The organism is Micromonospora sp. DT41 (assembly GCF_049841715.1).
In the GTDB taxonomy this organism is placed as follows: domain Bacteria; phylum Actinomycetota; class Actinomycetes; order Mycobacteriales; family Micromonosporaceae; genus Micromonospora; species Micromonospora profundi.
In genome coordinates, this window is the sequence record NZ_JBNCKU010000003.1 from 1 (window position 1) to 56,805 (window position 56,805).

49 protein-coding genes, 2 tRNA genes, 1 rRNA gene, 1 other RNA gene and 1 pseudogene (1 of these 54 only partly in view) are annotated in these 56,805 nt (G+C 70.6%); 31 read left to right on the top strand and 23 right to left on the bottom strand.

Annotated elements, in window-relative coordinates; translation table 11 throughout:
* A 5S ribosomal RNA gene (rrf, locus tag ACLQ23_RS06365) occupies positions 1-71 on the top strand; the annotation flags it as partial.
* Between the two features lie 98 nt (positions 72-169).
* Here the strand turns inward: rrf and ACLQ23_RS06370 are convergent.
* Both ACLQ23_RS06370 and ACLQ23_RS06375 read right to left on the bottom strand, forming a co-directional pair.
* Entirely contained in the window at positions 170-559 is a 390-nt protein-coding gene (locus ACLQ23_RS06370; protein WP_355590341.1) for a VOC family protein, read from the bottom strand.
* A gap of 82 nt (positions 560-641) precedes the next feature.
* A complete protein-coding gene (locus ACLQ23_RS06375) occupies positions 642-2,465 on the bottom strand; it encodes a VanW family protein (RefSeq protein WP_355590338.1) in 1,824 nt (607 codons plus the stop codon).
* 213 nt (positions 2,466-2,678) lie between these two features.
* Between ACLQ23_RS06375 and nudC the strand changes: the two genes are divergently transcribed.
* Entirely contained in the window at positions 2,679-3,602 is a 924-nt protein-coding gene (gene nudC / locus ACLQ23_RS06380) for an NAD(+) diphosphatase (RefSeq protein ID WP_355590335.1), read from the top strand.
* Here the strand turns inward: nudC and ACLQ23_RS06385 are convergent.
* On the bottom strand, positions 3,499-4,776 hold the full coding sequence (locus tag ACLQ23_RS06385) for a polysaccharide biosynthesis protein (RefSeq protein ID WP_355590332.1): 1,278 nt from the start codon (positions 4,774-4,776) through the stop codon (positions 3,499-3,501). The genes nudC and ACLQ23_RS06385 overlap by 104 nt on opposite strands.
* Positions 4,777-4,940: 164 nt before the next feature.
* Here ACLQ23_RS06385 and ACLQ23_RS06390 point away from each other — a divergent pair, with 164 nt between their 5' ends.
* The 5 genes and pseudogenes from ACLQ23_RS06390 to ACLQ23_RS06410 all read left to right on the top strand — a co-directional run.
* The gene (locus tag ACLQ23_RS06390) at positions 4,941-6,680 is read left to right on the top strand and encodes a hypothetical protein (RefSeq protein ID WP_355630494.1); all 1,740 of its coding nucleotides are present in this window, start codon (positions 4,941-4,943) and stop codon (positions 6,678-6,680) included.
* Positions 6,681-6,720: 40 nt separating this feature from the next.
* On the top strand, positions 6,721-6,882 hold the full coding sequence (locus tag ACLQ23_RS06395) for a hypothetical protein (RefSeq protein ID WP_157552422.1): 162 nt from the start codon (positions 6,721-6,723) through the stop codon (positions 6,880-6,882).
* A gap of 30 nt (positions 6,883-6,912) precedes the next feature.
* Entirely contained in the window at positions 6,913-7,728 is an 816-nt protein-coding gene (locus ACLQ23_RS06400) for a glycosyltransferase (protein WP_355630497.1), read from the top strand.
* Positions 7,725-9,173, top strand: coding sequence for a glycosyltransferase family 4 protein (locus ACLQ23_RS06405; RefSeq protein ID WP_355630500.1), 1,449 nt, complete (start codon positions 7,725-7,727; stop codon positions 9,171-9,173). Before ACLQ23_RS06400 ends, ACLQ23_RS06405 begins: the two co-directional genes overlap by 4 nt.
* A gap of 59 nt (positions 9,174-9,232) precedes the next feature.
* Positions 9,233-12,388, top strand: a pseudogene (locus ACLQ23_RS06410) (alpha-(1->3)-arabinofuranosyltransferase); the annotation flags it as partial.
* An 897-nt stretch (positions 12,389-13,285) separates the two neighbouring features.
* On the opposite strand, the gene ACLQ23_RS06415 reads toward ACLQ23_RS06410, so the two are convergent.
* A complete protein-coding gene (locus ACLQ23_RS06415; protein ID WP_425735141.1) occupies positions 13,286-14,770 on the bottom strand; it encodes an acyltransferase family protein in 1,485 nt (494 codons plus the stop codon).
* A 134-nt stretch (positions 14,771-14,904) separates the two neighbouring features.
* On the opposite strand from ACLQ23_RS06415, the gene ACLQ23_RS06420 reads away from it, so the two are divergent.
* Positions 14,905-15,945: a DUF3068 domain-containing protein gene (locus ACLQ23_RS06420; RefSeq protein ID WP_355590319.1), complete on the top strand. Its 1,041-nt coding sequence runs from the start codon at positions 14,905-14,907 to the stop codon at positions 15,943-15,945.
* 100 nt (positions 15,946-16,045) lie between these two features.
* Here ACLQ23_RS06420 and ACLQ23_RS06425 read toward each other — a convergent pair whose 3' ends face one another.
* Entirely contained in the window at positions 16,046-16,780 is a 735-nt protein-coding gene (locus tag ACLQ23_RS06425) for a class I SAM-dependent methyltransferase (protein WP_355630502.1), read from the bottom strand.
* A 449-nt stretch (positions 16,781-17,229) separates the two neighbouring features.
* Here ACLQ23_RS06425 and ACLQ23_RS06430 point away from each other — a divergent pair, with 449 nt between their 5' ends.
* Both ACLQ23_RS06430 and ACLQ23_RS06435 read left to right on the top strand, forming a co-directional pair.
* Positions 17,230-17,790 (top strand): DUF6230 family protein, encoded by a 561-nt coding sequence (locus tag ACLQ23_RS06430; protein ID WP_355590415.1) that lies wholly within the window; start codon positions 17,230-17,232, stop codon positions 17,788-17,790.
* Positions 17,791-17,918: 128 nt separating this feature from the next.
* Entirely contained in the window at positions 17,919-19,400 is a 1,482-nt protein-coding gene (locus ACLQ23_RS06435; protein ID WP_355630505.1) for a DUF6114 domain-containing protein, read from the top strand.
* A gap of 87 nt (positions 19,401-19,487) precedes the next feature.
* Here the strand turns inward: ACLQ23_RS06435 and ACLQ23_RS06440 are convergent, their stop codons facing one another.
* Complete coding sequence (locus ACLQ23_RS06440; RefSeq protein WP_355590310.1) at positions 19,488-21,158, bottom strand: DUF885 domain-containing protein; 1,671 nt, start codon at positions 21,156-21,158, stop codon at positions 19,488-19,490.
* A 119-nt stretch (positions 21,159-21,277) separates the two neighbouring features.
* Here ACLQ23_RS06440 and ACLQ23_RS06445 point away from each other — a divergent pair, with 119 nt between their 5' ends.
* Complete coding sequence (locus ACLQ23_RS06445) at positions 21,278-22,291, top strand: DMT family transporter (RefSeq protein WP_425880441.1); 1,014 nt, start codon at positions 21,278-21,280, stop codon at positions 22,289-22,291.
* A gap of 156 nt (positions 22,292-22,447) precedes the next feature.
* On the opposite strand, the gene ACLQ23_RS06450 is transcribed toward ACLQ23_RS06445, so the two are convergent.
* Together ACLQ23_RS06450 and ACLQ23_RS06455 are read right to left on the bottom strand one after the other, a co-directional pair.
* Positions 22,448-23,518, bottom strand: a complete 1,071-nt coding sequence (locus ACLQ23_RS06450; RefSeq protein WP_355630508.1) for a PHP domain-containing protein — start codon at positions 23,516-23,518, stop codon at positions 22,448-22,450.
* Positions 23,519-23,547: 29 nt separating this feature from the next.
* The gene (locus ACLQ23_RS06455) at positions 23,548-24,297 is read right to left on the bottom strand and encodes a M23 family metallopeptidase (protein WP_355630511.1); all 750 of its coding nucleotides are present in this window, start codon (positions 24,295-24,297) and stop codon (positions 23,548-23,550) included.
* A gap of 63 nt (positions 24,298-24,360) precedes the next feature.
* Here ACLQ23_RS06455 and ACLQ23_RS06460 point away from each other — a divergent pair, with 63 nt between their 5' ends.
* The 4 genes from ACLQ23_RS06460 to ACLQ23_RS06475 all read left to right on the top strand — a co-directional run bounded on the left by ACLQ23_RS06460 (position 24,361) and on the right by ACLQ23_RS06475 (position 26,297).
* On the top strand, positions 24,361-24,753 hold the full coding sequence (locus ACLQ23_RS06460) for a hypothetical protein (RefSeq protein WP_377672692.1): 393 nt from the start codon (positions 24,361-24,363) through the stop codon (positions 24,751-24,753).
* Between the two features lie 126 nt (positions 24,754-24,879).
* A complete protein-coding gene (locus ACLQ23_RS06465; protein ID WP_167946672.1) occupies positions 24,880-25,047 on the top strand; it encodes a hypothetical protein in 168 nt (55 codons plus the stop codon).
* A gap of 118 nt (positions 25,048-25,165) precedes the next feature.
* A complete protein-coding gene (locus ACLQ23_RS06470) occupies positions 25,166-25,693 on the top strand; it encodes a tRNA adenosine deaminase-associated protein (protein ID WP_355590298.1) in 528 nt (175 codons plus the stop codon).
* A gap of 157 nt (positions 25,694-25,850) precedes the next feature.
* Positions 25,851-26,297, top strand: a complete 447-nt coding sequence (locus tag ACLQ23_RS06475; RefSeq protein ID WP_355590409.1) for a nucleoside deaminase — start codon at positions 25,851-25,853, stop codon at positions 26,295-26,297.
* Positions 26,298-26,328: 31 nt separating this feature from the next.
* Here ACLQ23_RS06475 and ACLQ23_RS06480 read toward each other — a convergent pair whose 3' ends face one another.
* The 3 genes from ACLQ23_RS06480 to deoD form a co-directional block, all read right to left on the bottom strand.
* A complete protein-coding gene (locus ACLQ23_RS06480) occupies positions 26,329-26,811 on the bottom strand; it encodes an acyl-CoA thioesterase (RefSeq protein ID WP_355590295.1) in 483 nt (160 codons plus the stop codon).
* Entirely contained in the window at positions 26,808-27,446 is a 639-nt protein-coding gene (locus ACLQ23_RS06485; protein WP_355590292.1) for a TetR/AcrR family transcriptional regulator, read from the bottom strand. The genes ACLQ23_RS06480 and ACLQ23_RS06485 overlap by 4 nt, the downstream gene beginning before the upstream one ends.
* Positions 27,447-27,574: 128 nt before the next feature.
* On the bottom strand, positions 27,575-28,282 hold the full coding sequence (gene deoD, locus ACLQ23_RS06490; protein WP_355590289.1) for a purine-nucleoside phosphorylase: 708 nt from the start codon (positions 28,280-28,282) through the stop codon (positions 27,575-27,577).
* A gap of 75 nt (positions 28,283-28,357) precedes the next feature.
* Between deoD and ACLQ23_RS06495 the strand changes: the two genes are divergently transcribed.
* Positions 28,358-28,447: transfer RNA gene (locus ACLQ23_RS06495), tRNA-Ser, on the top strand.
* A 67-nt stretch (positions 28,448-28,514) separates the two neighbouring features.
* On the opposite strand, the gene ACLQ23_RS06500 is transcribed toward ACLQ23_RS06495, so the two are convergent.
* Both ACLQ23_RS06500 and ACLQ23_RS06505 read right to left on the bottom strand, forming a co-directional pair.
* A complete protein-coding gene (locus ACLQ23_RS06500) occupies positions 28,515-29,006 on the bottom strand; it encodes a hypothetical protein (protein ID WP_355630514.1) in 492 nt (163 codons plus the stop codon).
* Positions 29,007-29,099: 93 nt separating this feature from the next.
* Positions 29,100-29,654 (bottom strand): hypothetical protein, encoded by a 555-nt coding sequence (locus ACLQ23_RS06505; RefSeq protein WP_355590286.1) that lies wholly within the window; start codon positions 29,652-29,654, stop codon positions 29,100-29,102.
* Positions 29,655-29,796: 142 nt separating this feature from the next.
* Between ACLQ23_RS06505 and ACLQ23_RS06510 the strand changes: the two genes are divergently transcribed.
* Positions 29,797-30,417, top strand: a complete 621-nt coding sequence (locus ACLQ23_RS06510; protein WP_355590283.1) for a DUF1349 domain-containing protein — start codon at positions 29,797-29,799, stop codon at positions 30,415-30,417.
* Between the two features lie 252 nt (positions 30,418-30,669).
* On the opposite strand, the gene ACLQ23_RS06515 is transcribed toward ACLQ23_RS06510, so the two are convergent.
* On the bottom strand, positions 30,670-31,506 hold the full coding sequence (locus ACLQ23_RS06515) for a class I SAM-dependent methyltransferase (protein WP_355590280.1): 837 nt from the start codon (positions 31,504-31,506) through the stop codon (positions 30,670-30,672).
* A gap of 76 nt (positions 31,507-31,582) precedes the next feature.
* Positions 31,583-31,667: transfer RNA gene (locus tag ACLQ23_RS06520), tRNA-Ser, on the bottom strand.
* Positions 31,668-31,749: 82 nt separating this feature from the next.
* Between ACLQ23_RS06520 and ffs the strand changes: the two genes are divergently transcribed.
* Together ffs and ACLQ23_RS06530 are read left to right on the top strand one after the other, a co-directional pair.
* An RNA gene (gene ffs, locus ACLQ23_RS06525) (signal recognition particle sRNA small type) lies at positions 31,750-31,839 on the top strand.
* Positions 31,840-32,030: 191 nt separating this feature from the next.
* A complete protein-coding gene (locus ACLQ23_RS06530; RefSeq protein WP_425880442.1) occupies positions 32,031-35,318 on the top strand; it encodes a DNA polymerase III subunit gamma and tau in 3,288 nt (1,095 codons plus the stop codon).
* Between the two features lie 141 nt (positions 35,319-35,459).
* On the opposite strand, the gene ACLQ23_RS06535 is transcribed toward ACLQ23_RS06530, so the two are convergent.
* A complete protein-coding gene (locus ACLQ23_RS06535) occupies positions 35,460-36,110 on the bottom strand; it encodes a DUF998 domain-containing protein (protein ID WP_355590274.1) in 651 nt (216 codons plus the stop codon).
* Between the two features lie 213 nt (positions 36,111-36,323).
* On the opposite strand from ACLQ23_RS06535, the gene ACLQ23_RS06540 reads away from it, so the two are divergent.
* The 7 genes from ACLQ23_RS06540 (at position 36,324) to ACLQ23_RS06570 (ending at position 43,445) form a co-directional block, all read left to right on the top strand.
* Positions 36,324-36,632: a YbaB/EbfC family nucleoid-associated protein gene (locus ACLQ23_RS06540; protein WP_030489880.1), complete on the top strand. Its 309-nt coding sequence runs from the start codon at positions 36,324-36,326 to the stop codon at positions 36,630-36,632.
* Between the two features lie 8 nt (positions 36,633-36,640).
* Positions 36,641-37,234, top strand: coding sequence for a recombination mediator RecR (gene recR / locus ACLQ23_RS06545; RefSeq protein WP_053654896.1), 594 nt, complete (start codon positions 36,641-36,643; stop codon positions 37,232-37,234).
* Positions 37,235-37,558: 324 nt separating this feature from the next.
* Positions 37,559-39,220, top strand: a complete 1,662-nt coding sequence (locus tag ACLQ23_RS06550; protein WP_355590271.1) for an ABC transporter substrate-binding protein — start codon at positions 37,559-37,561, stop codon at positions 39,218-39,220.
* 81 nt (positions 39,221-39,301) lie between these two features.
* Complete coding sequence (locus ACLQ23_RS06555; protein WP_355590268.1) at positions 39,302-40,306, top strand: ABC transporter permease; 1,005 nt, start codon at positions 39,302-39,304, stop codon at positions 40,304-40,306.
* Positions 40,303-41,265 (top strand): ABC transporter permease, encoded by a 963-nt coding sequence (locus ACLQ23_RS06560; RefSeq protein WP_355590265.1) that lies wholly within the window; start codon positions 40,303-40,305, stop codon positions 41,263-41,265. The genes ACLQ23_RS06555 and ACLQ23_RS06560 overlap by 4 nt, the downstream gene beginning before the upstream one ends.
* A 66-nt stretch (positions 41,266-41,331) precedes the next feature.
* Positions 41,332-42,345 (top strand): ABC transporter ATP-binding protein, encoded by a 1,014-nt coding sequence (locus ACLQ23_RS06565; RefSeq protein WP_355590262.1) that lies wholly within the window; start codon positions 41,332-41,334, stop codon positions 42,343-42,345.
* Complete coding sequence (locus ACLQ23_RS06570) at positions 42,342-43,445, top strand: ABC transporter ATP-binding protein (protein ID WP_355590259.1); 1,104 nt, start codon at positions 42,342-42,344, stop codon at positions 43,443-43,445. Before ACLQ23_RS06565 ends, ACLQ23_RS06570 begins: the two co-directional genes overlap by 4 nt.
* An 83-nt stretch (positions 43,446-43,528) precedes the next feature.
* Here the strand turns inward: ACLQ23_RS06570 and ACLQ23_RS06575 are convergent, their stop codons facing one another.
* Positions 43,529-43,906 carry a hypothetical protein gene (locus tag ACLQ23_RS06575; RefSeq protein ID WP_355590256.1) on the bottom strand — a complete coding sequence of 126 codons (378 nt, stop codon included), beginning with the start codon at positions 43,904-43,906 and terminating at the stop codon, positions 43,529-43,531.
* Positions 43,903-44,559 carry an HNH endonuclease family protein gene (locus ACLQ23_RS06580; protein WP_355590404.1) on the bottom strand — a complete coding sequence of 219 codons (657 nt, stop codon included), beginning with the start codon at positions 44,557-44,559 and terminating at the stop codon, positions 43,903-43,905. Before ACLQ23_RS06580 ends, ACLQ23_RS06575 begins: the two co-directional genes overlap by 4 nt.
* A 107-nt stretch (positions 44,560-44,666) precedes the next feature.
* Here ACLQ23_RS06580 and ACLQ23_RS06585 point away from each other — a divergent pair, with 107 nt between their 5' ends.
* A complete protein-coding gene (locus ACLQ23_RS06585) occupies positions 44,667-46,160 on the top strand; it encodes an MFS transporter (RefSeq protein WP_355590253.1) in 1,494 nt (497 codons plus the stop codon).
* A gap of 88 nt (positions 46,161-46,248) precedes the next feature.
* Here the strand turns inward: ACLQ23_RS06585 and leuA are convergent, their stop codons facing one another.
* A complete protein-coding gene (gene leuA / locus ACLQ23_RS06590; RefSeq protein ID WP_355590250.1) occupies positions 46,249-48,000 on the bottom strand; it encodes a 2-isopropylmalate synthase in 1,752 nt (583 codons plus the stop codon).
* 239 nt (positions 48,001-48,239) lie between these two features.
* The gene (locus ACLQ23_RS06595) at positions 48,240-49,511 is read right to left on the bottom strand and encodes an MFS transporter (protein WP_425880443.1); all 1,272 of its coding nucleotides are present in this window, start codon (positions 49,509-49,511) and stop codon (positions 48,240-48,242) included.
* A 68-nt stretch (positions 49,512-49,579) separates the two neighbouring features.
* Here ACLQ23_RS06595 and ACLQ23_RS06600 point away from each other — a divergent pair, with 68 nt between their 5' ends.
* Positions 49,580-50,572, top strand: a complete 993-nt coding sequence (locus ACLQ23_RS06600) for an ArsR family transcriptional regulator (protein ID WP_425880444.1) — start codon at positions 49,580-49,582, stop codon at positions 50,570-50,572.
* An 11-nt stretch (positions 50,573-50,583) separates the two neighbouring features.
* Here the strand turns inward: ACLQ23_RS06600 and ACLQ23_RS06605 are convergent, their stop codons facing one another.
* Positions 50,584-51,114 (bottom strand): nitroreductase family protein, encoded by a 531-nt coding sequence (locus ACLQ23_RS06605; RefSeq protein ID WP_425880445.1) that lies wholly within the window; start codon positions 51,112-51,114, stop codon positions 50,584-50,586.
* Positions 51,115-51,198: 84 nt separating this feature from the next.
* Positions 51,199-51,987 (bottom strand): hypothetical protein, encoded by a 789-nt coding sequence (locus ACLQ23_RS06610; RefSeq protein ID WP_425735050.1) that lies wholly within the window; start codon positions 51,985-51,987, stop codon positions 51,199-51,201.
* Between the two features lie 266 nt (positions 51,988-52,253).
* On the opposite strand from ACLQ23_RS06610, the gene ACLQ23_RS06615 reads away from it, so the two are divergent.
* Together ACLQ23_RS06615 and ACLQ23_RS06620 are read left to right on the top strand one after the other, a co-directional pair.
* Positions 52,254-53,519, top strand: a complete 1,266-nt coding sequence (locus ACLQ23_RS06615) for an aspartate kinase (RefSeq protein ID WP_425735051.1) — start codon at positions 52,254-52,256, stop codon at positions 53,517-53,519.
* Between the two features lie 6 nt (positions 53,520-53,525).
* Positions 53,526-54,587 (top strand): aspartate-semialdehyde dehydrogenase, encoded by a 1,062-nt coding sequence (locus ACLQ23_RS06620; protein ID WP_425735052.1) that lies wholly within the window; start codon positions 53,526-53,528, stop codon positions 54,585-54,587.
* A gap of 157 nt (positions 54,588-54,744) precedes the next feature.
* Here the strand turns inward: ACLQ23_RS06620 and ACLQ23_RS06625 are convergent, their stop codons facing one another.
* The gene (locus ACLQ23_RS06625) at positions 54,745-56,166 is read right to left on the bottom strand and encodes a sensor domain-containing diguanylate cyclase (protein ID WP_355590232.1); all 1,422 of its coding nucleotides are present in this window, start codon (positions 56,164-56,166) and stop codon (positions 54,745-54,747) included.
* Between the two features lie 180 nt (positions 56,167-56,346).
* Between ACLQ23_RS06625 and ACLQ23_RS06630 the strand changes: the two genes are divergently transcribed.
* Positions 56,347-56,805, top strand: partial view of a histone deacetylase gene (locus ACLQ23_RS06630; protein ID WP_355627914.1) — the 5' portion only. The gene runs 252 nt beyond the window's last position; 459 of the gene's 711 nt are visible here — the first part of the coding sequence; the start codon lies at positions 56,347-56,349; its stop codon lies off the right edge, out of view.

Below are 56,805 nucleotides of genomic sequence, written 5' to 3' on the forward strand. Positions count from 1 at the left end.
CGGAAGCTAAGCCCTCCAGCGCCGATGGTACTGCACTCGTGAGGGTGTGGGAGAGTAGGACACCGCCGGACAATCTTTCCATCAGGGCCACCCCGTTGCCGGGGTGGCCCTGATGCGTTTCTCCACAACGAAGGCGCAGCCGGCACTCTGACAGGGTCCGAGTCTGCCGCTAGGCGGGGAACTCCTCGAACATGACCTCGTAGCCGTCCGGGTCAAGGCCGTAGAAGATACGCGCCCACCCGACGTCTTCCGGTTCGAGCGTCACCGGCAGGCCTTCGCGCCTCCACAGTGCGTACGTCGCATCGAGGTCGGCAGACGGTACGACGAGCACGAAGCCGAGCCCAGGCGGCCCGGCTCTGGTCTGACTTTCGCGTTCGGCGTTGTGATAGCCGTGCTCGTCGACGTGCGACAGGATCAGCCAGGTGTGACCGAAGGTCAGGTAGCGCAGGTACGCCTGCTGCGGCTGAGGAAGGTGCCGGAAGCCGAGCTGTCGGTAGAGGTCGAACGATCTGTCCAGGTCGCGGACCCGCAGGCCCACCTTGAGCTGTCTGGCCGCCATGCCGGCCATGCTACGAGCCCTCGAATACGGAAGCGGTGCCCGCTCCACTGTGGGGAGCAGGCACCGCCCGGAAACAGCTGGCTCAGGAGGGCTTCGGCCCGCAGACGTAGCGGGGCTCGGCGTCATAGCGCCAGGTGAACTTCTCCCGCTTGACGACCTTGCCGTCCTTCTTGATGACCCGAAAGGCGTCCTGGGTGAAGCCGTTGATGCCGTTCGTCGGGATGCACGTCGGGCCGGGCTCCAGATGGATCAGCTTCGGCGTGGTGACGTTGCGGCGCGGGCCGTACTCCGTCTTCACACTGTCGTAGATCTTCGTGCTCCAGATCGACACCGTGATCGAGCTCGACGTGTACGAGGTGTCGATGAGCACCCCGTGCTCAGTGTTGTTGCGGAACTTGAAGTCCAGGTTCGGCCAGAAGATTGTCGACTCGATGACCGCCGGGTACCTGTCGAACCAGTACGAGTGCGGCTTGTGCTCGACGTCCTCCAGCCCGGCGTAGTAGGTGGCGTTGAACAGCGTGGTGGTGAACTGCGAGGTGCCGCCGCCCACGCCCGGCACGAGCTTGCCGTCGAGGATGACCGGCGCGTCCCGGTAGCCCTGCTTGTAGCCGCGCTCGCCGGTGTGCCCGTTCAACGAGAACGTCTTGCCAGGCAGCACGACGGTGCCGTCCACCTTCTTGGCGATGGTGACGATGTTCTGGCTGCGCGACGAGGCCAGCCCACCGGTGAACTTGGTGGTGAAAGTGGACACCCGTTCCTTGATGCCCAGGCCGGCGAGTTTCTCCGCGGTCAGCTCCGGAGGCGTCTCCTTCACCTCGCCAGTCACCTCGCGGCCGTCGGACTTCGGCAGCACGGCGAGCAGGTCGCGGCCCAGTGCGGCGCTGTCCAGCTGCTGGCCGGCGCGCCCGTCGGTGACAGTGGGCTTTCCGCCGGAGATGGTCATCGTCGCGTCCTTCGGCGGCACCTCGATCGCGTTCAGGCTGTCGCCGAGGGCCGCGCGCAGCCGCTTCACGTCCACGGACGGGGTGAGCTTGCCGGCGGTGTCGGCGGTGAACCGCAGGCTAGTCGCGATGGCGGCGGGCGGTACCTTCACCGAGCCCTTGTCGGTGCGGATGGTTACCGGTGCGGCGACGGCCGGCTTCGCCAGCTCGGTGACCAGCCGGTCCAACTCCTCGGCGGTGGTCGCCGGGTGGTTCTCCACAAGCGGCACGGTGACCGGAGTGCCGGCCAGCCAACCGGCGCGGACGACGTCGGCGGAGCGCTCCGGGTCGAACGCCAGGCCCGGCTTGGGCTGCACCACCTTCGGTGTGGTGCCCTGGTAGCTGATCGCCGGCTTGGTCATCGGGCGGGCCTGGTCGCCGAGCACCTTGCGGAGCGCCGCGTCCAGCCGATCGGCGTCGACGGTGACCACCGGGTCGACGGTGCGGGAGCCGACCAACCGGCTGACCGCGTGCGCGTCGGCTTCTGCCGCCGCCGCGACTGTCGCCGCCACGTCGATGGTCAACCCCACGTCGGCTGGGTTGATCTCGGCGGTGCGTTCCCCGACGGTGACCTTCAACGGCGCGGCGAGGGCAGCCGCCCGCCGGTCCAGCTCGGCCCGCAACTCCCGGTCGGCGGCGGTGAGGCTCCGGCCGCCCAGTTCGGTGCCGAGCACGCTCGTGCCCCGGGGTACGTCCCCGGCGTACGCCCAGGCGCCGGCGCCCGCCACCGCCGCGAGCACGCCGCCGGTGACGCCGGCCGCGAGCAGCATCCGCATCCTCCGGGGTCGACCCCCACCGTTCGCGGGCTCACCGACGGGGGCGGGCGGTGTGACCGTCTCCGGCCCGTCGTCGGGCCAGGTGACCGCGGTGACCTGCACTGTGGGCCGGTCGTCGGCGGGTGGACGTTTTTCGCCGTACAGCGTCACTACAACCTCGATCGCCAGGTGCCACGGGAGGTCCGCTCCTCCCGGAGACACCTACGGTAGCCAATGGTCAGCGGTCGTTGCGGGCTGCGCCCACCCGCGTCGCCGCCGCGTGTCGCCCGGCGTGTCACGGAACCCGGGCCGGTGGACAGCCGGGCGGGGGCGGGAGCCGGGGTCGGTGGCGGCGTCCCTGCGCCGCCGTGGCACGGTGACGAGGTGGACGCTGCGGAGCGGGAGCGGGTGCTGGCGTACGGGGGTGGCTGGTTGGACCGGGCGGGCCCGCTGCGCGCCGATCCGGCCCGACTGGAAGCGCTGCTGAGCGAGCCGACCACGGTGGTGCTGCCGCTGTGGCGGGACCGCTGCCTCGTCGACGGGGACGGCCCGGTCCGGCTCACCGCGGACCGTACGTCCCTCGTCCGGGCCGCCGCCGACGAGACCGTCTTCCTGGGGCTCGACGGAGACGCCGCCGTGTTCGCCGTGGACCTCTCCGCGCTCGACGAGCGGTCGGCCGTCGAGATGGTCGGTGCGGCACGGGCCGTCGACGTCCGGTCCCTGGTGGGGCGGCTCGACCCGGCCGAGGCGGCCGTCCAGGCGTACGCCCGAGGGCTGCTGCACTGGCACCGACAGTCGCGGTACTGCGGCACGTGCGGTGCGCTGGCTGTCGCCGGCGGCGGTGGACACGTTCGAACCTGCGCCGGCGCAGGCTGCGGTCGGCTGCTGTTTCCCCGTATCGAGCCGGCGATCATCGTGCTGGTGGAGGCGCCCGGCCCGCCGGACCGTTGCCTGTTGGCCTGGCACGCGGGCGCGCCGGAGGGGTCGTACTCGACGTTGGCCGGTTTCGTCGAGGTCGGCGAGAGCCTGGAGGACGCGGTCCGCCGGGAGATGGCCGAGGAGGCGGGCGTGACAGTCACCGACGTGACCTACCAGGGCTCGCAGGGCTGGCCGTTCCCCGCAGGCCTGATGGTGGGCTTCCGGGCCACTGCCACGTCCGAGGAGGTACGCGTCGACGGCGTGGAGCTGCTGGAGGCGCGCTGGTTCACACGGGCGGAACTGCGGGAGCGGGTCGCGGCAGGTCGTCAGCTCGGTCGGGTGGACTCGATCGATCACCAGATGCTCGGCCAGTGGCTGACGGCAGGCTGAGGATCATCACGAGCGCGGTCGCCGCAGCGGTGGCGAGCGCACACCACATGATTCCCTCGAGCGTGCGTGGCGCGACGGCCATGGTCAGGAAGGCCAGGACACCCGCGGCCACCCAGAGCGGCGCGGAGGGCCAGCGTGCTCCCGCCGCGATCTTCGCGTTGACGGCCGCGAACACCAGCGCGTAGAGCGCACCGGTGGCGGCGAAGAACGGGGCGTACTCACCCAGGGACGCGTAGTCCTCGCCGCCAACGAGCCGGAACGCGAAGCCGCCGGCCAGGGCCGAGGCGGCGACGAGCACGGCACCGCAGCCGGCGACGATCGCGAGCACGACAGTGCGGACCCGGTTGTCTCCCACGGCCAGGCGGGGCAGTGCCAGCACCACGATCACCTGGGGTGCCCACAGCGCACCCTTGGTGAGCACGGTTCCGACGGCGTACGCCCCGGAGTCGGCAGGTGACAGCAGTTGGCGGGCGAAGATCAGGTCGGCGTACGACACGGCGAGCATGGCAAGCGCGGCCGTGCCTGCACTCGTCACCTGCCGGATGCGCAGGGCGCCCACGGCGCTGTCCCCGTCCGAGGTGGCCTGCCGGACCGGTCGGGCGACCCACGCCAACACGGGCAGCACCAGGTACGAGGTCACCATGCCGGCCACAAGGGTGTCGACGACATCGGCGCCGAGGACGAGCGCGACGATCATGCCGCCGTACCTGCCGACCGCGACCAGCCCCATCGCCCACGCGAGGCGGAGGAACCGCTGGTCACCTTGCAACTCTCCGAGCCATCGGGCGGCCAGGACGACCGCGACGGTGGTGGCGGCGACGAGCACCGCGACCGTCCACGACAGCCGCAGCGCGGTAACCATCAGCGGCGTGGCCACGACGACGGCACCACCGGCGACGGCCGTGGTGACGAGGGAGACCCGGCTGGTCGATGCGCCCGGGTGCCGGGCCCGGTGCACGGCGATCGCCATCTGCAGGCCCACACCTGCGACGCCGGCTATCGCGACGAGGGCCAGCACGGTGGCCAGCACACTCAACTCCTCGACCGCCAGGCGCCGGGCGCCGAGCATCGGGAGCAGGTAGGCCAGTCCGTTCGTCACCATCGCGGCGACCGCCACCGCCGCGCCCGCCGCTCCCATGCGGCCCGCGCCAGGACCAGCCGTCGTCTCTGTCATCGCGCCTCATGTCGGTTCGCCGGGGGAACGGGTTCGTCCCGAGCCTCGCGTCGTCGCGGCAGCTCGTCGAGTTGTCTGGCAAGCTACCGTCCGCGCTTCCCCTCTGCCTAGAGTGCTGTCCGGAGTCCCGGGAGCGATGTCGGGCCCGAGTCCGGTCCAGGTCCATGGGGGTTCGTGTGCGTCGACCGTCACCGGAGTTACGCCCGGTGCTGCTGCGGGCTGCCGTCGTACTCCGTCGGTGGTGGCCGGAGATGGCGCTCGGGTTCGGCGTGGTCATCGCGATTCTCGGACCGGTGCTCCGCCGCGGTTTCGTCCTCCGGTACGACCTGGTGTTCGTGCCCGACCCGCCCTTCGGCGCGATGGTCTGGGGCAGCGGGTCCGAGCTGCCCCGCGCGGTGCCCAGCGAACTGCTCGCGGTCGGCCTGTCCCAGCTGCTCCCCGCCGACGTGGCCCAGAAGGTGCTGCTCGCCGGCTGCCTCGCCCTGGCTGCGGTGGGTGCCGCCCGGTTGGCTCCCGTCGCCCACCCGGTGGCGCGGATCGCGGCCGGGCTCGCGTACGTCTGGAATCCCTGGGTGTACGGCCGACTGCACCTCGGGCAGTGGGCGGTCATCGCGGGGTACGCAGCGTTGCCCTGGGCGTTCGCCTGGGTGCTGGGGGTGCTGCGGCCACCGCCCGGCGGCACCGTCCCGGGTCGGCGTTCCGCCGTGGCCGGTGGGGTCACGGTGGTGCTGGGTGGTCCGGCGATGGTGTTGGCAGCGGTACTGGCCTGCGCCCCGGCGTTGGCCCTGGCGCGGCGGTGGCGGGCATTGGTGGCTGGGGCCGCGACGCTGATCGGCCTCACCGCACCGTGGTGGATGGCGTTGGTGAACCGTCGTGGTGCCGTCGATCTCGACGAGCGGGGCGTCGCCGCCTTCGCCGTCCGCCCGGACACGCCGCTGGGGGCGCTCGGCAGCGTCGGCACGCTCGGCGGCATCTGGAGTCGGCATGCCGTACCGATCGGCCGGGACCAGTGGCTGGTCGCCCTGCTCGCGCTGGCCCTCGCAGGCGCGGCCCTCTGGGGGTACGTGCTGACCCGTCGTCGTTGGCCGTCAGCGGCCTGGTGGGGCCTGTTCGTCGGCGCGGTCCTGGGCACCGTGATCGCCCTGGCACCGGCCTGGCCGATCGGTTTGCAGTGGATGGTCGCGCTGGTCGAGCACGTTCCCCTGGCCGGCGCGATCCGGGACGGCACCCGGTTGCTCGCCCCGCTGGCGTTGGTGCAGGCGGTGGGGCTCGGGATGCTGGCGGAGTCGCTGGCAACGGCGGGTGCCCGGGCGTGGGCACCGCTGGTGGTGGTCGCTCCGTTGGTGCTCATGCCCGGCCTGGCGTGGGGTCTCGGTGGTCAGCTCGACACGGTCCGGTACCCGAAAGAGTGGTCGGCGGTGCGCGCCGACGTGAACGGCGATCCAGATGGAGGCAGCCTCGTCTCGTTGCCCTGGTCCTCGTTCCGGGCTTACCGGTGGGCGGGCAACGTGCCCGTCCTCGATCCGGCGTCGCGTGCGTTCCAGCGGCCGGTGATCGGGGACCAGGACGTGTTGGTCGGGCGGGACCGGATTCGGGGCGAGAGCCGCGAGGCCGATCGGGTGGCGGCGGTGCTGGCAACGCCCGGTGATCCCGGGCAGGCACTCCGTCGGCTCGGTGTGCGGTACGTACTCATTCAAACTGATCAACCCGACGGTGCCCAGGTCGAAGCCCGCTTCGCGGACGCCGAGGTGGTGCGGCGGGACGGAGCGTTGACCCTGTTACGCCTGCCTGGTGCCGATTTCGCCGAGTCGACCGGCCGTATCGGGATAGTTCCACTCTTGGGCTATTCGGTACTCGGGGCCACCCTGTTGATCACCCTTTTACACCGGCCCGAACGAGCGTGACGCATGTTACTCTTCGGTACCTTTTCCGAAGGGATCATCGATGAAGGCATCCTTCAACCCCCTCCTGACCGCGGTTGTCGCCGCGGCGGTGGGTGCCGTGCTCGGAATCCTGGCCGTCTCGATCGGGACGTCCACCATCGTCAACACCAACAGCAAGCCTGCGAACGTGGAGCAGCCCATCATCGTGTACGGCGAGCGTTGACGGCCCTCCATGGAGGTCTCTCCTCCTGACGTGTCGTCAGATGTGGTCGTACTCGACGTCGTGATTCCCGCGTTCAATGAGGCACTCCGGCTGCCCGACACCCTGGTCCTGCTCCGGGCGGCGCTGGCCGACCTCGGTGTTCCCTGCCGGGTCACGGTTGTGGACAATGCCAGCACCGACGGCACAGGTGACGTGGTGCTGGGCGCACCGGCCGGCCCGGTCCCCGTCCGGTTGCTCTGGTGCGGTGAACCGGGCAAGGGCTTCGCGGTGCGGACCGGTGTGCTGGCGAGTGACGCGCGCTTCGTCGGGTTCTGTGACGCCGATCTGGCCACCGCGCCGGACGTTCTCGGGCAGGTGCTGAGCCTCCTGGTCGAGGGCGCCGACGCGGTGGTCGGGTCGCGGGCCCACCCCGAGTCGGTCGTCCAGGAGCGGCACAGCGTGCTCCGACGGTGGGGCGCAGTGGCGTTCCGAGGTGCAGTCCGGCAGGTGGTGCGCGGCGTCAGTGAGACGCAGTGCGGGTTCAAGTTCTTCCGCAACGATGTCGCTCGGCGGGCGTTCGCACCACTTCGGTGTGGTGGGTTCGCCTTCGACGTCGAGGTGCTGGGCCGCGCCGAGCGGGCCGGCGCTCGGCTCGTGGAGGTTCCCGTGCACTGGGTGGACGTGCCCGGCTCACGCTTCTCGCCGGTCCGCCACGGATGGCAGAGCTTCGTGGACGTCGCGAAGATCCAGTGGCGGCTCCGTGGCGTCGACGTCGCCCCGGCGATGCCGATGCCGATGCCGGTCGTCACCCTTCCGGTCAGCCCGGACGTCACCGGTGGCGCCGCCGCCGTTGGATTGCGGCCGTGAGTGTCGGACCATCCCGGACCGCCGCGGCTCCCAGCACCGACAACACGGTCGCGGGCCGCCGGGTCGCGGTGCTCAACTGGAAGGACCCCTGGCATCCGGACGCCGGGGGCGCCGAGGTCTACGCCTGGCAGGTCGCCCGCGACCTGGTGACAGCCGGTGCGCAGGTCACCTTCGTCACCGCGCGCCCGGCAGGCCAGCTCGGCGATGAGGTTCGGGACGGCATCCGGATCGTGCGGGTCGGTGGCCGGTGGACCATCTATCCGAGGGTGCTTGCCTGGTTGGCGCGACGCCGGCGTCAGTTCGACGCGGTCGTCGACTGTCAGAACGGCATCCCGTTCTTCAGCCCGGGAGTCCTGCCGGCGGACGTGCCGGTGGTGTGCGTGATCCACCATGTGCACGACCGTCAGTTCCGGCTGTACTTCGGCCCGATCGTGGGTCGGTTCGGGGCGTGGTTGGAGGGGCCTGTCGCCCGACTGGTCTATCGCCGTGCGGTGACCCTCGCGGTGTCACCTTCGACCGCCGTGGCCGTCCGGGACCGGCTTCGCTGGGCCGGCCCGGTGGTAGTGGTGCCCAACGGCGCGGACGCGTCGCCGCCGGCAGCCGGAGGTCGGGCCCGTGACACCCGTCCCCGTGTCGTCTGCGTCGGCCGGGTGACCCGGCACAAGCGGGTGGATCTGGTGCTTGACGCCGTCGAACAGCTCCGGGCGAAACGGCCCGATCTGCGTCTGGACATCGTCGGTGGTGGGCCGGACGTGGCGACGGTCCGACGGCAGGTCGACGAGCGCGGGCTGTCCGACACCGTCACGGTCCACGGGCACCTGCCCGCCGCCGAGCGGGACGCGCTGTTGGCAGCCGCGTGGCTGCACGTTTCCGCCTCCTGGGGTGAGGGCTGGGGTCTCGTCGTGGTGGAGGCCGCCGCTGCCGGACTGCCAACGCTCGCCTTCGACGTGGACGGGCTCCGCGACGCCGTCCGGCCGGGCCGTACCGGCTGGCTGGTCAGCGAGGGTGACAACCCCGCACGCGGGCTGGCGGCCGGTCTCGACAGCGCGTTGGCCGCCCTCGAGGTGCCGGCCGAGGCGGACCGGATGGCCGCCGAGTGTCGACAGTGGAGCGGCGCGTTCCGCTGGGCCGACACCGGCCGGCGAGTCCGGGCGGTCCTCGGGGATCTGCTTGAGCCACGTGCGGTGCCGTGGGCGGCGGGGAACACGTCTCTCGTGGTCCGGACCGACGAGCCGGAGAGCCTCCTCGCCCGGGTCGCTCCTCTACTCCCGTACACCCGACACGTCGCGGTCGACGAACGCGGCCTGTGGATCCTGGTGCCGGGCGCGGATCCGGCCGCCGTCCGGCAGCTGCTGCTCGGGGCGGGCGTCGAAGCCGAAGACATCAGCGAGCGGAACGCCAGCGGGGACGAACTGCTCACCGGAGTTCCGGTACGACGGTGTTGACCGCCTGGTCGACCGCTCGCCGCGCCCCAGGAATACCGACCGCCACGGTGTCCCTGGCGGTGTGGCGCCTGCGTGAGCTGCTGGTCTGCCTCGCTCTGATCGGTCTCTGCGTCACCCAGGAACCCGGGCTCATCGTGCCCGACACCAAGATTGACATGGCCCTGGACCCTGGCGGCTTCCTCGCGCGGGCGGCCAACCTGTGGACCGCGGACTGGCAGTTCGGCACCCTCCAGAACCAGGCCGTCGGCTACTTCTTCCCGATGGGGCCGTTCTTCCTGCTCGGTGAGGCGGTCGGACTACCCGCCTGGCTCGTCCAGCGGCTCTGGATGGCAGCCCTGCTCTGCGTGGCCCTCACCGGCGTGGTGCGCCTTGCGCGCGCTCTCGACCTGGGCGGCCCGGCGTCGCGGCTCGTGGCCGGCGCGGTGTTCGCGCTGTCGCCCCGGGCTCTCTCCCTGGTCGGCACCGTATCGCTGGAACTGCTGCCCTACTGCGTCGCCCCGTGGGTGCTGCTGCCACTTGTCAAGGGAGCCGCGGGTGGCTCACTGCGGCGGGCGGCCGCGCTCAGCGGGCTCGCTGTGGTCTGCATGGGTGGGGCAAACGGTGCGGCCGCTGCGTGCGCCGTACTGCCGGCGTTTCTCTATGTCGTGACCCGCGCACCCGGCTGGCGGCGGATCCGCCTGCTGGCCTGGTGGACGGTGGCGATGGTCGCGGCCACCTTCTGGTGGCTGGTACCGCTGCTGCTCCTGCAGCGGTACGGGTTCCCGTTCCTGCCGTACACCGAGAGCGCCGCTGTCACGACGAGCGTGACGTCGCTCCCGTCGGCCGTGCGCGGCGCCACCCACTGGGTGGGTTACCTCGCCGTCGACGGGCTGCCCTGGTGGCGCTCGGGATGGGCGCTGATCACGACGCAGTGGATGGTGGTGCTCACCGGCCTGATCGCATGCATCGGCCTGGCCGGCCTGGCCCGTCGGGATCTGCCGGAGCGGCGGTTCCTGCTCGTCGGGGCTCTGGTCGGGCTGCTGACCCTGACTGCGGGAAACCTGTCCAACGGAGGCGCCGCCTTCGCCCCGGCCGTACGCGAGGTCCTCGACGGCCCGCTCGCCGCGCTGCGCAACCTGCACAAGTTCGACGTCGTCATCCGCCTGCCGCTGGCACTGGCCACCGCGCACATGCTGGACACCGTCGGGCGGATCGCCGTCATCCGCCGGTTCACGCGGCCCACGAACATGGCACCCCGACGGGTCGCGTTGGGGGTCACCGCAGTCGCGCTCGTCGCGGTCACCGGCGGTGCGGGGAGCGCAGGGCTTGCGGCGGGCGGTGGTTTCTGGGCGGTGCCCGACCACTGGCGGCAGGCGACCCAATGGCTTGACCGGAACGCCGCCGAGGGCACCACGCTGCTCGTGCCCGGCTCCAACTTCGCCGAGTACAACTGGGGCCGACCGTTGGACGAACCGGTCCAACCCCTGCTGGACTCGCCGTGGGCGGTGCGGTCGCTGGTGCCGGCCGGATCGGCGGGCAACGCCCGGCTGCTCTCCGCAATCGACGAGCGGCTCGCCTCCGGTGCCGCCTCCCCAGGGCTGGCCGACGTGCTCAATCGGCTCGGCGTGCGGTACCTGCTCGTCCGCAATGATCTTCGACAGCCGGTCGGTGGCGTCGCCTGGCCGGTTCTTGTGCACCGAACGCTGGAGAGTGCCCCCGGGCTGTTCAGGGTGGCCGCGTTCGGCCCTGAAACCGGGGCGCCGCCGGACTTCGGCGGGGCGTGGGACTACGGGCTGCACAAGCCGTATCCGGCTGTGGAGATCTACGAGGTGGACCGGCCGGCCCCTCGGGCCACGCTCGCGGACGCGGCGCAGCCGCTCAACCTGGTAGGGGCACCCGAGACACTGCTGGACCTCAGCGACGCCGGTGTGCTCGGCAACCGACCGGTGATCCTTGACGGTGACGCCCCGCAGGCAACCGACGCGGGCGTGGTGCTCGCCGACAGCCTGCGCAACCGGGAGGTCGATTTCGGCCTCGTACGTGGCAACACCTCACGGACGCTGACACCGCAGGAGCAGCCGCAACTGCCACGCCTGGAACACGACATCATCGACCCCGCATGGAAGCCGTCGGTCACCTCGTCGGGATACACCGGGGTGACAAGCGTCAAGGCGTCCTCCAGCGCGGCCGACGTCGCCGGCCCGGCCGGGTTGCGCGACCCCTCCGCCACGCCGTACGCGGCCATCGACGGCGACAGCGGCACGTCGTGGTTGTCCGACGGCGCACGCAAACCCGTCGGCCAGTGGGTGGAGATCCGGTTCGAGGACAAGATCCAGGCCGGCTCGGTCGAGTTGCAGGTGGTCGGTGACGAGGTCGTCGGCGCACCTGTCACCCGGGTCGAGGTCAGCACCGAGGGCGGTTCGTACGTCCACTCGGTGGTCGACGGCTGGCACGCCCCGTTGCGACTGTCGCTGCCGTCGGGGCGTACCACCTGGCTCCGGGTGACGATCGACGGTGTCGCGGGCGCCGATGTGCCGGGTCGCCGGGCCGGCATCCGGGAGGTGGGCGTCGCCGGGGTGAGCCCGCAGCGGTATCTGCAACTGCCCGAGTCGCCCGATGCCACCAGAGCGCCCGAGGTTGTCGCGCTGGCCCGCAAGGCCGTGGACCGGCCGGCCTGCGCCAGCGCCGGTGACCACTACCTGTGCGCTCCCAGCCTGATCCGTCAGGGCGAGGAGACAGGGCTGGCGCCCAGGCGCTTCGAACAGCCGGTGGCTTCCACCAACAACCTCACCGGACTGGCCCGCGCGACACCTGCGACGGCGCTCGCCGTGTACGACGAGATGACCGGCGGCGCGACCTACACCACGTCGAGTTCGTGGTTCGCGGACCCGGTCGCCTCGTCCAGATCGCTTGGCGACGGGGACGACGGCACGGCGTGGTGGGCGGATCCGAGTGACCCGCAGCCGACAGTGAAGGTGCGCTGGGCCAAGGTGCGGAAAGTGAGCTGGGTACGCCTGCGGTTCCCGGAGACCCTCGTTGCGGCACCGCCCAGGACGGTGCGGATCACCGGCGACGACGGCATTCGGGAGGTGGCGGTGGACCTGGATGGTGTGGCCCGCTTCCCGGCCCTGCGTACCCGAGGTCTCGCCGTGGCCGTGACCTCGGCGGTGCCGAGGGTCAGCCGGTCGACGGCGCTGTTCGAGCCGCAACCGCTCCCGGTCGGCCTCAGCGGCGTGGACGTTGAAAACGTGCCCGAGGCCAACCAGCCTCGTGGAGTCGACCGTACTGTGACGTTGCCGTGTGGCGCGGGCCCGACGGTCGTGATCAACGGGGCGTCGGTGCCGACAACGGCCTCCGGCACGCTGCGGGACCTACGGGATCTGCGGCCACTGCGGTACCGCGCGTGTGTCTTCGACAACAAGCCGGCGAGCCGGGCCAAGGCCACCCCGAAGGCGGGCGCGGAGCGGGTCCCGCTGCGGGCTGGCCCGAACGAGGTCTCCGCACCGCCCGACCGGTTCATCGTCGACAGCGTGATCCTGACCGGTGAGCCGGCCGAGTTGCCCGGCCCGGCAGCGGGCGTCGACCCGCCCCGCCGGGCAGTCACGGTCCTCAATTGGGACGACCAGCACCGGTCGGTCGAGGTCGGGGCGGGCGCAGGCAGTTACCTCGTCGTCCCGCAGAACGCCAACCCCGGCTGGCGGGCGACCCTCGACGGAGCGGCGCTCGTGCCGACGCGACTGGACGGGTGGAAGCAGGCATGGCTTGTGCCTGCCGGGGCTGCCGGCCGCGTCGATCTGGTCTTCACGCCCGGGGAGCAGTACGCCCTCGTTCTGCGTATCGCAGGGGGTCTGCTGCTGTTGTTGGTCGTCGCAGCGCTGATCCCCGCGCGACGTCACCGTCCGGCGTACCCCGTCGTGCCGGCGTCGATGCCGAGCGCGCCGCTGCTCGCGGTGGGTGTGCCGGCGCTGCTGGGCGGTCTGGTCGGGCTCGGCTGCGCCGCAGTGGTCCTGGTGCTGCACCGCCGTCGGACGCCCAGCCCTGGATGGATCTGGATACCCGCCACCCTGGGTCTCACGGTCTACGGGACTCAGCGGTGGTGGCTGCCGAAGGTCGGCCCGGAACGGCTTGCCGATCTACTGGTCATGCTCCCGACGGGGCTGCTCCTCGTTGCGATCGCCGCCCTGATACTGCGTTTCCGGCGTGTCCGTGGACGGTACGAAAAGCGCCGCGCGGGTCGGCTGTCCGACAGAAACGTGCGACGTGGCCCGCGGCGCTGGCGCCGGCGCCGGGACCAGGGAGTCGCCTCCGACCTCGGGCCCGGGGCGATCGGTCCGCCGCTGCCGGATCCGCCGCAGTCGCCGAGCGGGCCGCTCGATGAGGTAGTAGCTGGCCGTCGCGGCCGGGATGGTGAGAGCCATCGTGAGCGCGAGGAGAACCCAGAACGAGCTGCTCATCCGGGTGAATCCGAGCAGGCGGAAGCATGCCTCGAGGGCGAGGAGGTGCCAGAGGAAGATGCCGTAGGAGATCCGGCCGAGAAACAGAACCGCCCGGTGGCCGAGAAGCGCACGGGGGACTCCGCCCGAGCCGGGGCCGACGAGCGGGGCGATCACGCACCAGGCGACGGCCAGGAACAGCAGGTGCTCGGTGATCGACTCGAACGGCCTGGCGGGTTCGACCCCGCGCGGGCCGGCGATCGGCGTGCTGCCGATCCACAGCAGCGCACCGGCGATGAGCCACGACGTCCCAGGGGCGAACGTGACGACGCGCAGGCCGCGCGGCGTGGCGGACCACAGGTCCTCGCCGCCGCGCCCGGGCTCGCCGCCAGCGAAGCCCGTGAGGAACGGGGACGAGGTCGTGCTGGAGGGCCACGAGGCGAGCACGGCCAGCACGATTCCGATTCCGAACCAGTCCAGAAAGGCGGGTAGCCAGAGCACCGCGAGTCCCGGCAGTGGCGAGTCGGGACCATGCGCATACGCGTTCCAGGCGAAGCCGGCAAGGACGAGTGTGACGCCAATTGCCAGTTGGCGTCGGGCTCGCCCGAGCGGGGTGCGGCCGCCAATTCGGCGGCCGAGCACCGCTATCACCGGCAGCGCCAGGTAAAAGGTCGCCTCCGTAGCCAGGCTCCAGGTCTGCTCCATGCCGACCGGGAGTCGCAACGGCTGATAAATCTGTGCCAAGAGAAGGGGTATCGCCCAATCCCAGACCGACTTCAGGTAATCGATGTTGAGCCAGATGAGTCCGACGGCAGCCATTACCCAGTACCCGGGCAGAATGCGCAGAGCGCGGTGCCAGAGGTATCGGCGAATGGGCGGTTGCGCCTGCCCTTGAATGGTGGCCAGCGCGAACGGCCGGTAGAGGAGGAAGCCGGACAGTGCGAAGAAGATCGCAACCCCGACATCCAGCCTGGCCAGCAGACCTGCTAGTGGATGGAGGGAGTTTGTGAGGCCGCTGAGAAACGAGACATGGTGGACGACAACGGCGATGACCGCCAAGGCTCGGAGCCCTTCCAAACCGGGCAGCCAGCCATCCGAACGGCCAGTACGCGGCGCGGAATGGCTCGTCTGCTCGCTGATCGAGTCCGGTCTGACGGGTCGGCTCACAGTTCCCTCAACATCCATTTCATCCCGGCAGCCAGGTGGCTGCTTGGCGCCGGAGTCGGTACGCCTCGAAGGTTGCGACGGACCATATCCGAAATCGGCGTCGTCATGTACTGTCAGCCGACTAGTCGAGTCTTTACAAGGGGAGGAGTTACATGCGACCCACGTCGGGTGCCATCTTGGTGGCGGCAGGCGCGTTCCTGATCGTCGGGGCCGTGGCGACGCCGCTGATCCTCGCGCCCGCTCTCGTCAAGGTGCCCCTTGACCAGAGTTCGGTAACGGTTTCAGAGGCCCAGAACGCGACCGTCCTTGACTTCAGCACGCTTTCCGAGCGGAGTGGCGTCAACCTGACCGCCCACCGCGCGGTGCGGGGCGACGTCAACGACGGCAACGCCGACCGGGCGGTCTTCAACGTCGGTGTACGGGTGATCGACGACGCCGACAAGGAGATCACGGTCAGCACGGACCGGGTTGCCCTCGACCGGCGGACCGCGGAGGCGGTCGCCTGCTGCGCCGAGGACATCAACGGTGCGCCCTTCAAGCACGAGGGCCTGACCTACACCTTCCCGTTCGGCACCGAGAAGAAGACCTACCAGTACTTCGACAACACCGCTCGGAAGGCGTACCCCGCCAAGTACCTGGGCACCGAGAAGCTGCAGGGTCTGACCGTCTACAAGTTCGAGATGACGGCAGAGCCGGTCCAGATCAGCGAGATCGATGTTCCGGGCAGCCTGATCGGTTCGCCGGAGCCCACTGTCTCCGCTGGCCGCTACTACGCCAACACCCGCACCCTGTGGGTGGAGCCGGACAGCGGCGTGATCGTCAAGGGTCAGGAGAAGCAGCTCCAGACGCTCCGGGACGCAACCGGCACGGACAAGATCAAGATCATTGACGCCACGTTGATCTTCAACGAGGAGACGCAGAAGCAGCAGGCCAAGGCTGCCAAGGATGCCCGCGATCAGATCAACCTGCTGACCAGGACCGTGCCCATCGCGCTCGGTGTCCTCGGTCTCCTGCTGGTCCTCCTCGGCATGTTCATCATCATCCGCGCGACGCGCCGTGGGCCCTCAGGGGCGCCGGTACGGTCCGGCGATCAGCCGACGACCGAGCTGCCGTCGCAGCGGTCAGCGGAGCCCGCCGACGATCCCACGACGCCCGCTGGCGGGCGCCACGCTGTGGAGCGCAGCGAGCCGTAACAACCACACCTCAACACCATCACCCCACCGAGCTGGCCGGGCCGGCCGATCCCGAGGATCGGCCGGCCCGCTCATGTCTCGGGGCCGCCCGGTGGTGGGCCTAGCGGCGCCGCACCGCGTACCGGGTGCACACCCAGTCCTCGGTGTACGGGAGATCGGGCCGCTGCCCGACGATCTCCCCGCCGTGAGCCTCCACAAGTCGCACCATGTCGGCGTGCGGCACCGCGGTCATGCTCATCGGTGCCGGGTAGTTGAGCAGCCGACGCTGCGCCCAGCTGATCAGGCGGAACGGCACGAGCTGCCAGATGACGCCCTTGGCCGTACGCGCCGGCTCGGTAGGCAGCCCGACGACGGCGATGCCGCCGGGCCGTAGGACCCGGAGGAACTCGGCCAGGTAGCCGTCGATGGCAGTGCGCGGCAGGTGTTGCAGCACCAGGGCGCTGTAGACCAGGTCGAAGTGACCGTCGGGGAACTGGCTCAGATCCGGGGCGTCGTTGAGGACGAAGCGGATGTTTCCTGCGCTCCGGTCCAGTCGCCGGGCAGCCTCAAGCATCGACGGCGCGATGTCGACGGCGACGACCTCGTCGGCGCGTGGGGCGAGCCCTTGAGACAACCGACCCGCGCCGCAGCCGAAGTCCAGCACCCGCTCCCACCGGGTGGGCAGGCCGAGTTGGCTCAGCCAGTCGGCCGTCTCCTCGACGTCGGCGCGGCCGGTGGCCAGGAATTCCTCGACGTCCCACCGCCCGCCGCGCTTGCCGGGTTGAACAAGGACCGCCCACAACGGATCTTCGGCGCCCAGCTTGGTCCAGTCGCGCCGCACGTCGTTCAGGTTCACGCCGAAACCCTAGGCCATGCAGGCGTCGATGGGGATCGACCCGGTCCCCGCACGCTGGGATGTTCGGGTGGGGGCGGTGATCCGAAAGGTCAGCGGAGGGTTCCGTACTTTACATTCGTTACCCGATTGTAATCCATCGATGGCCGGTAACTCTGGGTTGCGTCGGCGGGGTGTTTTGCCGGACCTGATCGCCTATCGATCCTTATGCGCCTAACGCATCGTGCAGGTGACGTCCCTGTTGGTCGACTTCGTGTTACTGCCGGGTAGTCGGGGGGTTGTGAGCTGCGTCGCAAGGGGTGCACCATCAAGCCCGATCGTTACCCGCCGGTAACAGTGACAGGCGCGCCAACGGGCTTCCGGACCGACACCCGGCCCCTGTGCGCATCCACCCCGAGGAGGAACCGGTGCAGGACAATCAGGGTCGTACCCGGTGGCGTCGGTTCGCCGCCATGATGGTGCCCGCCACCGCCGCTGCCGGCGCCATCCTGTTCGGCATGTCGAGCGGCGCGATCGCCTCCGACATCACAGTGTCCGGGCAGACGTTCAAGATCGCGGCGGATCGCCTGGAGGGCGACGGCTTCAAGCAGTACGGCGGGATCGTCCGCGAGAAGGGCAAGGACGGCAAGGTCCACCCCATCGCTCTCTCCGAGATCAGCAGCGCCGAGCTGTACAACCTCTGCCAGTCCGTCCGCGCCGACCTGCCCGGCGTGCCTGTGGTGCTCACCATCAACGCCGGTGAGGGCAAGGAACCCGCCCGCGCCAAGGACCTGCTCATCGCCATGGACTCGCTGGACGGCAACGCGACATTCACAAACATCCAGATCGGCCGGGACGCCACCGACCTCAACCCGACGGCGCAGAAGGGTTCGTTCGGCCAGAACTCCGAGCGCGTCAGCATCCGCAACCTTCAGCAGGTGTCCCGCTACACCACAGCTGCCACCTTCAACCTGGTCGGCCTCCGGCTCAAGGTCAACGTGGGTGAGGACGCCAAGGGCAAGGAGTGCTTCTGAGCTGAGTGCGGCCCGCGGTGGCAGACCACCGCGGGCCCCGCCGCTGCCTGTTCGGCCAGCCCGGCCAGTAGCCCCAACTCCCAGGCCACGCCGGTCCACCCCTGTTCCCGCTCCGCCAGGAGGAGTACGTGACAACCGCCAACCCGTCCCACGCCCGCCCGAGTACGGCGGCCCAGGCGTGGCGGAGCTTCCGCCGCTGGCAGCGGAGCCGGCCGTTCTGGGGCGGCCTCTTCACGATCCTGGCGGGTGTGGAGATGTTCGCGTCCACACGCATGACCATCAACGGTCTGAGTTTCCACAGCGGAGCCAGTGGTCTGCTGTCACTGCTGATCCCGGTCATCCTGGTGACCTGCGGCCTGCTGATCTGGCTCAGTCCCGCACAGCGGCTGTTCTACTCGGTCGTCGCGGCGGTCACGGCTGTCTACTCGCTGATCGGGCTCAACCTCGGCGGCTTCTTCGTCGGCCTGCTGCTCGGCATCGTCGGCAGCGCGCTCGCCTTCGCCTGGGCACCCGCCCGCCCGGCGGCACCTCCGCCCGCCGAGGCCGACGATGAGCAACCGACCGCCGAGCAGCCGGCCCTCGACGAGCAGCCGACCGCCGAGCAGCCGACCGCCGAGTCGGCCACCGACGGGCTGGTCACTCAGCGGTCGACTGCTGACCAGTCGGCCGTCGACCACTCGCCCGTCGACCGCTTCGCCGCCGAGCAGCCGGGCACGGAGGCGGCCGACGCGAGTCCTCCGCCCGCCTGGCCCAACCGGTCCGCGAATCCGCGTACCTTCGGAATCGTCCTGGTGGTGTTCGGCCTCGCCGCGGCCGGGGTGGCGACCCAGCCCCGAGCGGTACAGGCGGCACCGGCCCGGCCCACCGCGAGCGCCTGCCCCACCCCGTCCCGGTCGGTAGCGCCGTCGCCAAGCGCGACGCCGAGCCCTAGCGCCAGTCCGCGACGGGACGGCAACATCATCACCGACATCCTGGACGGGATCGGCGACCTGTTCACCGGTGGACGCCGCAAGGCCACCCCGACGCCGTCGGTGAGCCCGACCCCCACACCGACGGCCCGGCCAAAGCCCACTGCCTGCCCGTCGCCGGGTACGACGACCCCCGGTAAGCCGGGTACGACCACACCGGAGAAGCCGGCCAAGGTGGAGCCGGGCAAGCCGCTGCCGCGCATCGCCGCCGACCCGGGTCTGCCGAGGGTGGCGCAGACCCCGTCGAAGCTCACCGGTTCCAAAGTGACGATGACCGGGCTGCGGTTCGAGGGGATCACCGATCTGGAGACCCAGAGGGGCACCCTCAAGGTGCTGAAGTTCAGCATGAAGGAGGCCGTCACCGACGACTTCCTGCTCACCGCTGACGGTCCGCAGGGCCGTACTCAGCGGTACGCGACCGACCGGCTGACCGTGCGCGGTGACGTGGCCTTCTACTCCACCCGGTTCGTCGGCAAGCTGGCCGGCATCAAGATCACGCTCACGCCGGACCTGCCGTTCCCCGACGGCCTCCCGGTCACGGTGCCCATCCCGGTGTCGTTCACCGACCCGGTCATCGACCTGGCGTACGTCACCAGCAACACGCTCACCGCCCGACCCGCGTTGGCGCTGACCCTCGGCTGAACGGCACGCCTGCGGGCGTACCGGAATGAACGGCGCTGGTTCCGGGCGCCGGCGGACGTACCGCCGACGCCCGGAACCGTCACCGGCTCAGAGCCGGGCCAGCGCCTTGCGCAGCGGGTCGAGGCCCAATGCGCCCAGGTCCAACGCCTGCCTGTGGAACTCCCGCAGGTCGAAGTCGGCGCCCTTGCGGGCCTTCGCGTCCTCGCGGGCCTGCAACCAGATCCGCTCACCCACCTTGTACGACGGTGCCTGCCCCGGCCAACCCAGGTAGCGGTTCAGCTCGAAGCGCAGGTTCTCGTCCGGCACCCGGCAGTGCGCCCGCATGAACTCCCAGCCCAACTCGGGCGTCCACCGCTCACCCGGGTGGAAGCCGAACGGGTTGTCCTTCGGGATCTCCAACTCCAGGTGCATGCCGATGTCGACGATGACGCGGGCGGCGCGCATCGCCTGGCCGTCGAGCATGCCCAGCCTGTCGCCCGGGTCCTGGAGGTAGCCCAGCTCGTCCATCAGCCGCTCCGAGTAGAGCGCCCAACCCTCGCCGTGCCCGGAAACCCAGCAGAGCAGCCGTTGCCAGCGGTTGAGCAGGTCGGCGCGGACGGCGGTCTGCGCCACCTGAAGGTGGTGACCCGGTACGCCCTCGTGATAGACCGTCGTCACCTCCCGCCAGGTGGAGAAGTCGGTGATCCCCTGCGGCACCGCCCACCACATGCGGCCCGGGCGGGAGAAGTCCTCGCTCGGCCCGGTGTAGTAGATGGCACCGTCACTGGTCGGGGCGAGGCAGCACTCGATCCGGCGGACCTCTTCGGGGATGTCGAAGTGGGTGCCGTTCAGCTCGGTGATCGCCTTGTCGGCGAGCGCCTGCATCCAGTCGCGGAACGCCTCCTTGCCCTGGATGGTCCGCGCCGGGTCGGCGTCCAGCTTGGCCACGGCCTCGTCGACGCTGGCACCCGAGCCGGCGATCTGCCCGGCCACGACCCGCATCTCGGCCTCCAGGCGGGCCAGCTCCGCAAACCCCCAGGTGTACGTCTCGTCGAGGTCGATTTTCGCGCCGAGGAAATACTGCGAGGCCAGCTCGTAGCGCTCGCGGCCGGCGGCCTGCTTGTCCCGCCCGTGCGGTGCCAACTCGGCGCGCAGGAACTGACCGAACTCGGCGGTCGCCGCAGTGGCCGACGCCGCGCCCCGACGCAGCTCCGCGCCGAGCGTGCCGTCCGCGCCCAGCCGCTCGACGAGCCCGTGGAAGAAGTTGTCCCCAGTCGGGTCGGTCCAGATGTCGCACTGCTTGGCCACCTCGACCAGCTGCACCTTCGAGCTGACCTGGCCGGCGGCGAGCGCCTCGCGCAAGGTGGTCTTGTAGCCCTCCAACGCCCCGGCGAGGCCGTTGAGCCGGGCGGCGATGTTGGCCTGCTCGTCGGCCGTCGCGGTCGGCATCAGGTCGAACACCATGCGGATCTCGTGCAGCCCGCTCGTGATGACGCTGATCTCGCTGGTCGCCTCGCCTGCGTCGTACCGGGCCAGGTCCAGGCCGAGTCGCTCCTGCATGGCCTCCTTGGCGGTGCGCTCCGCCTCGGTGTCCGGCTCGGCGACGTCAAGCTCGGCGAGCGTCCGGCGGGTCAGGTCGGCGCGCGCCCGGTAGCCCTCGGGTGAGAGGTCGTCGAGCCGGTCGTCATGGCCGGCGATGCCGACATAGGTCGCGCCGGTGGGGCTCAACGGTGCCCACTCGGCTACGTAGCGGTTGGCGAGTTCATCAATTTGTCCCACGCTGCGACACTACGTGACCAACCCGCCCCGATGTCGATGGCATTTGGCGTGTTCGGGCGTCCGATCCGCCTGTCGGAAGTCCCGCGACTTTGTCGTACCTGTCCGGCAGAGTGTCAGGGGTGACGACCGATATCACTCCTGACAAGGCGCCGCTGCGCAGTTGGCTGCCGGGCTTCCTCGCCCTCGCCGCCATCTGGGGTTCCAGCTTCCTGTTCATCAAGGTCGGGGTGGCCGAGCTGCACCCGGTCCAGCTCACCCTCTACCGGGTCCTCGCCGGTGCGCTGACGCTGCTTGTCGTCCTCGCGGTGCTGCGCGACCGGCTGCCCCGCGAGCCTCGGATCTGGGCGCATCTCTTCGTCGTCGCCGCGTTCGGCGTGGCCGTGCCGTTCACCCTCTTCGGCTACGGTGAGCAACGGGTCGAGTCGATGCTGGCCGGCATCTGGAACGCCACCACACCTCTCATCGTGCTGCCGCTGGCGGTGCTCGTCTTCCGCACCGAGCGGCTGACCGTCCGCCGTGGGGTCGGGCTCGGGCTGGGCTTCCTCGGCGTTCTCGTGGTGCTCGGGGTCTGGGAGGGCATCGGCGGCGCGCACTTCGTCGGGCAGTTGATGTGCTTCGGAGCAGCGGCCTGCTACGGCGTCGCCATTCCGTACCAGAAGCGGTTCGTCGCCGGCAGCGCTTACTCCGGGCTGTCGCTCTCCACGGTGCAGGTGCTGCTGGCCGCCGTGCAACTCGCTGTCGTCACCCCGTTCGTGGCGGGCGCCCCGCCGCTGCCCACCGACCTGTCGCCGAAGGTGGTGGGGAGCGTGCTGGCTCTCGGTGCTCTCGGCACCGGTCTCGCCTTTGTGATCAACATCCGTAACATCCGGGTGGCCGGCGCGAGCACCGCGTCCACGGTCACCTACCTGATCCCGATCTTCGCGGTGCTGATCGGCGCTGTCGTACTCGGCGAACGGCTCAACTGGCACCAACCGGTCGGCGCGCTCATCGTGCTGCTGGGTGTCGCGGTCGCGCAGGGTGCCTTCGGCCGCCGGAAGCCCCGCCCGGTGATCGGTGTCGGCGCACCCGCCGCACCCGGCACCGAGCCCGCCGCGACCGGGGCCGCGCCTGCGGCCGAGCCCGCCCGCGGCTGACCGGGCCGCCTGGCGCGGCGTCCGCCGGGCGGTTCAAGGTGATCGACTCGGCTTCCTTGAAATCGCGGTGTCCGTCCAGCTTGGACACCGCGATTTCCAGGAACGCGAGTCGATCAAGCAGTGTCGATCAAGCGGTGTCGGACATCGAGGCGGCGGTCAGCCTCGGCTGTGCGTCCACTCCACAAGTTGTTCCGCCGGCCAGGTGTTGACCACCCGGTCGGCCGGCACGCCGCAGCGGGCCGCCCGCTCGCAGCCGAACCGCTGCCAGTCGAGCTGACCGGGTGCATGCGCGTCCGTGTCGATGGCGAACCGGCAGCCGGCCTCCAGGGCGCGGCGAATCAGCCGCTTCGGCGGGTCCTGCCGCTCCGGTCGGGAGTTGATCTCGACAGCGGTGTCGTGCTCGGCGCAGGCGGCGAAGACCGCGTCCGCGTCGAAGTCGCTCTCGCCGCGGGTGCGGGCCCGATGCCCCCGGTCACCTGGGCCGGTCACGCCGGCCGGTCGGGACGACACCATCCGCCCGGTGCAGTGCCCGAGGATGTCCAGGTGCGGGTTGGCGATCGCGGTCAGCATGCGCCGGGTCATCTTCGCCCGCTCGTCGCTCAGGCCGCTGTGCACCGATCCCACCACCACGTCCAACCGGGCCAGAAGCTCCTCGTCCTGATCCAACGAGCCGTCGGCGAGGATGTCCACCTCGATCCCGGTCAGGATCCGGAAGCCCTCCGGCAGCGCCGCGTTCACCTGCGCGACGTGGTCCAGCTGGCGACGCAACCGGTCGGCGGTCAACCCGCGCGCCACCTTCAGCCGGGGCGAGTGGTCGGTCAACACCATGTACTCGTGGCCCAACTCCACTGCGGCGAGCGCCATCTCCTCGATGGGGGAGCCGCCGTCGGACCAGTCGGAGTGCGTGTGGCAGTCGCCGCGCAGGGCGGCGCGCAGCGCCGTCGCCTCGGCGTCCAGGTCGCTGCCTTCGGTCGCCACGAGCCTGCGCAGATAGACGGGCTCTTCGCCGGCCAGAGACTCCGCGACACACCGGGCCGTCACATCACCCACCCCGGCCAACGTGGTGAGCGTGCCGTTGCCGGCCCGCTCGGCGACCTCGGCCGCCGGCAGGCCGGCGAGCGCCTTCGCCGCCGACCGGAACGCCCGCACCCGGTACGTGGCCTCGTTCGCCCGCTCCAACAGGAACGCGATCCGGCGTAGGTCGGCGATGGGGTCCCGGGCGTTCATCCCACCGAACCTAGCGGGTACGGGGCGCGTCAGGGAGCCTTCGGGCAGCCGTGTTTCCGCTGCCACGCGGTGACCTCGGCGGCCGGCTCACGATTGTCGCCGCGTCGCCACGAGTCCAGGTAACGCGCCGGCCAGAGCACGCCGCGTCGGATCCACCAACCGTCCTTGCCCGTACACGGCGGTGAGATGCCGAAGTGCACGTGACAGACGTTGTTGGCGTTTCCGGTGCGGCCCACCTTGCCGAGCTGCTGCCCGGCGCGGACCCGCACCCCGGCATCGACGCCCGCGCTCACTGCGCTCAGGTGCGAGCCGTAGTAGCGCACCCCGTCGTCGCCGAGCAGGGCCACCGACAGGCCGCCGTTGTCCGGCCCCTGCGGCCCGCGCTTGCGGTACCTGTCGACCCGGCTCACCTCCAGCACCGTCCCGTCGGTCACCGCCACGAACGGCTCACCGCAGTCGGCGAAGATGTCCGTCGCCGGGTACGCGCCGTGCGTCGGGTGATAGGCGACGTCGTCGGCGCGTACCGGAAAGACGTGCCGCAGCCCGGCGCGGGGCGCTGTCGACGACGGCCCGGCCGACGACGGCGCCGGGCTTGCTGGCCCGCTCGCCGACGGCGCCCCCGGCTGATCGCCGCTCTCCCAGACCGCAGGCGTCCTCGGCGCGGCACTGCCCGCCGGAACCCCCGGCCGCGTGGTCGCGCAGCCGCCGGCCAGCACCGGGGCGAGCACCAGCAGAATCAGGTACGCCGGACGCGCGCGGCGGATCATCGGCGAGGGCATCCGGTCATCCTGGCAGACCGGTACCGTGGGCACGAGCGACGCGCGTGAGGGAGGGCAGCGACGGTGACCATCGCCCGACCCGGCCCCGACCGGGATCCCGGCTTCGCCGCGCACCCGTTGCCGCGTACCCCCTCGGGGCTGTTTCCGGCTGGGCCACCGACCAGGCCCACCTACCGCGAGCCGCACCCGGTGACCGGCGGCGGCGTCGCAGCCGGCGGCGGCATGGCGGCGACCTGGCTGCTGCTGTTCGGTCTGCTCGGCACCGACCTGGCCACCTATGCGTGGTGGACGGTTATCGCCGGTCTGCTGGCCTGGGCGACCGCCCTGGTGCTGGTCCGCTACGGCGATCGGGGCGTGGGCACCGGCGTGGCAATCGTCACGGCAGGTGGTTGGAGTATCGCCGCCGCCGTGGTGGCGGTCCGCTGGGCGGGCACCGGTGACTGGCCGTTGTGGTGAGTGAGCAGCCCGTGAGTGGGTTGCGTAGGCCCGGAAACGGGCGTGGATGACTGCGCCGAGTGCCCGGTTGGCTGCGTAGCGAACGCCGTCTTGACGTGGCCGCCGAGACTCGGCACGCTCGGCGGTATGGCCTGGACCACCTCGCGGCAGGACCCGGATCGAAGCCGCCGTCGCCTCCAGTTGCTCGCCGAGTTGGCGGGCGCTCGGTCGGTACGACAGCGCACCCGGCCGCAGCGCCTGCGCACGGAGCGTCTACGTCAGCTCATTGCCACCCGCCGCCGCGTCGCCAGCTGATCCAATTTTGTCAGGTTCGGCCGGCCTGTCGGGGCGTTGACCGGTCGCCTGCCGACCCGACCGGCTAACGTGCACGCGTAAAGAAGTCGGCGCTGTGCCGAGGGCTATTGGGGGGACCGTGTCGTACTTCGCTGCGGCCGTGGTGCGCGACGACAGCGGTTGGACCGCCGCTGAGGTCAACCTGCGGGGCGCCACCGACATCGACGAGGTCGCCGATCGGCTGCGCGACGTCGACCAGGAAGCCGACGTGTCGCTGCTCTTCGTCGAGGCCGACGACGCGTACCTGGTGATCCTGCGTCTCGACGAGGGCGAGGACCTGCGGGTGTTCGGGTCGGACTCGGCGTTCGCCGAGGAGTCCCGGCTGGGTCAGTTGCTCGTGGGTGACCTGAAGACCTCGGTCACCGGGCTCGACGGCGACGACGAGCCCCGCCCGGCGGCAAGCGGCGACGAGGAGAGCGAGCAGCCCGCCGTCGACCCGGAGGCCGACCCGGTGGGCGAGGCGGATCTGCTGGCCAACCTGGGCATCCCGGCGCAGAAGCTGCTGAACCTCTGCACCCACGAGGGGATGTTGCCGGCGGACGTCACCGCCGAGATCTGCGAGGTGCTCGGCTGCTCCGACGAGGTCGAGGAGCTGCGTGAGGTCTGATCCACTCGGGTCGGTGCCGACCGGCGGCGCGGAGCCGGCCGACGCCACGGATCCTCTGCTGGAGACGACTGGCGCGCCCGGCCGGGCCGGGCCGGGTGCTCATGAAGGGCTTGCCGAGCCGGGGCAGATCGGCCGGCGGCAGCGACACGAGCTGTGGATGCGCCGGGCCCTGGAGGTCGCCGTCACCGGCCCGGCCACCGACGACCTGGGCGCAGCCGACGTGGACGACGTGCCGGTGGGCGCTGTGCTCTACGGGCCGGACGGCACCGAACTCGCGATCGGACGCAACGAGCGGGAGCTGAGCGGGGATCCGACGGCTCACGCCGAGGTGCTGGCCCTGCGCCGGGGAGCCGAACTCGCCGGTCGGTGGCGGCTGGACGGCTGCACCCTCGTTGTCACACTTGAGCCGTGCACCATGTGCGCGGGAGCGTTGGTGCTGGCCCGGGTCTCCACAGTCGTCTTCGGCGCGTGGGAACCCAAGACCGGCGCGGCCGGCTCCCTCTGGGACGTGCTGCGTGACCGCCGGCTCAACCACCGACCCGAGGTGTACGGCGGCGTGCTGGAAGCCGAAACCGCAGCTGTCCTGCGGGCGTTCTTCCGCTGATCCCTCCCTCTTGGGACGGACGCTGCTCAGGTCACGCCGCGGCGGTAGCGGGGCGGAGCAGGGTGGCGGCCACGGCCCGCGCGGCCTCGGTCCACGGTGCCGGCCGAAGCGTCGCCGGGTCGAGGCGGACGATCGCCCGACGCCCCTCGGCGTGCACCGTGCTGCCGTCGACCGAGCGGAACTGGTAGCCGTACTCGGCGCTGCTGGTGCCGAAGCGTTCGAGCCAGAAGTGCACCGCCACCGGCCCTGTCGTGGTGATCGGCGCCCGGTAGCTGATCGTGAACTCGCGGACCGCGTGGAACAGGTCCGGAGGGGTGGCGCTGCCCCGGTAGGCAAGCCCACGCTCGGTCCAGTACGGCGTCAGGGCACGTTCCAGCAGCACCGCGTACCGGGCGTTGTGCAGGATTCCCATCGCGTCGAGATCGTCGAAGTGCACAGTGACATGTTCGACGTGCCCGAAGCCGGGCTGCGGCTGGTCGGTGACGGCGGGCTGGTCGGCGACGGCGTTGCTCATGTGGGGCCTTCCGTTGGCAGGGTCGGGGCGGGGCAGAGCGCCCGTAGACGGTTCAGCAGGCCGGCGCGGGCGTGCCGGTAGGCGGCGTCCGGGTTGAGCATCCGGGAGTTCATGGCGGCAGCCATGCCGAGCGCGTCGATCTCGTACGCCAACTGTTGAACGTCCAGGTCGGCGGGGAGTTCACCGAGGTCGACAGCCTCCTGCACGAGGTTTTCGAGGAACGCCGTCCACCGGGTGTACGCCTCGGCGAGCCGGTCGCGGACCGGGCCGGGACGGGCGTTGAATTCGAACTGCGTGTTGGCGAAGAAGCAGCCGCCGGGGAGTACGTCGGTGGCGTAGAAGTCGAGTCGGGCGTCGTGCAGGGCGCGGAGCCGTCGTACGCCCTGCGGGGCGAGTAGCGCCGGTGCGATCACGCGCTCCCGCCAGAGCGCCACCGCCCTGTCGATCGCGGCGAGCTGTAGGGCTTCCTTCGACCGCCAGTGCGCGAAGAGGCCCGATTTGCTCACGCCGAGTGTGTCGGCGAGCTGGGCGAGGCTGAGCCCGTCCAGGCCGGACTCGGTGGCGAGCACCACTGCCGCGTCCAGTGCCGCGTTGCGGCTGCGCTCGCCCCGGGCGAGGCGTCCGTCGACGGTCATGTCGACACCGTACTCAATAAGAACGACCGGTCGTATTGTTTCTCTCGGTGACTGTCGTCACCCATTGGCGCGCAGCGCGCCGCCCCGCCGTCCGGACGGGACGGCGGGGCGGCGGGTACGACGAAGGGTCAGGCGATGATCGTGTCGAGGGCGATCTCGACCATCTGGCTGAAGGTCTGCTCCCGCTCCTCCGACGTGGTCTTCTCGCCGGTCTTGATGTGGTCGCTGACCGTCAGCACGGTAAGTGCGCGAGCCTTGAACCGGGCGGCGATCGTGTAGAGCGCCGCCGACTCCATCTCCACCGCCAGCACGCCGTAGTCGGCAAGCGTGTCGTAGAGGTCCGGCCGGTCGGTGTAGAAGGCGTCCGCCGCCAGGATCGGCCCGACGCGCATCGCGATGCCGCGCCGCTCGGCCACCTCGACCGAGGTACGCAGCAGCCCGAAATCGGCCACCGGCGCGTAGTCGATCAACCCGTCGAACCGCATCCGGTTCATGTTCGAGTCGGTGGACGAGCCGATCGCCGCGACCACGTCCCGCAATTGCAGGTCGGCGCTGAGAGCGCCGCAGGAGCCGACCCGGATCAGGGTCTTCACGCCGTACTCGTTGATCAACTCATGGGCGTAGATGGAGGCGGACGGCATGCCCATGCCGGAGCCCTGGACGGAGACCTCGACGCCGTTCCAGCGGCCGGTGAAACCCAGCATGCCCCGGACCGTCGAGTAGCAGGTGGCGCCCTCGAGGTAAGTCTCCGCGATCCACTTGGCCCGCAGGGGGTCGCCCGGCATCAGGACCCGTTCAGCGATCTCGCCCGGCTTCGCGCCGATGTGCGTACTCATGGCAAAGATCCTGCCAGGCCGGCTCGGGTGATACCGGTTCGGCGTGGGAACCGGCGGTCCTGTACCCTCGTCGGCGGTGGCGTGTCCGAGTGGCCTAAGGAGCACGCCTCGAAAGCGTGTGAGGGTTTACGCCCTCCGCGGGTTCAAATCCCGCCGCCACCGCCAGTGAACAGCGAGAACGCCCGGCAGATCCGCGAGGATCGGTCGGGCGTTCCGCGTTCTGTCCCACGATTCAGCAGGGGCCTGCTCCCTCGTCGAAGAAGCGGCGGGCCCAGTCGGCGTACCCCGCGATGGTCTTCTGGACCGTGCGCCCGTCGTGCAGGAACAGGTACGCGCGGTCGCCGGTGCGGGCGAGCAGCCCGTCGAGGCGGTGTGTCCCCTGTGGAGCGGGCAGCCTGGTGACAGTTGGGTAGCGCGACCAGACCTGGTCGACGGGTGAGCCGGCAGTTATGCCCTCGGGTGTCCGCATCGGGTCGGCGGCCCACAGCAGCACCAGTTTGGTCTCCACGAAGACAGGGCTCACCGTGTCGTGGCCGGTGAGCGTCAGCCCGCAGCCGTCCAGGTCGGTACGCAGGATGCCCCGGCGGGTCAGCTCGTCCTCGGTGTCGCCGAACTCGATGTTGCGCAGGCCGTTCAGGTCGACGACCTCGTTGGTGGCGGGCCAGTTGGCCGGTGTCGACCCGGGTGGTGGCGCGCCGCTGCCGGCGATCGAGGCAGCAGTCATCAACGTGGCAATAAACGCGAATTGTCGCAATTTCATGGAATCCCCCCGGTCCCCAACGGGAGCGGGCCGCTCAGGTTGCTGCCAGTCGCCGGATTACTGGTTTTCCCACTGCTCGACCAGCTCGTCCCAGTAGTCGGCACTGAGCCTCCGCCGCCCGTGCGCCAGCCAACCGTCGGTGCTGCGCTCCAGGTGCAGGCCCACCTCGGCGAACGGATCGATCCACGCGCCCCGCTCGACGCCGAGCCGGAGGAGTGCCGCGTTTATCGGCCACTGCTCACGCGGCCCGTCCAGCACGTCGTCGAAGCACGGACCCCACGACACCGCGCCGCCGAGCCACACCATCGCCGACTGGTAGCCGGCGCCGCCGCCGAACTCCGCCTCGACGTACGCCACCGGGCCCAGACCTGACCATCCGCTCAGCAATTCAGTCAGCACCGGCGACAGGACGAGGCCGAACGGATGCTCTGCGGTGCGGTCGTCCACCGCGAAGTCCGGCAGTGACCCGGTCAGCTCCACCACCAACTGCGGGGTCACCGGCATCAGCGCGAAGTCCTGCCGCAGCTCGCCGAGGACCGCGTGGTCCAGCTCGGCGGTGTGCTCGCGGAGCAGCTCGGCGTCCGCGACGACCGCGCTGAGCTGGTAACCCATCGAACCCTCCGCCGTCCACAGCCTGTGGATAGAACATGTGTACGACGGTTTCCGGGCCGCCCGGCGTCGATCCCCGGACCGTACCCGTCAGGTGGTGGCGGGGGTTGCCATCCCGACCAACGGGCGGCTGTACGGTCGACCAATGGCTGATCGACTGACCGTTCCCGGTATGCCGTCCCTGCTCACGCCCTCGTCTGCGGGGCTGTGGCGGGTCGACGAGTCGACAGGTGCGGTGACGGTGTCGGCGGAACCGCGCACGGACATGTTCATCGACCCGGCTGTGGACAACCCTGAGCCCGTCCTCAACGCGGCGACGCTGATCGGCGACCTGCCCCCCGAGGGTGACTTCCAGTTCAGCGCCCGCGTCACGGTGGACTTCGGCGCGACCTTCGACGCCGGGGTGCTTCTGATCTGGCGCGACGAGCGCTGCTGGGGCAAGTTGTGCTTCGAGTTCTCACCCGAGGCCGAGCCCATGATCGTGTCCGTCATCTGCCGGGGTGCCGCCGACGACGCGAACGCCTTCGTCGTACCCGACCGGACGGTGTGGCTGCGGGTCTCCCGAATCGACCGGGCCTACGCGTACCACGCTTCGGTCGACGGCACGACCTGGCAGTTGATCCGCGTGTTCGGCTTCGACGGCGACCCGTCACGCGACCGGATCGGGTTCGTGGGCCAGTCCCCGACCGGCGAGGGGTGCAGCGCGACCTTCGATGAGATCAGCTTCCGGCCGGAAGGGCTCGCCGACCTCCGCGACGGCTCCTGACCGCCGTCCACAGCCTGTGGATAGAACATGTGTACGACGGATCGCGGGCGCGGGCGCGCCGGCATCGTCCCGGCGCGCTCAACCTGCCGGCCGGGACGGTGAATCGAAGCGAATCTTGGACAGTTTCCGTTAGCGGATAACGGAAACTGTCCAAGATCTCGTGTCCCTGCGACGCGCCCGAGGCTTGGCGGCTGGTTGGGCACTGGGTCGCGTTGAGGTCCTCGTGGGGCATGACGAAGGGGCGCAAGGCGGTCAGGTACGCCAGATCGAGACAGCGACTTCGCGCCGCCGCTCGGCGAACAGGCCATCGCGTGCCGTCGCCGCCAGGAGGTGCCGCAGGTCCGCCTCGAAGGCGGGAAGACGATCGCCGAACAGGTGCGGCGCCGAACTGGACAGCGAGAACACCGCCGCGACGACCTCGTCGACACCGCGTGCCACGACCATCCCCTGCTCGATCGTGAGATGGGTGGGGTCGGTGAAGCCCGCTTCCCGCATGATCTCGTCCTCGCCGCCAGGGGTGCCTGCCGGCAGCCAGCCCTGCCCCGCCCGGCGGACCGGGCCCAGATAGCTGGCGACCAGGTCGTCGATCTGCTGCCAGGGCGGACGGGGGTGCGGCAGCGGATCGTCCCCGGTCACGCCCTGGTGTGTGTTGGCGTGGACATGGGCCCACGCCCCGCCGGACGCGAGCATGTCCCGGACCCGCCCGGCCACCAGCGGTCGATCCATCCAGTGGAACGACTGGGCGAACGTGACCAGCCGGAACGTACCCAGGTCGGCAGGCAGGTCCTCGGCGCGTAAGTGTCGCCACTGGACGCTTGCCAGTCCCACCTCGCGCGCCCTGCGGCCCGCCTCGGCGAGCATGTCCCGGTCGGCGTCGACGCCTACCGCCGCCTCGAACAGGGGTGCGAGCAGCAGCGTCAACGACCCCGGCCCGCAGCCGACGTCCAGGAGCCGGCCGGTGCCGTCGAGGCCGAGTTCCTTCGCGACGGCGTCCGCGAGGCTGGGCGGGTAGGGCATGCGCCCGATGCTGTAGTGGCTGGCGCTGCCCGCGTACAACGTCTCGTCCCACTGCCATGCCGCATCGGTCACGGCATCGATGAGACCACAAGACGAACGCCCGGCCGACCGATAATGGTCTGCCGGGCGTTCGTGCTGCTCAAGCGAGCGGAGGATACGAGATTCGAACTCGTGAGGGTGTAAACCCAACACGCTTTCCAAGCGTGCGCCCTAGGCCTCTAGGCGAATCCTCCGCGAGCCAGGATACAGGCCCTCGTCGGCTGGGCCACCCCACCACCCCCTGAAGATCGACGGGCCGTCGGGTAGGCTGGGCGTCACCTCCCGTGCGGCGGTATCTCGTGAACCTCCCCAGGGCCGGAAGGCAGCAAGGATAAGCGAGCTCTGCCGGGTGCACGGGAGGCCTTTTTGTCTGTGGGCCGGTTGATCCACTCGACATCCTTGATGCCGGGGTGTCCCGGGCCTGCGGACACCCCGATTTCCAGGAAGCCGAGTCGATCAAGCGCGGCAACCTCCGGTAACCCCAGCGCGCCGGGGTGGTGGGTGGTCACCCGCGCCCGACCGGCGCAGAATGGCTCGGTCGAGAGGAGGCGGGACGAGTGACGCTGGCGCTCTACCGCAAGTACCGGCCGCGTACCTTCGCCGAGGTCATCGGTCAGGAGCACGTGACCGAGCCGCTGTCGCAGGCGCTGCGCAGCGGCCGGCTCAACCACGCCTATCTCTTCTCCGGCCCGCGTGGCTGCGGCAAGACGTCAAGCGCCCGGATCCTGGCCCGCTCGCTCAACTGTGAGCAGGGCCCCACCCCCGAGCCGTGCGGCAAGTGCGAGTCCTGCCGCTCGCTGGCCACCGACGGCGCCGGCTCCATCGACGTGATCGAGATCGACGCGGCAAGCCACGGCGGCGTCGACGACGCCCGTGAGCTGCGCGAGCGCGCGTTCTTCGCGCCAGCCAGCAGCCGCTTCAAGATCTACGTGATCGACGAGGCGCACATGGTCTCGACACAGGGCTTCAACGCCCTGCTCAAGCTCGTCGAGGAGCCCCCGGAGTACGTCAAGTTCATCTTCGCCACCACCGAGCCGGAGAAGGTCCTCGGCACGATCCGGTCGCGGACCCACCACTACCCGTTCCGGCTCATCCCGCCGAAGGTGCTCCGCCCGTACCTTGAGCAACTCACCCAGGCCGAGGGCGTCGCCGTCGAACCGGCGGTCTTCCCGCTCGTGGTCCGTGCCGGTGGCGGCAGCGCCCGGGACAGCCTCTCCGTGCTCGACCAGCTCATCGCCGGCGCCGGCCCCGAAGGCGTCAGCTACGCGCGGGCCGCAGCCCTGCTCGGGGTCACCGACGCCGCGCTCATCGACGAGATGTGCGACGCGCTGGCAGCCGGGGACGGCGCCGCCGCGTACGCCACAGTCGACCGGGTGGCCGAGGCCGGCCACGACCCGCGCCGGTTCGCATCCGATCTGCTGGAGCGGCTGCGCGACCTGATCGTGCTCCAGCAGGTGCCGGACGCCGCCGCGAAGGGCCTCATCGACGGCCCCGCCGACCAGATCGAGCGGATGGCCGCCCAAGCCTCCCAGCTCGGCCCCGGCACGCTGTCCCGCTGCGCCGACATCGTCCACGACGGCCTGGTGGAGATGCGCGGCACCACCGCGCCCCGCCTGCTGCTGGAGCTGATCTGCGCCCGGATGCTGCTGCCCGGCGCCGACGACTCCACCCGCGGCCTGCTCCAACGCCTCGAACGCATGGAGCGCCGTCTCACCCTGAGCGGCACCGACGCGCCGCCGGCCGCCACAACCAACCAAGGGGTACGCCCACAGCACGCCCCTCCGGTTCCGGCTGCCGCCACCCCCGTACCCGTCGCCGCCCCGACCTCCGCACCGCCGTGGTCCGTCGACCCAGTGACGTCCACGGCGCAGAACACCGCTTCCTCCGGCGTTGCCGATTCCGGCCCTGCCGCATCGCATGTTTCTGGCCCGCACGCCTCGGGGCCCGCTGCCGCGCGCGCGGCTGCCGCGGCTGCTGGTGCTGGTTCGCACGCGCCGGCCTCGGGTGTGGTGGGCTCGCACGCTTCCGGTGTCGACTCGCCGATCGCGGTGTCGCCCGGCGCGTCAGCCGGCGGGCAGGCAGTCGCCGATCGGGCGGTACCCGTCTCGCCCGCCGGGCCGGGCACCGGTTCGCCGACCCCGCGCCGCGTGGTGCCGCCGTCGGCGGTGCTACCCGACCCGGCGACGCCCGAGCCGCCCCGACCGGGTGCGCCGGCCGCAGCCCTGGACGCTGTCGCGGTCCGCCGGGTCTGGCCCGACGTGGTCGGCAAGGTCAACCGGACCAACAAGCGGATCGCGGCCCTCATGCGCGACGCAGTGGTACGCGAACTCGACGGCGACATGCTGGTGTTGACGGTGAAGTCGACAGTGCTGGCCAAGATGATGGCCGACCACGCGGCGGTGCTCACCGATGCGCTCTACGAGGAGTTGGGCGGACGCTGGCAGATCCGCTGCGAGGTAGCCGGCGAACGAGGCGCTGCGTCGCTGTCCGGCCCGCCGCGCTCGCAGCCCGCCGCGCCGGCCCGTCCCGCCGCCCCGCCGGCCGCACCCGCCGAGCCGTCGGCCCCGCTGGCCGCACCCGCCGAGCCGTCGGCACCGAATCGGTCTGCCGCAGCAGCACCGCCGAGCGCTCATGCCGTCGCGCCAGGCACGCAGCCGGCCGCGACGAGCATGAACGCCCCGTCGGACGCATCGGCTGCCTCGCACATGCACGGCGCTGCCGCCGCAGGCGCGCAACCCACCTCGGGGGACGTGCACGCCGCGTCGGGCGCGCAGCCCGCGAGGAGCATCAACACCGCTGCTGCGCCGCCGAGCGCTCAGCCCACCGCGGGGACACCAACCGCCGCCTCCGGCCCGACCAGCGCGCCGCCTCACCCAGCGAATCCGACAGGCGTCGCTGGCCCGGGTGCCCATGGCGGCGTAGCTGCTGCAACGGGCGTGCGCGGCGGCCAGGGCTCCGGCGGACCCGCCTCCGGTAGCCACGGCAACGGTGGCCATGCCTCCGGTAGCCACGGCAGCGGTGGCCACGGCAGCGGTGGCCTGGGCAACGGTGGCCTGGGCTCTAGTGGCCAGGGCTCCGGCGGCCACGGTGCGGGCCGGCAGGGTGGAGCGCCGCCCGCTGCTGCGGCGGATGACGACGACGACTGGCCGGAGGCGGCCCGCCCCGGAGGCGGTGCCGCCACTACCGAGGCGACGGACGACGAGGACTGGCCCGAGGCCGCCCGTCCAGGTGGCGCATCGGCCGGAAACGACGCGGGCACCGGCGCACTTGGCGGCTCCGGCTCGGCACCTACCGCGACCGGGACGCACGGCACGGGCGCCATCGGCACGGGCGCCATCGGCACGGGCGCCATCGGCGCGGGGACCAACGGCACGGGCAGCAGCGGTGCTGGCGGCCACGGCACCGGCGCGCATGGCGCTGGAGCAGGTGGTTCCGGTCCTGCTGCCAGCGGTGGTAACCCGGGAGCGCGGGGCAACTCGGCACCGGCGGCCCGGCAGCCGGCTTCAGCCGGTGGTGCCCCGGTGAGCAGCGCCATCGCCGCAGCTCGCGCGGCGGCTGCGGGGCGCGGTGCGCGTACCGGATCGGCAGCCCGGCCCACCGCGGACGCCGAATGGGCCGGCGAACCGCCCTACGACCCGGACTTCGACGGACCGCTGCGGGGCGGGCGGCCCGGCGGGGCGGCACCGGCGGCGACGCCCACCTACGAGGGGTTCGACCCGGGCGACGAACCGCTGGACGAGGTCATCGACGAGAAGACCGCGCGGGAGTCCAGCGAGGAGCAGGCGGTACGGCTGCTCCGCGAGACGTTCGGCGCCGAGAAGATCGACGAGGTCGACGCCCGCTAGCCAAGCCTCGCGGCGTCCCAACCTCGCTCGTCGATCATGGAGTTGTGGTGGGGGACAAAGCGCCCGTCGCGCATCAAGACGGGCACCACAACTCCATGATCGACGGGGTGAGGTGGGCGGGGCAGGGCTCGGGGCTAGGGGTTAGGCGGGGCTGGGGTTGTTTTCGGCTAGTAGGACTCCTGCGCAGCAGGCCCACAGGGGGAACGGCAGTACGGCTATGCGTTCCATGCCGCCTACCCCGATCCCTGCGCCCTGTTGGGCGGCGAACAGCACTGTGCCGACCAGCGCGGTGAGCCCGGCGGCGAGGGTGAGCCGCCGCCACCGGCCGAGCAGTGTGCTGCCTGGGGCGAAGCCCGCCAGGAGCAGGCCGACGTTGCCCACCCCCATGATCAGGAATGCGCCGAGGACGTGCAGGTTCTCGTCGATGTCGGCCGGGTAGCGGGCAGCGAGGGCGTACCCGATGCAGGCCAGCAGTAGCAGCGCCTGGGCTGAGCGGGCCACGCCGCCGCGACCGAGGATCCGCCAGGTCAGCAGGAGTCCGGCGGCGAGGAGTACGGCGGTGGCAAGCATCGCGGTGTTCATCAGCGGGTGCCAGGGCGAGCAGACGTAGCGGGGGCGGGTGGTGTCCCAGATCCCGCAGTGGACGTTGCCGAGGTCGCTGATGTTGTTGGTGCTCCAACTGTAGGTGGGGTCCTGCCAGCGCAGCCCGGTCACCAGGTTGGCGGCAAGGAAGACCGGTGCCGCTGCCACCCAGCACAACGCGCCGACGTGGCCGGTGCGGTTGAGGTTCATGACGTCGAGCAGACCAGTGTGGCGGTGCCTGGCGCACTACCGCCAGATGGTCGATTGAGGGTGGTGGTAGCCGTACCCGGAGGTCGTTCCGGCTGCTCGGCGTGGGCGCGCGCACCGGGCGGGGCGAGGGCGGCCACAGCGGTTAGGCTGGGCGGCGGCCGAGCAGACGAGTGCGAGAAGGAGCCATCCGTGCGCCCAGGTGGACAGCCGAACATGCAGCAGATGCTGAAGCAGGCGCAGAAGATGCAGCAGCAGATCGCCGCCGCGCAGGCCGAGCTGGCCGAGGCCGAGCTGACCGGCACGGCGGGCGGCGGGTTGGTCACCGCTACCGTCTCGGGCTCCGGTGAGCTCAAGGCGATCAAGATCGACCCGAAGGCCGTCGACGCGGACGACGTGGAGACTCTGGAGGACCTGGTGGTCGCGGCCGTGCACAACGCCGCCGAGGCCGCGCGGGAGCTGACCGAGCGCAAGATGGGCCCGGTCGCGGGCGGCATGGGCGGCCTCGGCCTGCCCGGTTTCTGAGCCGGCAGATGTACGAAGGTGCCATCCAGGATCTGATCGACGAACTCGGTCGACTGCCGGGCGTCGGTCCGAAGAGCGCCCAGCGGATCGCGTTCCACGTGCTGTCGGCGGATCCGGCCGACGTCAACCGGCTGGCCGGCGCGCTGCGCAAGGTCAAGGAGCTGGTGCGGTTCTGTACGACCTGCTACAACGTGGCCGAGTCCGAGCAGTGCCGGATCTGCCGCGATCCGCGCCGCACCAACGAGGTGCTGTGCGTGGTCGAGGAGCCCAAGGACGTGGTGGCCATCGAGCGGACCGGTGAGTTCCGGGGTCGCTACCACGTGCTCGGCGGCGCGATCAATCCGCTGGAGGGGATCGGGCCGGACAACCTGCGTATCCGGGAGTTGCTGATCCGGCTCGGTGACGGGACGGTGCGGGAGTTGATCCTGGCCACCGACCCGAACACCGAGGGCGAGGCGACCGCCACCTACCTGGCGTTGATGGTGAAGCCGATGGGCATCGCGGTCACCCGGCTGGCCAGCGGGCTGCCGGTCGGCGGCGACCTGGAGTACGCCGACGAGATCACCCTGGGTCGGGCCTTCGAGGGGCGCCGAGCCGTCTGAGATCCGTGTCGTGCAGCCGATGGTCGGCACCCGTTCGGGTGCCGACCATCGGCACGTCATGGCCTCGTCACTGCCCGGAATTGATCTGACACCTGCATGCTCATCGGGCCGGTTCGACGTAACAGTTTGGCATCGTGGATTCAGATTGTTCGGCAGGGAGCCGCTCTCGCCTTCGATTCGAATGTCAAACGCCTGTTGGGGCACGATCCGATACCAACCGTCCACCCGCCTGTTTCCGGCTGGACGCCACGGGAGCTATGGTCACCGCCATCGGTGACCCCTGTCACCACGTTGTCCGTACCCCCAAGGACGAGGTGAAGCACGATGCGTGCACCCAGGCCGAAGGTCGCGATCGCGGCCGTCGCGGTCGCGGCCCTCGCGGTAGCAGGCTGCGCCGAGAGCAACCGCGACGACAGTTCCAGCGGCAGTAAGAAGGACACCCTCGTCTTCGGCGTCGCCGGAGACCCGAAGGTGCTCGACCCGAGCTTCGCCAGCGACGGTGAGTCGCTGCGTGTGGCGCGTCAGGTCTTCGAGACCCTGGTCCGGCCGGAGGAGGGCGGCACCAAGGTCAGCCCCGGTCTGGCCGAGTCCTGGACCCCGGACGCCGCCGGCACCACCTGGACCTTCAAGCTTCGGTCCGGCGTGAAGTTCCACGATGGCACCGACTTCAACGCCGAGGCCGTCTGCACCAACTTCAACCGCTGGTACAACGCCAAGGGCCTCATGCAGAGCCCGGACGTGACCGCGTACTGGCAGGACGTCATGGGTGGCTTCGCCGCCAACGAGAACGCGGACCTGCCGCCGAGCCTCTTCAAGTCCTGCACCGCCAAGGACGCGACCACTGTCGACCTGGCCTTCACGCGGGTCTCCAGCAAGATCCCGGCCGCGCTGATGCTCCCCTCGTTCTCGATGCACAGCCCGAAGGCGCTGCAGGAGTTCGACGCCAGCAACGTGGCCGGCACCGCCGAGGACGTCAAGTACCCGTCGTACGCCACGGAGCACCCGACCGGCACCGGCCCGTTCAAGTTCAAGTCCTGGGACGTCGCGAACAAGACGCTGACCCTGGAGCGCAACGAGGACTACGCCGGCAACAAGGCCAAGCTGAAGACCCTGATCTTCAAGACGATCTCGGACGAGAACGCCCGCAAGCAGGCGCTGCGCTCCGGTGACATCCAGGGCTACGACCTCGTCGGCCCGGCCGACGTCGAGCCGCTGAAGGGCGAGGGCTTCAACGTCCTCACCCGCCCGGCGTTCAACATCCTCTACCTGGCGATCAACCAGAAGGGCAACCCGAAGCTCGCCGACCTGAAGGTCCGGCAGGCGATCGCGTACGCCCTGAACCGTCAGCAGCTTGTCGACTCGAAGCTGCCGCCGGGCGCCAAGGTGGCCGACAACTTCATGCCCGACACCGTCGAGGGCTGGAATGGCGACGTCACCAAGTACACCTACGACCCGGCCAAGGCGAAGGCGCTGCTGGCCGAGGCCGGCGCGTCGAACCTCACGCTGAAGTTCCACTACCCGACCGAGGTCACCCGGCCGTACATGCCGAACCCGAAGGACATCTTCGAGCTGCTGTCGGCGGACCTGAAGGCGGTCGGCATCACCGTCGAGGCGATCCCGCTCAAGTGGAGCCCGGACTACCTGAACGCCACCACCTCGGGCAGCAAGCACGACCTGCACTTCCTCGGCTGGACCGGTGACTACGGCGACGCCTACAACTTCATCGGTACGTTCTTCGACCGGCCGAAGGACGAGTGGGGCTTCAACAACAAGGCCCTGTTCGACCAGTTCCAGGACGCCGACAGCACCGCTGACATCGCGGCCCGGACCGAGAAGTACAAGGCCTTGAACAAGTCCGTGATGGACTTCCTGCCGGGTGTGCCGATCTCGCACTCGCCGCCGGCGATCGTGTTCGGCAAGGACGTGACGGGCGTCAAGGCGAGCCCGCTCACCGACGAGCGGTACTCCACCGCCGAGTTCAAGTAAGTCTGATCTGACGCAAGGAACGCGGGCGGGCGCTGTCGCACAGCGCCCGCCCGCAACCCTCCGCACCCCTTCGAGGCCGCCGTGTTCCGGTTCATCGTCAGGCGCCTGCTTCAGCTGATACCCACGCTGTTCGGGCTCTCCCTTCTGCTCTTCATCTGGCTCCGCCGGCTGCCCGGCGGCCCGGAGACCGCGATCCTCGGCGAGCGCGGTACGCCCGAGATGCGTGCCGCCATCCGCCGCAACATGGGCCTCGACGAGCCCATCCTGGTGCAGTACGGGCGGTTCGTGCGCCGGATGATCAAGCTCGACCTGGGCACCTCGACCTCCACCAAGCGGGCGGTCACCACGGAGTTCATCGAGCGATTCCCCGGCACCGTCGAACTGACAATCACCGCCATGGTGATCGCGATCGGCGTCGGCATCCCGCTCGGCTACCTGGCGGCCCGTCGTCGCGGCCGGTTCCTGGACCACGCGTCCGTGGGCGGCTCGCTGATCGGCATCTGCATCCCGGTCTTCTTCCTCGGCTACGTGCTCAAGGCGATCTTCTCGGAGAACCTGCACTGGTTCCCGTCCAGCGGCCGGCAGGACCCGACGCTCGGCGCGACCCGGGTCACCAACTTCTTCGTCCTCGACGGGCTCATGACCCGCGAGTGGGACGCGGCAGCCGACGCCCTCTGGCATCTCGTGCTGCCCGCCATCGCGCTGGCCAGCATCCCGCTGGCGATCATCGTCCGGATCACCCGGGCGAGCGTGCTGGAGGTGCTCAACGAGGACTTCGTCCGGACCGCCGAGGCCAAAGGCCTGACCGAGCGGACGGTGCGCACCCGGCACGTGCTGCGTAACGCGATGCTGCCGGTGGCCACCTCGATCGGCCTGCTCGCCGGCGGTCTGCTCTCCGGCGCCGTACTGACCGAGACCGTCTTCGCCTTCAGCGGCATCGGGGCCTTCGTCGCCGAGGCCATCGGCCAACGCGACTATCCGGTGCTGATGGGCTTCATTCTGATCATCGCGGTGGTGTACGTGCTGGTGAACCTTCTGGTCGACCTCTCCTACAGCTTCATCGACCCGAGGGTGAGGGTGCGATGACCCTCAGCCCCGGCAAGAAGCGCGAAAAGATCGACCGGCTCTCGGAGTTGGCCGCCCGCGACGACGAGCGTGGCGTCAGCCTGTGGCAGGAGGCATTCCGCCGGCTGCGCCGCAACCCGGCGGCAATCGTCGGTGCGGTCATCCTGACGATCTTCGTGTTGGTCGCGGTGATCGGGCCGTTCCTCGTGCCGTACGCGCCGACCGACACGATCGGCATCCGTGAGGGTCTGATCAAGCCGGGTGTCATCCCCGGCCCCAACGGCGACCACTGGTTCGGCTACGACCACCAGGGCCGGGACGAGTTCAGTCGGATGATCGTGGGCGCCCGGCAGACCCTGCTGGTCGGCGTGGTCTCCACACTTATCGGCCTGGCGGTCGGCGCGCTCATCGGTGGCATCTCCGGTGCCGCGGCCGGCCTCGGCGGCCGGTGGGGGCGGTGGATCGACACCACCCTGATGCGGTTCGTCGACATGCTGCTGGCGATGCCGAGCCTCCTGCTGGCGGTAAGCATCGCCGCCCTGCTCGGTGCCAGCCTGACCACTGTGATGATCGCGGTCGGCGTGGTCTCGGTGCCGGTCTTCGCCCGGCTGCTGCGCGGCTCGATGATCTCCCAGGCCAACAGCGACTACGTGCTGGCGGCCACCTCGCTCGGCGTTAAGAAGTCGAAGATCGCGCTGACCCACGTGGTGCCGAACTCGCTCGCCCCGGTGATCGTGCAGGCCACCCTGACCCTGGCCACAGCGATCATCGAGGCTGCGGCGCTGTCGTTCCTGGGCCTGGGCAACCCCGACACCGCCGTACCGGAGTGGGGCGTCATGCTCGCCGACGCGCAGCAGTACCTCGGCATCCGGCCGTCGCTGGCGATCTACCCGGCGGTCGGGATCATCATCACCGCGCTCGGCTTCACCCTGCTGGGTGAGGCGATGCGCGAGGCCCTCGACCCGAAGCTGCGGAAGTAGGCCCGGTATGTGTGAAGCGCGAGGAGTGAGCTTGCGAGCCCCGCAGTCGCGAACGGAGGGCCAGTAATGGCATTGCTCGAAGTGGACGATCTGTCCGTCACGTTCGCGCGGCGCGGCCAGCGGGCCGTGCACGCGGTCGACGGTGTGTCCTTCTCCGTCGACGCCGGTGAGGTCGTGGGCCTGGTCGGCGAGTCCGGCTGCGGCAAGAGCGTCACGTCACTGGCGATCATGGGCCTGCTGCCGAAGCAGCCCGGTCTGCGCGTCGGTGGCAAGGCTGCCTTCGACGGCACGGACCTGCTCCAGCTCGACGACCGGTCCCGGCGCGACATCCGGGGCCGGGACATCGCGATGATCTTCCAGGACCCGCTCTCCTCGCTGAACCCGGTGATCCCCATCGGGTTGCAGGTGACCGAGGTGCTCGCCCGGCACCGGGGGATGAAGGGCGACACCGCGGCCAAGGAGGCGGCGTCGTTGCTGGACCGGGTCGGCATCCCGGACCCGAAGCGCCGGCTGAAGGAGTACCCGCACCAGCTCTCCGGGGGCATGCGGCAGCGGGCGTTGATCGCGATGGCGGTGGCCTGCCAGCCTCGGCTGCTGATCGCCGACGAGCCGACCACCGCGCTGGACGTCACCATCCAGGCCCAGATCCTGGAGCTGCTGAAGGAACTGGTCCGGGACTCCGGCACCGCGCTGCTGATGATCACGCATGACCTCGGCGTCGTGGCCGGCATGTGCGACACCGTCAACGTGCTCTACGCAGGCAGGGTGGTGGAGACGGCCCGCCGTCGTCCGCTGTTCCGTGAGCCGCGTCACCCGTACACGGTGGGTCTGCTCGGCTCCGTGCCGCGCCTGGACGCCGGGCGGGGCGAGAAGCTCACCCCGATTCCCGGTTCGGTCCGGGATCTGCTGCCCTGGCCGGACGGCTGCGCCTTCGCCCCGCGTTGCGCCCGCCGGACCGACGAGTGTGTGGGGCAGCCGCCGGAGCTGGTGCAGACCTACGACGGGCGGAGCTACCGGTGCGTCAACCCGGAGCCCGTGCCCGGCACGGTGCCCGCCCCACGCGAGGAGGAGCCAGCGTGAGCGACAACGACATCCTCGTCGAGGTACGCGACCTGAAGGTGCATTTCCCGATCAGGCGGGGAGTGCTCTTCGACCGGGTGGTCGGGCACGTGAAGGCCGTCGACGGGGTCGACCTGAGCATCCCGCGCGGCAAGACGTACGGGCTGGTCGGTGAGTCCGGCTGCGGAAAGTCGACGCTCGGTCGGGCACTGCTCCAGCTCACCCCGCCGACCGCGGGCGAGGTCAACTTCGACGGCGTGGAGCTGACGAAGCTGCCGGCCGGCAAGTTGCGCACCATGCGTCGCCGGATGCAGATGATCTTCCAGGACCCGATGTCCAGCCTCGACCCCCGGCAGAACGTCGAGTCGATCCTGACCGAAGGACTCCAGACCCACGGGATCGGCACCGACCGCACCGACCGCCGGCGGATCATCGGCGAGACCCTTGACGCGGTGGGGCTGCCCCGCTGGGCGCTGTCCCGCTACCCGCACGAGTTCTCCGGCGGGCAGCGCCAGCGCATCGGCATCGCCCGTGCGGTGGTGCTCGGGCCGGAGTTGATCGTCGCCGACGAGCCGGTCTCGGCGCTCGACGTCTCGATCCAGGCCCAGGTCGTGAACCTGCTCGACGAGCTACAGGACAGCCTCGGGCTGACCTACCTGGTGATCGCGCACGACCTGGCGGTCGTCCGGCACATCTCCGACACGGTCGGCGTGATGTACCTGGGCGCGCTTGTCGAGGAGGCGCCGAGCGACCGCCTCTACACCGAGCCGCTGCACCCGTACACCCGGGCGTTGATGTCCGCGGTGCCGGTGCCGGACCCGGACGTGGAGGACCGGCGGGAGCGGATCCTGCTCGCGGGCGACCTACCCTCGCCGGCCAACCCGCCGTCCGGCTGCCGTTTCCACACCCGCTGCCCGTGGGCGCAGCCCACCCGCTGCAAGGACGAGCGGCCGGCGCTGCGGGAGATCGGCACCAGCCGGGTAGCCTGCCACTTCGCCGAGCAGATCGCCAGCGGGGAACTGCGCCCGCACAAGGTCAGCGTGCAGATCGTCCGTCCCGAGGGCGAGGGCGAGTCGCCGGGCGTGGTCTCCGTACCCAGCGAGCCCGGCTCGTACGTCTGACGGGGCGCGGGGCCGTTGCCTCGTGAGCGTGATGCCTCTGAGTCATCTTGATGACTCAGAGGCATCACTGTCTGCCGGCGCGGTCAGCCCTCCGGGCGGTGCAGCAGGGCCACCGCGACGCCGTGCACCGCGTCCAGCCCCGCCGGGTCGGCCAGCGGGACCGACCCGCCGGTCACCGCGTACCACTCGTCGGCGTCCTTGTACTGCACGTGCAGCGTGACCTTGCCATCCGCGTAATCGGTGCGCAGGGTCAGCTCGCCGGTTACCACTCCGACCTCGTCGGTCATCACCCCGCCCGGCCCCGGCACGATGTCGGCGGTACGGCTCTGCGCGCCGCCGGCACCGTCGGAATCCGCGACCATGCCGGCCCCCGGCACGGCGGCGGGGGTCTCGGCGGCACCATCGGCGGTCATGCCTGCTGTGGCCGGGGTCTTGTCACCGGCCCCCTCGGCCTCTGTCACGAATTGCTCCCCACCGTGCAGCCCCCCAACATGTCGGTCAAAGCGGACTTCTCGGCACTGGTCACCGTCAGTCGCCAGTAGTGCTTGACGGCTACCCAGTCTTCCGCGTATTGACACCAGTACGACCGGTTCGCCGGCTTCCACTGGGACGGGTCCTGGTCACCCTTCGACCGGTTCGACGACGCCGAAACCGCAAAGAGCTGCGGTCGTGTGGTGTCGTTTGCGAAATCGCCACGCTTCGCGTCGTCCCACTCGTCGGCGCCCGAACGCCACGCGTTGGCCAACGGCACCATGTGGTCGATGTCCACGTCGGAGGGGTCGGCGGCGCTGCGACCGTCGTACACGCTCTCCCAGCGACCACCGACCACGTTGCAGCCCGACAGCTTCACGTCCTCGCCGTCGCGCTGCAAGATGGTGTCCCGCACATCGCAGTTCTTGCCGGTGTTCCGCCAGTGCGGAAAACGGCTCCGGCTGTAGCCCTTCATCGAGCCTGCTTCGGCGACGGTCAGCTCACCCAACTGCTGCGCCGCGTTGCCGCCGCCACCCGACGGGGCAGCCTCCGGCTCATCCGGTGGGACACAACCGGCAACGCCAAGCGCCAGCGCCGCGACGAGCGCGGTCACCGCCGCGCGCGATCCTGATCTGGTACGCACAGACGACACCTCTCCAGCTTGCGGGCTCCCGGCGATTGCGCACAGTACCTGGGCACGGTTTCGGCGTTTCGTGGCGTCTCCCACATCCTGCAAGGCAGATTGGTGAGATGACCGCCTCCGCACCCGCGCCCGCTCTGCGGATGGGCACCGTCGCCGGTCGGGGGACGCTGCTCGCCGCAGTCCTCGCCTCCGGAATGGTCTTCCTCGACAGCACCGTCGTCAACGTGGCACTGCCGAAACTCGGCCAGGATCTCGATGCCAATGTGGCCGATCTTCAGTGGACCGTCAACGGCTACCTGCTGATGCTTGCGGCGTTCGTGCTGCTCGGCGGGGCACTCGGGGACCGGTTCGGCAGGCGTCGGGTCTTCCTGATCGGGGTGGTGTGGTTCACCGTCGCCTCGGTGCTGTGCGGGCTGGCCCAGGGCACCGGCGCGCTCATCGCGGCCCGGTTCCTCCAGGGCATCGGCGGCGCGCTGCTCACCCCCGGGTCCCTGTCGGTGCTCCAGGCCAGCTTCCACCCCGACGACCGGGGGCGGGCGATCGGTGCCTGGGCCGGACTGTCCGGTGTCTCCACGGCGTTGGGCCCGTTCATCGGCGGCTGGCTGATCGACGCCCTGTCCTGGCGGTGGATCTTCTTCCTGAACCTGCCGCTCGCCGTGCTCGTGGTGCTGGCCGCCGCGCGCTGGGTGCCGGAGAGCCGCGACGAGAACGTCTCCCGGACGCAGGGACCGGGGCACACCCGACGCCGGTTCGACGTGGCCGGGGCGCTGCTCGGCGCGCTCGCTCTCGCTGGCATCACGTACGCCCTCATCGACGCGCCCGCGCGCGGCCACATCTCGGCCCCGGTGCTTGTCGCGGTGCTCGTCGGAGTGCTGGCCGCAGTCGCGTTCGTCCTCTTGGAACGGCGACGCGGAGACACGGCGATGCTGCCCACCGGGCTCTTCAGCAGCCGACTCTTCTCGGTGCTGAACATCTTCACAGTGGTGGTCTACGCGGCGCTCGGCGGTTTCACCTTCTTCTTCGCCGTCTACCTCCAGAACGTCGTCGAGTGGTCGGCCTTCCGCACCGGTATCGCACTGCTGCCGATGACGGTGCTGCTGCTCCTCGGATCGGCCCGGGCCGGCGCGCTGTCCGCGCGGATCGGCCCGCGGCTGCCGCTTGCCGTCGGGCCGGTGGTGGCCGCTGCCGGTCTGCTGCTGCTCCGCGGCGTCGGGCCGGGCGCGTCGTACTGGCGGGACGTACTGCCGGGGGTGCTGCTCTTCGGTCTCGGGCTGACCCTTGTGGTTGCGCCCCTGACCGCGTCGGTGCTGGCGGCGGTGCAGGACCGGTTTTCCGGGGTGGCCAGCGGCTTCAACAACGCCGCATCCCGGGCCGGTGGTCTGCTCGCGGTGGCCGCGTTGCCGCTGCTTGTCGGTCTCTCCGGCGGCGGGTACGAGCAGAAGACCGCGCTTACCGGCGCGTACCGTGCTTCGTTGCTGTGGTGTGCGGGACTGCTGCTGGCCGGTGCCGTGCTGGCGCTCGTGCTGGTCCACCGACCGCCCCGGGCTGCCCCGCCGTCTCAGCCGTGCCACTCGATGCCCGCCGCGACACCTCCGCGATAAGGAAACGCCGCAGGTGTATGGAACGCCCCGCTGTAAGGAAGGGCCCCTTATTAACGCCAGGCGTTAATAAGGGGCCCTTCCTTACAGCTCAGCGGCGGGCGCGGTTGACGGCGCTGGTGACCGCCTTGATCGAGGCGGTGACGATGTTGGCGTCGGTGCCGACACCCCACACCGTGTGACCGTCCACCTCGCACTCCACGTACGCGGCGGCCTGCGCATCCCCACCGGAGGACAACGCGTGCTCGTGGTAGTCGAGCACCCGGACGCCGACGCCGATCGACTGGAGCGCGTTGACGTACGCGTCGATCGGGCCGTTGCCGACCGCCGTGAGCGACCGCTCCTCGGCGCCCACGCCGACCTGGGCCTCGATCTCGACCTTGCCGTCGGTGGTGCCGATCGTGTAGCCGGCCAGCCGGACCGCCGGGTCGGGCTGGTGGTCGAGCAGGTAGTGCGTCGCGAAGATCTCCCACATGGCGGCCGGCTCGACCTCGCCACCGTCGTGATCGGTGACCTGCTGCACCACGCCGGAGAACTCGATCTGGAGCCGCCGAGGCAGGTCCAGTTGGTGCTCGCTCTTCATGATGTACGCGACGCCGCCCTTGCCGGACTGCGAGTTGACCCGGATGACCGCCTCGTAGGTGCGGCCCAGGTCCTTCGGGTCGATCGGCAGGTACGGCACCGCCCAGGTCTGCTCGTCCACAGGTACGCCGGCCGCCTTCGCGTCGGCGTTGAGGGCGTCGAAGCCCTTCTTGATGGCGTCCTGGTGGGAGCCGGAGAAGGCGGTGTAGACCAGGTCACCCGCGTACGGGTGGCGCTCGTGCACGGGCAGCTGGTTGCAGTATTCGACGGCCCGCCGGATCTCGTCGATGTTGGAGAAGGAGATCATCGGGTCGATGCCCTGGGAGAACAGGTTGAGCCCCAGCGTCACCAGGTCCACGTTGCCGGTGCGCTCGCCGTTGCCGAACAGGCAGCCCTCGATGCGGTCGGCGCCGGCCAGCAGGCCCAGCTCGGCGGCGGCCACACCGGTGCCCCGGTCGTTGTGCGGGTGCAGGCTCAGCACCACGCTGTCCCGGCGCGGCAGGTGCCTGTGCATCCACTCGATCGAGTCGGCGTACACGTTCGGCGTCGCCATTTCGACGGTGGCCGGCAGGTTGATGATCAGCGGGCGGTCGGGCGTCGGGTCGATCACGTCGATCACCCGGGAGCAGACCTCCAGCGCGTACTCCAGCTCGGTGCCCGTGTAGGACTCCGGCGAGTACTCGTAGAAGATCTCGGTGTCCGGGGTGTGGATCTCGGCGTACTTCTGGCAGAGCCGGGCGCCGGTGGTGGCGATGTCGGCGATGCCGTCGCGGTCCAGGCCGAAGACGACACGGCGCTGGAGCGTGGACGTCGAGTTGTAGAAGTGCACGATCGCCCGCTTCGCACCGCGCAGCGACTCGAACGTCCGGTCGATCAGGTGCTCCCGGCACTGGGTGAGCACCTGGATCGTGACGTCGTCCGGGATCATGTCCTGTTCGATGAGCTGCCGGACGAAGTCGAAGTCGGTCTGGCTCGCCGACGGGAAGCCGACCTCGATCTCCTTGTAGCCCATCTGCACCAGCAGCTGGAACATCCGGCGCTTGCGCTCGGGCGACATCGGGTCGATAAGCGCCTGGTTGCCGTCGCGCAGGTCCACAGCGCACCAACGCGGCGCGGCCTCGACGTGGCGGGTGGGCCAGGTGCGATCCGGCAGGTCGATGCGGAACTGCTCCTGGTACGGCTGGTAGCGGCGGTACGGCATTCCGCTCGGGCGCTGCCGGGCGAAGGGATCGGTCTCAGCGTCGGTGACAGGTTGAGCCATCTCAGAGTGCTCCCTGGAACATGTGGCGTCAGCAGATCGGAAGGTGTCGGCGAGGCGCCGGGCGACGATGCCCACGCGACTGCCGATAAGAAGCTCGGATGTGCTGGACGGCGCGATGCGACTCCGCGACGAGGTGCCGGCCGGTTAGGCCTCGTCGCGGCGGCTAAGGAGAAGAAGCGCCTGCCACATGACCAGGTCACCCTACGTGATGGAACTGGGGGTGGAAAGATACGTCCGGACTATGGGACCGACGTCATGTTCTGTTCCACGGGCACGGCGCCCAGCCTCGGCGTTCGTTCGGCCCAGGCCACAACGGGCACGATCGCCAGCCCCACGAGCGCGAAGATCGCTGCGATCGGTAACCAGCCCCACCCGCCGGTGGTCACCCCGAGCGCGGTCAGCCCGGCCGGGGCGATCAGGTACTGCACCTGCGTGCCCAGGCGTAACGCCCCCACGTAGGCGCCGCGCTGGTCGGCTGGTGGCAGGGTGGCGGTGAGCCCCCAGGTGCCCGCAGATTCGATCAACTCGGCGAGGATCAGCAGCGTCGCGGCGCCCACGAGCACCACGATGGTGAGCCCACCCCGGGTCACGCCGGAGATCGGCAGGACGAGGCAGAACACGGCGATCAGCAGGCCGCCCCGGCGCGACGCCCGCGCCGCGCCCGCAGCGGTGTCGGCGCCCCGGCTGACGCGTACCTGGAGCAGCACGATCAGCACCGTGTTGAGCAGCACCAGAGCGGCGATCACCGTCTTCGGGGCATCCGTGTGGGCGAGGATCCAGAGCGGCATCACCGTCAGGTACAGCACCCCGTGAGCGGTGAGCAGCCCGGACACCAGGGACACCGCCATGAAGGGCCGGTCCCGCAGCACGGCGAGCCGGCTCATCGGTTCCGCGGTGCGGGCCACCTGGGGCAGCCTTGGCAATCGCCGTACGAAGAGGGCCGTCACCAGAAAGACCCCGGAGATGAACCAGACCATCGCCCGGTACGCCCCGATCGTGTCCACGGCCAGCACCAGGCCGCTGATCACCGCACCCAGCCCGAATCCAACGTTCAGCGACGAACGCTGGTACGCCATCGCGGTGACCCGCTCGGCCGGGGGGAGCGCGTTTATCGAGTAGACCTGCCGGGCCACGCCGGTCGAGGCTTCCACGGCGGCCAGCGTCACCACTACTGCGAGGAAGCTGGCGAAACTGCCCACGAAGGGGTACGTCGCGAAGAGTGCCGCGTCCAGCACCAGCCCGACGATCCAGACCCGCTGCGGTCCGTACCTGTCGGTGAGCCCGCCCAGCGGCACCGTACCCAGCAGCGACACCCCCGCCGCGATGGACAGCCCCAGCCCGACCTGGGCGGCGCTGAGCCCGAGCGCCCGGGTGAAGAAGACGGCGCTGCCGGCGTGGAACAGGCCGCTGCCGACGGCTCCGACCATTGCCTGCACGGCCAGGGCGCGGGTAAGCCCGGCCGGCGGTACGACGTTTCGGACAATGCTGCGGATGGTGTCTCTGGCCCCCATGGCCGGTGAGTGAATCGTGCCCCCACGGTCCCGGTCGAGCCTTTTAGGCTGGGCCGAATCGTGCGGGGGTGTGTGTGTCGGAGTTGCGGTTCAGCCTGGCCGACGTCGCGGGAGTGCGGCTCGCCGTGTCGCCGGTCAACGAGACGGTCATGAGCATGTGGGCGCTTGCCAGCCCGGTCCGCTACGCGGTGCACCTGCCCTGGATCGACCGTGCCCGGGTGACGGTGCGCCGTCCCGAGGTGGCCGCCCGGGTTCGCCCGCTGGTCGAGCTGGCCCGGGCAGGTTGCTGGTTGCCCGACTTCCTCACCCCGGCGGCCCGACCGAACGTGGAGATGGCCGAGCAACTCGACCAGATCGGCGCGACGCCGCCGGCCGTGGTGGTCCAGGACCTGCTGGCGACCACCCCGCGTCGGCCGCTGAGCCCGTTCGGCCTGGCGCTTCTCGCCGACCCCCGCGGGCTGTTGCCGCAGCTCGTCGACGCCGTGCAGGTCTGGTACGACGAGGCGATCGCCCCGGACTGGCCGAGGATGCGCGCGCTGCTCGACGCCGATGTGGCGTACCGGGCCGCTCAGCTCGCCGAGGGCGGTGCCGGTCGGTTCTTCGAGCAGCTCCACCCGAGCCTGCGGTGGCTCGGTGACCGGGTGGTCAGCGACGATCCCTTCGAGAGGGACTTCGACCTGCGCGGTCGTGGGTTGGCGCTGAACCCGACGGTGTTCACCGAGCGGCGGGTGCTGTGGAACCTGCTGGAGGACTCGCTGCCGGCCGGCGCGTACCCGGTCCGGGCTGTCGGAACGCTCTGGGAGGCGACCCCGTCGCCGCCAGGTGATTCGCTTGCACGGGTTATTGGCCCGGGCCGGGCCGCGCTGCTGTACCTGCTCGACGCCGCGGCCACCACCACCGGTCTGGCCCGACTCAGCGGGATGTCCGCCGGGAACGTCTCCCAGCACCTGGCCGCGCTGCACGCCGCCGGCCTGGTTCACCGGGTTCGCCAGGGCCGGCACGTCCTCTACGGCAACACCGAGGCCGCGAAGGTCCTGCTTCGGGCCAGCCGCGGCGAGTGACCCGAAGGCGGTCAGCAGAGCAGCAGGTCGGTGACCGGGCGGCGGTGGTGGAGGCCGGTTTCGCGGGCGCGCAGGTCGGCCGGGAGGGCGAACGGGTCCCCGAGACGGCCGACGGCGGCGACCACCAGCGGGCGTACGCCGACGGGCAGGTTGAGCTCGGTGGCGAGGCTGACCTGGTCGAAGCGGGTGAGCTGACGCACGTGCAGACCGAGCGCGGTGGCCTGCAGGGTCAGGTGGGCCATCGCCTGACCGAGGTCGTACGCGGCCCGCTCGGCGTCGCCGCCGGTGTACGCGCCGACCACGAGGGTCGCGGCGTGCCGGGCCCAGCACTGGTCGTCGTCCGGGAGGCTGACCATGATCCGCTTCCAGTTCTCGTTGTCCCGGTGACCGAGGGCGAACCGCCAGGGCTGCCCGTTCTCCTCCGACGGCGCCCAGCGCGCGGCCTCCAGCAGTGAGGCCGCCTCGTCCGGGGTCAGCTCGGCGCGGGGGTCGAAGGCCCGTGGGCTCCAGCGGAAGGCGAGCAGCGGAGTGAGGTCAGCCATGTCGGCAATCGTCCTGTATGGGTGATTCGCCGCTCAGGATGGGTCCCGCAAATGTGGTCAATGACACCCGTAACGGGACGAAGGTCAAGACGTTCCCGCGCCCGGGCTGTCCGACGGGTCAGGGGTCGGCGGCGCCGCCGTACCCAGGGGCTCCACGTCCACCACCACGGGCCCGGCCAACTGCACGCTCGCCGGCGCGGTGCCGGGCGGGGCGGCCAGTCGCAGCGTCCCGGCCGCCGTCCGGACACCTGTCGGTGTGCCGTCCCGGTCGTAGCAGTAGATGCCGACGTCCAACGGGGCGTTCAGCGAAGCCGAGGTGGACTCCACCGAGTAACAGGCGCCGGTGACGCCCTCCGGTGGGCTGGCCGGCGCCACCGCCAACGGCGCACGCCTGTCGGTAAGCACAGCCAGCCAGTCGGTGAGCGGATGGTGGACGCGAGGGTCCAGCCGGCGCGGGAGCGCATCGTCGCGATCGCCGAGGCGTACGCAGTGCGCCGGCTCCGGTCGAGCGCTCGACGGCAGGGCGCACTGGAACAGCCCGTCGGTGGTGGCCGCCAGCGAGACGTCGACGGTGCCGCCGAGCGCACCACCCGGCACGTCGACCCGCCAACTGCCGTCGTTCGCGCTTGTGAACACGATGCTGCGGTCCGGTCGGCCGGGCTGGCTGAAGACGTACTGCGCCACGAGGTGGCGATCCTGCGCGGCGGCGGCCAGGGCGGCCAACTCGTCCCGGGCGGCATCCACAGTTACCGGCCCGGGATCGGCAGGCGGTGGGGGCGCGGGTTGCTCGCTGGTGCACGAGACCAGGACAGCAGGCAGGGCGAACACGAGCGACCCGAGCACGCGGAGGGCCGAGCGGATGAGGACGGGCACCGGCCCATTCTGCTGGGTGCCGCAGGATCGCGGGGGAGCGGCGCGCGGCCGATCCTCGGCGTGTCGGGCGCGGCGTGCGGACGTACCGGACGGGCTTGCGGACCTGGTCACCCGCGCTGGCCGGTGGCCCGCGCGGGCCGGATGGTGGGATCACACAACCCGCCGTCCTGACCCGCCGGATACCCTCATGAGGTCTGACACGCGCCGCCGGCCCCGGTTCCGGCGGCGTCGGCACGCTCAGGGACGCTGGGAGGGAGTGCACCGTCGTGGCACTCGTGGTGCAGAAGTACGGCGGGTCCTCCGTCGCCAATGCCGAGCGCATCAAGCGGGTGGCCGAGCGCATCGTCGCCGCCCGTAAAGCTGGCGACGACGTCGTGGTGGTGGTCTCCGCGATGGGAGACACCACCGACGAGTTGCTCGACCTGGCCAATCAGGTCAGCCCGTTGCCGCCGGGCCGCGAGCTGGACATGCTGCTCACCGCCGGGGAGCGGATCTCGATGGCCCTGCTGGCCATGGCGATCCACAACCTGGGGTACGAAGCCCGCTCGTTCACCGGCTCGCAGGCCGGCGTGATCACCACCTCGGTGCACGGTCGCGCACGGATCATCGACGTCACCCCCGGGCGGCTCAAGGGCGCGCTCGACGAGGGCGCTGTGGTGATCGTGGCCGGTTTCCAGGGCGTCTCGCAGGACACCAAGGACGTCACCACCCTCGGCCGGGGCGGTTCGGACACCACTGCGGTGGCGCTCGCCGCCGCCCTGCACGCCGACGTGTGCGAGATCTACACCGACGTCGACGGCATCTTCACCGCCGACCCGCGGATCGTGCCCAACGCGCGGCACATCCAGCAGATCACCTACGAGGAGATGCTGGAGTTGGCCGCGTGCGGCGCCAAGGTGCTGCACCTTCGTAGCGTGGAGTACGCCCGCCGGGCGGGGTTGCCGATCCACGTCCGTTCGTCATACTCGACCAACACCGGCACGATGGTCACCGGATCGATGGAGGACCTTTCCATGGAGCAGGCACTGATCACCGGGGTCGCGCACGACCGCAGCGAGGCCAAGATCACGATCGTCGGCGTGCCCGACGAGCCGGGCGCCGCCGCGCGGATCTTCGACACCGTCGCCGGTGCCGAGATCAACCTCGACATGATCGTGCAGAACGTTTCCACCGAGGGCACCGGCCGGACGGACATCTCGTTCACGCTGCCCAAGGCCGACGGCCCGACCGCGATGGCCGCCCTCAGCAAGATCCAGGAGCCGGTCAAGTTCAAGGGCCTGCTCTACGACGACCACGTCGGCAAGGTCTCGCTGATCGGGGCTGGCATGCGTTCGCACCCCGGCGTGGCCGCCGGCTTCTTCGCCGCGCTCGGCGCGGCAGGTGTCAACATCGAGATGATCTCCACTTCCGAGATCCGGGTCTCCGTCGTCTGCCGGGACACCGACCTCGACGTCGCGGTGCGCGCCATCCACGACGCGTTCGAGTTGGGTGGCGACAGCGAAGCCGTGGTCTACGCGGGGACGGGTAGGTAACGCCCGATGACGGCGCTGCCCACCCTCGCCGTGGTCGGAGCGACAGGTGCCGTCGGCACCGTGATGTGTGAGCTGCTCACCGGGCGTCGCAACGTCTGGGGTGAGATCCGGCTCATCGCCTCCGAGCGTTCGGTCGGGAAGCGGGTGCGCTGCCGGGGCGAGGAACTCGTCGTCCAGGCGCTGACACCGGAGGCCTTCGACGGCGTCGACGTGGCGATGTTCGACGTGCCCGACGAGGTCTCCGCCGAGTGGGCACCCATCGCCGTCGCCCGTGGCGCGATCGCTGTGGACAACTCCGGCGCCTTCCGGATGGACCGGGACGTCCCGCTCGTCGTTCCGGAGATCAACCCCGAGGACGTCCGCAACAGGCCCCGGGGCATCATCGCGAACGCCAACTGCACCACCCTCGCGATGATCGTCGCGGTCGCCCCGCTGCACCGCGAGTACGGCCTGCGGGAACTGGTGCTCGCCTCCTACCAGGCGGTCTCCGGAGCCGGCAAAGCCGGGGTGGACATCCTGCACGACCAACTCGCCAAGGTCGCCGGGGATCGCGCGCTCGGCTCGCGCACCGGCGACGTCCGTCAGGCCGTCGGCGACGACCTCGGCCCGTTCCCGGCCCCGCTGGCGCTCAACGTGGTGCCCTGGGCCGGCTCGCCGGCCGACGACGGCTGGTCGTCCGAGGAAATGAAGATCCGCAACGAGTCGCGGAAGATCCTCGGCCTGCCCGACCTCAAGGTCAGCGCCACCTGCGTCCGGGTGCCTGTGGTGACCGGCCACTCGGTGGCAGTGCACGCCGTCTTCGCCACCGAGGTGGACGCCGAGGGCGCCCGCGAGGCGCTACGCAACGCCCCCGGCGTGATCCTCGTCGACGACCCCGCCTCCGGGGAGTTCCCGATGCCGATCGACGCGGTCGGCACCGACCCGTCCTGGGTCGGCCGGATCCGCCGCGCCCTCGACGACCCGCGCGCCCTGGACTTCTTTGTCACCGGCGACAACCTCCGCAAAGGCGCAGCCCTCAACACGGCCCAGATAGCCGAACTACTAGCCAAAGAGCTAAAAACCCCGTAACCCGCCCTGCCCCGCCCCGCCCCACTCCGTCGATCATGGAGTTGTGGTGGGCGGATAGTGGCGCTGTGCCCCTTTTGCGGGGCACCACAACTCCATGATCGACCACTGCGGGGGCGGGCGGGAGGGAGGGCGCGCGGAGCAGCGGGGCTAGAGGGGGCTAGGCGGCTGCTAGGTGGACTCCGTCTCGGCCTTGGCGTTTTACCGCGTAGAGGGCCTGGTCGGCTCGGCGCAGGGTGCCGTCGGGGGACTCGCCGGGGCGGGGCAGCGCAACGCCCACGCTGATCGTGCGTCCGATGCGGCGGGCAGCCTCGGCAAGCCGTTCGGCGATCCGGACCGCCTCCTCCGGGCGGTTCACCTCGATCACCGCGACGAACTCGTCACCACCGATCCGGTACAGCTCGTCCCCGTGCCGCAACGCCCCCTCCAGCGCCCGGGCCAGCCCGACAAGCACCCGGTCGCCGGCCTGGTGGCCGTACGTGTCGTTGACAGTCTTGAAGCCGTCCACGTCGATCGCCAGCAGCGCCGTACGCCCCGGGGTGGCCGCGGCGATCCGCTGCCCGAACGGGCCGGTGTGCCGCAGTCCTGTCAGCGGGTCCGAGCTGGCCTGCTCCCGTAGACGGGCGAGTGTGTGCAGCCGGTCCAGGCTGGTCCACGCCTGCCCGGCGAGCAGCTCCATGAGGCTTACCGTGGTCGGATCCGGGCGCAGCACCCGCGCGTCGGCCACGAGCAGCGCCCCGCCCGCGTCGGACGGGCCGACCGGAACGGCGATGAGTGTGCGTACCCCGGCCCGGGTCAGTGTCTGGTAGTCCTCCGTCGGAGGATGTCCCACCTCGCCCAGCGTGTAGCCGGCCCCGTACCGGTGTGCCCGCTCCACGATGCGGCCCAGCGTCTCCGGACCCGCCCCGGTCAGCTCCGCCCGGATGCGGGTCTCCAGCTCACCGGGGGCCGCCCGGGATGGTCCGAGCCGCGCGCCGTCGGGCCCGCCGATCAGCAGCACCGCGGTGGAGAGGGTGGAGACCTCTCGCGCGGCGCAGGTCGCCGCGCTCATCACCGCCTCCTCGGTCTCGGCCGAGGAGAGGGCTGCGGCGTGCCGGAGCAGCTTCTCGCTGCGGCTCTCCGCCGGAGGGCCGCCGAGTGCGGCGATCCGCGCACCGAGCAGGGCTGCCAGGCACTCCGCGGTCTCCCGCCACGGCTCCAGGTCGACCGGCCCGCTCCACTGGAGGTCCAGGACGCCGACCGTCCGGTCCGCCGGGTCCAGTACCGGCACGCACAGTTCCGTTGTCACGTCCGGGCGTACCGGAAGGTAGTCGGGGTCGACCGTGACGTCCGGGACCACGGCGGTGGCCCCGGTGGCGTACACCCGGCCGACGATCCCGGTGCGTGCCGGCACCGTGGCGAAGACCTGCCAGGCGCCGGTCGCCGCCACGCAGCGCAGCCGGTCATGGACGTCGAGCAGCACGGAGATGGTCGCCGAGGTGTGTTGGGAGAGGGCGCTTACCGTCCACCGACAGGCCTCCGGCACGCTCGACGCCATCGTCAGGCGGACGGTGACGTCACGGATGACTCGCTGATGATCCACTCGCACGTCGTTCCAGGTAGGGGAGGGTCCGGCCGGCCGCCGAGCCATGCGATCAAGGGTACTCACGGCGACGGTCGACGACCTTCGTACACACGTTCTATCCACAGGCTGTGGACGCGGCCTGTGGGTTCGGCCGCCGGACCTCGTTAGCGTGGGAACCCCGGCACCGAGGAGGCGACAATGTCCGCGCACCCGAGCGCCGTCCCGCCCGCGGCGCCCGTCGGGGTCACCGCCGAGGAAAGGCTTGTCTGGTACGTCGCGTACGGCTCGAACATGCACGCCGCCCGGCTGGCGTGGTACATCGGTGGTGGTTGCCCGCCCGGCGGCCGGCGGACGTACCCGGGCTGTCGTAATCCCCGCCCGCCCAGACGGTCGGTGCCGGTGTCCCTGCCCGGAGGGATCTACTTCGCCGGCGAGTCGGGCGCCTGGACCGGCGGGATGGCGTTCTACGACCCGCAGCTGCCCGGGGTGGCCGCCGCCAGGGCGTACCTGGTCACGATCGAGCAGTTCACCGACATCGCGGCCCAGGAGATGTACCGCCCAGCGGGCGACCACGCCGGCCTGCTCCCGGCTACCGTCGAGGCCGTCGACACTGCCGTCGCCGACGGCCGGGCCGCGCTCGGCCCCGGCCGTTACGAG

Bases quoted from the DNA above. Each gene is read 5' to 3' on its own strand.
- ACLQ23_RS06395 (WP_157552422.1), top strand. From the start codon at position 6,721: ATGAAGGCATCCTTCAACCCCCTCCTGACCGCGGTTGTCGCCGCGGCG.
- ACLQ23_RS06415 (WP_425735141.1), bottom strand. From the start codon at position 14,770: ATGGATGTTGAGGGAACTGTGAGCCGACCCGTCAGACCGGACTCGATC.
- deoD (WP_355590289.1), bottom strand. From the start codon at position 28,282: ATGAGTACGCACATCGGCGCGAAGCCGGGCGAGATCGCTGAACGGGTC.
- ACLQ23_RS06385 (WP_355590332.1), bottom strand. From the start codon at position 4,776: ATGACAGAGACGACGGCTGGTCCTGGCGCGGGCCGCATGGGAGCGGCG.
- ACLQ23_RS06450 (WP_355630508.1), bottom strand. From the start codon at position 23,518: ATGAACGCCCGGGACCCCATCGCCGACCTACGCCGGATCGCGTTCCTG.
- ACLQ23_RS06550 (WP_355590271.1), top strand. From the start codon at position 37,559: ATGCGTGCACCCAGGCCGAAGGTCGCGATCGCGGCCGTCGCGGTCGCG.
- ACLQ23_RS06455 (WP_355630511.1), bottom strand. From the start codon at position 24,297: ATGCCCTCGCCGATGATCCGCCGCGCGCGTCCGGCGTACCTGATTCTG.
- ACLQ23_RS06390 (WP_355630494.1), top strand. From the start codon at position 4,941: ATGGGGGTTCGTGTGCGTCGACCGTCACCGGAGTTACGCCCGGTGCTG.
- ACLQ23_RS06420 (WP_355590319.1), top strand. From the start codon at position 14,905: ATGCGACCCACGTCGGGTGCCATCTTGGTGGCGGCAGGCGCGTTCCTG.
- ACLQ23_RS06535 (WP_355590274.1), bottom strand. From the start codon at position 36,110: ATGAACCTCAACCGCACCGGCCACGTCGGCGCGTTGTGCTGGGTGGCA.
- ACLQ23_RS06510 (WP_355590283.1), top strand. From the start codon at position 29,797: ATGGCTGATCGACTGACCGTTCCCGGTATGCCGTCCCTGCTCACGCCC.
- ACLQ23_RS06560 (WP_355590265.1), top strand. From the start codon at position 40,303: ATGACCCTCAGCCCCGGCAAGAAGCGCGAAAAGATCGACCGGCTCTCG.
- ACLQ23_RS06595 (WP_425880443.1), bottom strand. From the start codon at position 49,511: ATGGGGGCCAGAGACACCATCCGCAGCATTGTCCGAAACGTCGTACCG.
- leuA (WP_355590250.1), bottom strand. From the start codon at position 48,000: ATGGCTCAACCTGTCACCGACGCTGAGACCGATCCCTTCGCCCGGCAG.
- ACLQ23_RS06620 (WP_425735052.1), top strand. From the start codon at position 53,526: ATGACGGCGCTGCCCACCCTCGCCGTGGTCGGAGCGACAGGTGCCGTC.
- ACLQ23_RS06475 (WP_355590409.1), top strand. From the start codon at position 25,851: ATGCGCCGGGCCCTGGAGGTCGCCGTCACCGGCCCGGCCACCGACGAC.
- ACLQ23_RS06465 (WP_167946672.1), top strand. From the start codon at position 24,880: ATGGCCTGGACCACCTCGCGGCAGGACCCGGATCGAAGCCGCCGTCGC.
- ACLQ23_RS06565 (WP_355590262.1), top strand. From the start codon at position 41,332: ATGGCATTGCTCGAAGTGGACGATCTGTCCGTCACGTTCGCGCGGCGC.
- ACLQ23_RS06485 (WP_355590292.1), bottom strand. From the start codon at position 27,446: ATGACCGTCGACGGACGCCTCGCCCGGGGCGAGCGCAGCCGCAACGCG.
- ACLQ23_RS06480 (WP_355590295.1), bottom strand. From the start codon at position 26,811: ATGAGCAACGCCGTCGCCGACCAGCCCGCCGTCACCGACCAGCCGCAG.
- recR (WP_053654896.1), top strand. From the start codon at position 36,641: ATGTACGAAGGTGCCATCCAGGATCTGATCGACGAACTCGGTCGACTG.
- ACLQ23_RS06370 (WP_355590341.1), bottom strand. From the start codon at position 559: ATGGCGGCCAGACAGCTCAAGGTGGGCCTGCGGGTCCGCGACCTGGAC.
- ACLQ23_RS06605 (WP_425880445.1), bottom strand. From the start codon at position 51,114: ATGGCTGACCTCACTCCGCTGCTCGCCTTCCGCTGGAGCCCACGGGCC.
- ACLQ23_RS06500 (WP_355630514.1), bottom strand. From the start codon at position 29,006: ATGACTGCTGCCTCGATCGCCGGCAGCGGCGCGCCACCACCCGGGTCG.
- ACLQ23_RS06585 (WP_355590253.1), top strand. From the start codon at position 44,667: ATGACCGCCTCCGCACCCGCGCCCGCTCTGCGGATGGGCACCGTCGCC.
- ACLQ23_RS06540 (WP_030489880.1), top strand. From the start codon at position 36,324: ATGCAGCAGATGCTGAAGCAGGCGCAGAAGATGCAGCAGCAGATCGCC.
- ACLQ23_RS06430 (WP_355590415.1), top strand. From the start codon at position 17,230: ATGATGGTGCCCGCCACCGCCGCTGCCGGCGCCATCCTGTTCGGCATG.
- ACLQ23_RS06505 (WP_355590286.1), bottom strand. From the start codon at position 29,654: ATGGGTTACCAGCTCAGCGCGGTCGTCGCGGACGCCGAGCTGCTCCGC.